The organism is Marinomonas sp. CT5, assembly GCF_018336975.1.
In the GTDB taxonomy this organism is placed as follows: Bacteria; Pseudomonadota; Gammaproteobacteria; order Pseudomonadales; family Marinomonadaceae; genus Marinomonas.
The window spans coordinates 4,613,505-4,671,175 of record NZ_CP025572.1 but is presented as its reverse complement, the minus strand read 5'-3'; the positions used below and the strand labels follow the sequence as shown (position 1 = coordinate 4,671,175).

52 protein-coding genes (2 of these 52 cut by a window edge) are annotated in these 57,671 nt (G+C 44.0%); 21 read left to right on the top strand and 31 right to left on the bottom strand.

What is annotated here, in order from left to right; translation table 11 throughout:
* On the top strand, positions 1–555 hold the 3' portion of the coding sequence (locus C0J08_RS22170; protein WP_212654022.1) for a LysE family translocator. Its footprint begins 63 nt before the window's first position; the window shows 555 of its 618 coding nt (coding positions 64–618); the start codon falls outside the window, past its left edge; the stop codon is at positions 553–555.
* A 29-nt stretch (positions 556–584) separates the two neighbouring features.
* On the opposite strand, the gene C0J08_RS22165 is transcribed toward C0J08_RS22170, so the two are convergent.
* On the bottom strand, positions 585–974 hold the full coding sequence (locus C0J08_RS22165) for a SufE family protein (RefSeq protein WP_249344431.1): 390 nt from the start codon (positions 972–974) through the stop codon (positions 585–587).
* A gap of 4 nt (positions 975–978) precedes the next feature.
* The gene (locus C0J08_RS22160) at positions 979–2,196 is read right to left on the bottom strand and encodes an aminotransferase class V-fold PLP-dependent enzyme (RefSeq protein WP_212654020.1); all 1,218 of its coding nucleotides are present in this window, start codon (positions 2,194–2,196) and stop codon (positions 979–981) included.
* Positions 2,197–2,404: 208 nt separating this feature from the next.
* Between C0J08_RS22160 and C0J08_RS22155 the strand changes: the two genes are divergently transcribed.
* A complete protein-coding gene (locus tag C0J08_RS22155) occupies positions 2,405–3,955 on the top strand; it encodes a GntR family transcriptional regulator (protein WP_212654019.1) in 1,551 nt (516 codons plus the stop codon).
* A gap of 70 nt (positions 3,956–4,025) precedes the next feature.
* Here the strand turns inward: C0J08_RS22155 and eptA are convergent, their stop codons facing one another.
* On the bottom strand, positions 4,026–5,648 hold the full coding sequence (eptA, locus tag C0J08_RS22150) for a phosphoethanolamine--lipid A transferase EptA (RefSeq protein WP_212654018.1): 1,623 nt from the start codon (positions 5,646–5,648) through the stop codon (positions 4,026–4,028).
* 340 nt (positions 5,649–5,988) lie between these two features.
* Between eptA and C0J08_RS22145 the strand changes: the two genes are divergently transcribed.
* The gene (locus C0J08_RS22145) at positions 5,989–6,813 is read left to right on the top strand and encodes a phosphatase PAP2 family protein (RefSeq protein WP_212654017.1); all 825 of its coding nucleotides are present in this window, start codon (positions 5,989–5,991) and stop codon (positions 6,811–6,813) included.
* Between the two features lie 30 nt (positions 6,814–6,843).
* On the opposite strand, the gene C0J08_RS22140 is transcribed toward C0J08_RS22145, so the two are convergent.
* From C0J08_RS22140 to C0J08_RS22130, 3 genes are all read right to left on the bottom strand, one after another.
* Positions 6,844–7,470: a DsbA family protein gene (locus tag C0J08_RS22140; protein WP_212654016.1), complete on the bottom strand. Its 627-nt coding sequence runs from the start codon at positions 7,468–7,470 to the stop codon at positions 6,844–6,846.
* Between the two features lie 148 nt (positions 7,471–7,618).
* Positions 7,619–8,815, bottom strand: coding sequence for an amino acid aminotransferase (locus tag C0J08_RS22135; RefSeq protein WP_212654015.1), 1,197 nt, complete (start codon positions 8,813–8,815; stop codon positions 7,619–7,621).
* A gap of 299 nt (positions 8,816–9,114) precedes the next feature.
* Positions 9,115–9,309, bottom strand: coding sequence for a PA3496 family putative envelope integrity protein (locus C0J08_RS22130; protein WP_212654014.1), 195 nt, complete (start codon positions 9,307–9,309; stop codon positions 9,115–9,117).
* A gap of 183 nt (positions 9,310–9,492) precedes the next feature.
* On the opposite strand from C0J08_RS22130, the gene uvrD reads away from it, so the two are divergent.
* Together uvrD and C0J08_RS22120 are read left to right on the top strand one after the other, a co-directional pair.
* Complete coding sequence (uvrD, locus tag C0J08_RS22125) at positions 9,493–11,706, top strand: DNA helicase II (protein ID WP_212654013.1); 2,214 nt, start codon at positions 9,493–9,495, stop codon at positions 11,704–11,706.
* 187 nt (positions 11,707–11,893) lie between these two features.
* Positions 11,894–12,625 carry a hypothetical protein gene (locus tag C0J08_RS22120; RefSeq protein ID WP_212654012.1) on the top strand — a complete coding sequence of 244 codons (732 nt, stop codon included), beginning with the start codon at positions 11,894–11,896 and terminating at the stop codon, positions 12,623–12,625.
* On the opposite strand, the gene C0J08_RS22115 is transcribed toward C0J08_RS22120, so the two are convergent.
* Both C0J08_RS22115 and C0J08_RS22110 read right to left on the bottom strand, forming a co-directional pair.
* Positions 12,626–12,910 (bottom strand): type II toxin-antitoxin system RelE/ParE family toxin, encoded by a 285-nt coding sequence (locus C0J08_RS22115; RefSeq protein ID WP_212654011.1) that lies wholly within the window; start codon positions 12,908–12,910, stop codon positions 12,626–12,628.
* Positions 12,910–13,179: a CopG family ribbon-helix-helix protein gene (locus C0J08_RS22110; protein WP_212654010.1), complete on the bottom strand. Its 270-nt coding sequence runs from the start codon at positions 13,177–13,179 to the stop codon at positions 12,910–12,912. Before C0J08_RS22110 ends, C0J08_RS22115 begins: the two co-directional genes overlap by 1 nt.
* A gap of 150 nt (positions 13,180–13,329) precedes the next feature.
* On the opposite strand from C0J08_RS22110, the gene C0J08_RS22105 reads away from it, so the two are divergent.
* The 3 genes from C0J08_RS22105 (at position 13,330) to C0J08_RS22095 (ending at position 17,251) form a co-directional block, all read left to right on the top strand.
* A complete protein-coding gene (locus C0J08_RS22105) occupies positions 13,330–14,397 on the top strand; it encodes an oxidoreductase (RefSeq protein WP_212654009.1) in 1,068 nt (355 codons plus the stop codon).
* A gap of 275 nt (positions 14,398–14,672) precedes the next feature.
* On the top strand, positions 14,673–15,785 hold the full coding sequence (locus C0J08_RS22100; RefSeq protein ID WP_212654008.1) for a TRAP transporter substrate-binding protein: 1,113 nt from the start codon (positions 14,673–14,675) through the stop codon (positions 15,783–15,785).
* A 356-nt stretch (positions 15,786–16,141) separates the two neighbouring features.
* Positions 16,142–17,251, top strand: a complete 1,110-nt coding sequence (locus C0J08_RS22095) for a TRAP transporter substrate-binding protein (RefSeq protein WP_212654007.1) — start codon at positions 16,142–16,144, stop codon at positions 17,249–17,251.
* 86 nt (positions 17,252–17,337) lie between these two features.
* Here the strand turns inward: C0J08_RS22095 and C0J08_RS22090 are convergent, their stop codons facing one another.
* On the bottom strand, positions 17,338–18,210 hold the full coding sequence (locus C0J08_RS22090) for a dihydrodipicolinate synthase family protein (RefSeq protein ID WP_212654006.1): 873 nt from the start codon (positions 18,208–18,210) through the stop codon (positions 17,338–17,340).
* A gap of 10 nt (positions 18,211–18,220) precedes the next feature.
* Positions 18,221–18,997, bottom strand: coding sequence for an aldolase (locus C0J08_RS22085; RefSeq protein ID WP_212654005.1), 777 nt, complete (start codon positions 18,995–18,997; stop codon positions 18,221–18,223).
* Positions 18,998–19,104: 107 nt separating this feature from the next.
* Between C0J08_RS22085 and C0J08_RS22080 the strand changes: the two genes are divergently transcribed.
* Together C0J08_RS22080 and C0J08_RS22075 are read left to right on the top strand one after the other, a co-directional pair.
* Positions 19,105–20,514, top strand: coding sequence for an aminotransferase-like domain-containing protein (locus C0J08_RS22080; protein WP_212654004.1), 1,410 nt, complete (start codon positions 19,105–19,107; stop codon positions 20,512–20,514).
* 222 nt (positions 20,515–20,736) lie between these two features.
* The gene (locus C0J08_RS22075) at positions 20,737–21,846 is read left to right on the top strand and encodes a TRAP transporter substrate-binding protein (protein WP_212654003.1); all 1,110 of its coding nucleotides are present in this window, start codon (positions 20,737–20,739) and stop codon (positions 21,844–21,846) included.
* A 97-nt stretch (positions 21,847–21,943) separates the two neighbouring features.
* On the opposite strand, the gene C0J08_RS22070 is transcribed toward C0J08_RS22075, so the two are convergent.
* The 3 genes from C0J08_RS22070 to C0J08_RS22060 are packed head-to-tail and all read right to left on the bottom strand — an operon-like array spanning position 21,944 to position 24,873.
* Positions 21,944–23,431 (bottom strand): tripartite tricarboxylate transporter permease, encoded by a 1,488-nt coding sequence (locus tag C0J08_RS22070; protein WP_212654002.1) that lies wholly within the window; start codon positions 23,429–23,431, stop codon positions 21,944–21,946.
* Positions 23,431–23,871 (bottom strand): tripartite tricarboxylate transporter TctB family protein, encoded by a 441-nt coding sequence (locus tag C0J08_RS22065; RefSeq protein WP_212654001.1) that lies wholly within the window; start codon positions 23,869–23,871, stop codon positions 23,431–23,433. The genes C0J08_RS22070 and C0J08_RS22065 overlap by 1 nt, the downstream gene beginning before the upstream one ends.
* A 24-nt stretch (positions 23,872–23,895) precedes the next feature.
* Positions 23,896–24,873, bottom strand: a complete 978-nt coding sequence (locus tag C0J08_RS22060) for a Bug family tripartite tricarboxylate transporter substrate binding protein (RefSeq protein ID WP_212654000.1) — start codon at positions 24,871–24,873, stop codon at positions 23,896–23,898.
* A gap of 117 nt (positions 24,874–24,990) precedes the next feature.
* On the opposite strand from C0J08_RS22060, the gene C0J08_RS22055 reads away from it, so the two are divergent.
* The 3 genes from C0J08_RS22055 to C0J08_RS22045 are packed head-to-tail and all read left to right on the top strand — an operon-like array spanning position 24,991 to position 28,098.
* Entirely contained in the window at positions 24,991–25,659 is a 669-nt protein-coding gene (locus C0J08_RS22055; RefSeq protein WP_212653999.1) for a response regulator transcription factor, read from the top strand.
* Positions 25,646–27,037 carry a sensor histidine kinase gene (locus C0J08_RS22050; RefSeq protein ID WP_212653998.1) on the top strand — a complete coding sequence of 464 codons (1,392 nt, stop codon included), beginning with the start codon at positions 25,646–25,648 and terminating at the stop codon, positions 27,035–27,037. Before C0J08_RS22055 ends, C0J08_RS22050 begins: the two co-directional genes overlap by 14 nt.
* Positions 27,038–27,045: 8 nt before the next feature.
* Positions 27,046–28,098 carry an ABC transporter substrate-binding protein gene (locus C0J08_RS22045; RefSeq protein ID WP_212653997.1) on the top strand — a complete coding sequence of 351 codons (1,053 nt, stop codon included), beginning with the start codon at positions 27,046–27,048 and terminating at the stop codon, positions 28,096–28,098.
* A gap of 86 nt (positions 28,099–28,184) precedes the next feature.
* Here C0J08_RS22045 and C0J08_RS22040 read toward each other — a convergent pair whose 3' ends face one another.
* The 6 genes from C0J08_RS22040 to C0J08_RS22015 form a co-directional block, all read right to left on the bottom strand.
* Positions 28,185–28,868, bottom strand: a complete 684-nt coding sequence (locus C0J08_RS22040; protein WP_212653996.1) for a 1-pyrroline-5-carboxylate dehydrogenase — start codon at positions 28,866–28,868, stop codon at positions 28,185–28,187.
* A 14-nt stretch (positions 28,869–28,882) separates the two neighbouring features.
* A complete protein-coding gene (gene putA / locus C0J08_RS22035; protein ID WP_212653995.1) occupies positions 28,883–32,005 on the bottom strand; it encodes a bifunctional proline dehydrogenase/L-glutamate gamma-semialdehyde dehydrogenase PutA in 3,123 nt (1,040 codons plus the stop codon).
* 312 nt (positions 32,006–32,317) lie between these two features.
* A complete protein-coding gene (locus tag C0J08_RS22030) occupies positions 32,318–33,091 on the bottom strand; it encodes a helix-turn-helix domain-containing protein (RefSeq protein ID WP_212653994.1) in 774 nt (257 codons plus the stop codon).
* Positions 33,092–33,283: 192 nt separating this feature from the next.
* Positions 33,284–34,243: an NADPH:quinone reductase gene (locus tag C0J08_RS22025; protein ID WP_212653993.1), complete on the bottom strand. Its 960-nt coding sequence runs from the start codon at positions 34,241–34,243 to the stop codon at positions 33,284–33,286.
* A gap of 18 nt (positions 34,244–34,261) precedes the next feature.
* A complete protein-coding gene (locus C0J08_RS22020) occupies positions 34,262–35,650 on the bottom strand; it encodes a TRAP transporter large permease (protein ID WP_212653992.1) in 1,389 nt (462 codons plus the stop codon).
* Positions 35,650–36,171 (bottom strand): TRAP transporter small permease subunit, encoded by a 522-nt coding sequence (locus C0J08_RS22015; protein ID WP_212653991.1) that lies wholly within the window; start codon positions 36,169–36,171, stop codon positions 35,650–35,652. The genes C0J08_RS22020 and C0J08_RS22015 overlap by 1 nt, the downstream gene beginning before the upstream one ends.
* A gap of 360 nt (positions 36,172–36,531) precedes the next feature.
* Between C0J08_RS22015 and C0J08_RS22010 the strand changes: the two genes are divergently transcribed.
* The 6 genes from C0J08_RS22010 to msrC all read left to right on the top strand — a co-directional run bounded on the left by C0J08_RS22010 (position 36,532) and on the right by msrC (position 43,829).
* The gene (locus tag C0J08_RS22010) at positions 36,532–37,500 is read left to right on the top strand and encodes a PstS family phosphate ABC transporter substrate-binding protein (protein ID WP_212653990.1); all 969 of its coding nucleotides are present in this window, start codon (positions 36,532–36,534) and stop codon (positions 37,498–37,500) included.
* A gap of 153 nt (positions 37,501–37,653) precedes the next feature.
* The gene (locus C0J08_RS22005; RefSeq protein WP_212653989.1) at positions 37,654–39,915 is read left to right on the top strand and encodes an ABC transporter permease subunit; all 2,262 of its coding nucleotides are present in this window, start codon (positions 37,654–37,656) and stop codon (positions 39,913–39,915) included.
* Between the two features lie 11 nt (positions 39,916–39,926).
* Positions 39,927–41,627: a phosphate ABC transporter permease PstA gene (gene pstA, locus C0J08_RS22000; RefSeq protein ID WP_212653988.1), complete on the top strand. Its 1,701-nt coding sequence runs from the start codon at positions 39,927–39,929 to the stop codon at positions 41,625–41,627.
* A 20-nt stretch (positions 41,628–41,647) separates the two neighbouring features.
* Positions 41,648–42,478, top strand: a complete 831-nt coding sequence (pstB, locus tag C0J08_RS21995; protein WP_212653987.1) for a phosphate ABC transporter ATP-binding protein PstB — start codon at positions 41,648–41,650, stop codon at positions 42,476–42,478.
* 14 nt (positions 42,479–42,492) lie between these two features.
* Positions 42,493–43,206, top strand: a complete 714-nt coding sequence (phoU, locus tag C0J08_RS21990) for a phosphate signaling complex protein PhoU (protein ID WP_212653986.1) — start codon at positions 42,493–42,495, stop codon at positions 43,204–43,206.
* 122 nt (positions 43,207–43,328) lie between these two features.
* Positions 43,329–43,829 (top strand): free L-methionine (R)-S-oxide reductase MsrC, encoded by a 501-nt coding sequence (gene msrC / locus C0J08_RS21985; protein ID WP_212653985.1) that lies wholly within the window; start codon positions 43,329–43,331, stop codon positions 43,827–43,829.
* Positions 43,830–43,886: 57 nt separating this feature from the next.
* Here the strand turns inward: msrC and C0J08_RS21980 are convergent, their stop codons facing one another.
* From C0J08_RS21980 to C0J08_RS21945, 8 genes are all read right to left on the bottom strand, one after another.
* Positions 43,887–44,222 carry an Hpt domain-containing protein gene (locus C0J08_RS21980; protein WP_212653984.1) on the bottom strand — a complete coding sequence of 112 codons (336 nt, stop codon included), beginning with the start codon at positions 44,220–44,222 and terminating at the stop codon, positions 43,887–43,889.
* Positions 44,215–46,044 carry a sensor histidine kinase gene (locus C0J08_RS21975; protein ID WP_212653983.1) on the bottom strand — a complete coding sequence of 610 codons (1,830 nt, stop codon included), beginning with the start codon at positions 46,042–46,044 and terminating at the stop codon, positions 44,215–44,217. The genes C0J08_RS21980 and C0J08_RS21975 overlap by 8 nt, the downstream gene beginning before the upstream one ends.
* A gap of 2 nt (positions 46,045–46,046) precedes the next feature.
* Positions 46,047–46,556 (bottom strand): putative pterin-binding protein, encoded by a 510-nt coding sequence (locus C0J08_RS21970; protein WP_212653982.1) that lies wholly within the window; start codon positions 46,554–46,556, stop codon positions 46,047–46,049.
* Between the two features lie 188 nt (positions 46,557–46,744).
* Positions 46,745–47,746, bottom strand: coding sequence for a murein tripeptide/oligopeptide ABC transporter ATP binding protein OppF (oppF, locus tag C0J08_RS21965; RefSeq protein ID WP_212653981.1), 1,002 nt, complete (start codon positions 47,744–47,746; stop codon positions 46,745–46,747).
* Positions 47,746–48,735: an ABC transporter ATP-binding protein gene (locus C0J08_RS21960; RefSeq protein WP_212653980.1), complete on the bottom strand. Its 990-nt coding sequence runs from the start codon at positions 48,733–48,735 to the stop codon at positions 47,746–47,748. The genes oppF and C0J08_RS21960 overlap by 1 nt, the downstream gene beginning before the upstream one ends.
* 9 nt (positions 48,736–48,744) lie before the next feature.
* Positions 48,745–49,671, bottom strand: coding sequence for an oligopeptide ABC transporter permease OppC (gene oppC / locus C0J08_RS21955; RefSeq protein ID WP_212653979.1), 927 nt, complete (start codon positions 49,669–49,671; stop codon positions 48,745–48,747).
* Between the two features lie 12 nt (positions 49,672–49,683).
* Positions 49,684–50,604, bottom strand: a complete 921-nt coding sequence (gene oppB / locus C0J08_RS21950) for an oligopeptide ABC transporter permease OppB (protein ID WP_212653978.1) — start codon at positions 50,602–50,604, stop codon at positions 49,684–49,686.
* Positions 50,605–50,730: 126 nt separating this feature from the next.
* A complete protein-coding gene (locus C0J08_RS21945) occupies positions 50,731–52,341 on the bottom strand; it encodes a peptide ABC transporter substrate-binding protein (RefSeq protein WP_212653977.1) in 1,611 nt (536 codons plus the stop codon).
* Between the two features lie 325 nt (positions 52,342–52,666).
* On the opposite strand from C0J08_RS21945, the gene cysZ reads away from it, so the two are divergent.
* Entirely contained in the window at positions 52,667–53,446 is a 780-nt protein-coding gene (gene cysZ, locus C0J08_RS21940) for a sulfate transporter CysZ (protein ID WP_212653976.1), read from the top strand.
* Positions 53,446–54,291, top strand: coding sequence for a response regulator (locus C0J08_RS21935; RefSeq protein WP_212653975.1), 846 nt, complete (start codon positions 53,446–53,448; stop codon positions 54,289–54,291). The genes cysZ and C0J08_RS21935 overlap by 1 nt, the downstream gene beginning before the upstream one ends.
* Before the next feature lie 110 nt (positions 54,292–54,401).
* On the opposite strand, the gene phoR is transcribed toward C0J08_RS21935, so the two are convergent.
* The 4 genes from phoR to C0J08_RS21915 all read right to left on the bottom strand — a co-directional run.
* Positions 54,402–55,772, bottom strand: coding sequence for a phosphate regulon sensor histidine kinase PhoR (gene phoR / locus C0J08_RS21930; RefSeq protein ID WP_249344429.1), 1,371 nt, complete (start codon positions 55,770–55,772; stop codon positions 54,402–54,404).
* Complete coding sequence (gene phoB / locus C0J08_RS21925) at positions 55,769–56,464, bottom strand: phosphate regulon transcriptional regulator PhoB (protein ID WP_212653974.1); 696 nt, start codon at positions 56,462–56,464, stop codon at positions 55,769–55,771. Before phoB ends, phoR begins: the two co-directional genes overlap by 4 nt.
* Positions 56,465–56,549: 85 nt before the next feature.
* Positions 56,550–57,404, bottom strand: a complete 855-nt coding sequence (gene ubiA / locus C0J08_RS21920; protein WP_212653973.1) for a 4-hydroxybenzoate octaprenyltransferase — start codon at positions 57,402–57,404, stop codon at positions 56,550–56,552.
* Positions 57,401–57,671: the 3' portion of a chorismate--pyruvate lyase family protein gene (locus C0J08_RS21915; protein WP_212653972.1), read on the bottom strand. It continues 290 nt past the right edge of the window; 271 of the gene's 561 nt are visible here — the last part of the coding sequence; its start codon lies beyond the right edge, outside the window; its stop codon occupies positions 57,401–57,403. The genes ubiA and C0J08_RS21915 overlap by 4 nt, the downstream gene beginning before the upstream one ends.

Below are 57,671 nucleotides of genomic sequence, written 5' to 3'. Positions count from 1 at the left end.
TTGCTCGCTATAAAGAACTCCGCTAATTTTGGTTTTTGGCAATCCATGAAGGGGGTGGCAGGCAACGTTGCGGCGGTAATGACCCTTGCCAGTTTATCGGCTGCAGGGTTGGGAGCCATTATTCTTGCTTCTGATTTACTGTTTAGCCTGATCAAAGTATTGGGCGGTTTATATTTAATGTATCTTGGCGTTAAAGCTTGGAATACTCGATATACAAAACCGACTCTACAAAAGGAATCGAAACCTTTAACTACAGGTAAAAAACTTTTTACTGAAGCTTATGTGGTTGGTATGAGTAATCCTAAAGCCATTGCATTCTACACTGCCGTATTTCCTCAGTTTATCGACTTGAATCAAGCCGTGCTGCCGCAATTTTGTTTATTAGCTGGGACATTTGCTTGTTGTTCTATGGTTGGCTTGGGTTTTTATGCATTAGCAACGACATCAATTAGTCAGTATCTAGCGAGAGAGAACATTAACCGACTCTTTCATCGATTAACTGGTGGAATATTTATTGGCTTTGGATTGTCATTGATATTTGTAAATAAAAGCTAAGTGGCAGGCATTTTGAAGCAAAAGAAATGTTATGCCTTGTTTATTCTATCCAAAATCGCCAACACGCCATTGGTTCTCGAGCTGGTTAGGTAGCTAGATAAATTCAGTTCCTCCAGCTCGATGGTCAAATTCATAGCTTGTATTTCCGACAGCATTTTTCCTTCTACCAAGCTTAATATGGCGACTAATACGCCGCGCATGAGTTTGGCGTCACTGTCGGCTTTGAAGTGGCGTATGCCATTGTTTTCTTCCATGATGAGCCAAACGGCGCTTTCACAGCCTTTTACTTTGTTGTCTTCGATCTTTTCTTCGGTAGACAGTCGCGGTAAAGCTTTGCTTAAAGTCACTAACGCTTTAAAGGTTTCTTCTTTACTTCGGCAGGCTTGCAGTTGGGCTTTTATGTTTGCTGAGTCCGTCATTGTGTTACTCATCGTTCAATAGGTCTATGGCTTCAATTAATACATCGCAGAAGCGATCGGCTTCTTCCATGGTGTTGTAACAAGCAAAAGAAGCACGCAGTGTGCCTGCAACACCCAGTTGCGCCATCAAAGGATGGGCACAGTGACTTCCTGCTCTAACCCCCACACCTTGGCTATCTAAGTAAGCGTTCAAATCCAAAATATGAATATTGGGTACACTTAGGGAAACCAAGGTGGTATTTTTTTCTGGAGAATAAATCTCGATGCCGCCTTCTTTCTGCAAACGATTAAAAACATGCGTAGCGAGGGATTGCTCCCAAGCTAATAATGCTGGACGATCTTGAGCAGTAAGAAAATCACAGGCCGCGGCCAATCCTATTGCGCCTTCAATATGAGGCGTGCCAGCTTCTAGACGATATGGCAGCACATTGAACTCAGTGGCTTGGTAAGACACATGACGCACCATCTCGCCACCAGTCTGAAAAGGCATCAATATTTCCAGCGCGTGGCTTTTACCATAAAGCACGCCAATCCCTGTGGGGGCGTACATCTTGTGCCCTGAAAAGACATAGAAATCACAATTCAATACTTGTACATCGACAGGGTAGTGCGCTACGGCTTGGGCACCATCAACCAGCGTAAAGGCGCCTTGTTGTTTGGCGAGGTCTAGCATCATTTGTAACGGGGTAGCGACACCAATGGCATTGGAGACTTGCGTGGCAGCAAAGATACGCGTGCGATCGGTAAAATAGCGACTGAACTCGGGCTCCCATTCGCCATTAGAGGTTAAGGGTAAAACTCTAAGTCGAGCACCGGTTCGAAAAGCCAATTGCTGCCACGGCACAAGATTGGCATGGTGTTCTAAACTGGTGATGAGGATTTCATCGCCTTTTTCGAGTAAATGCTCAAGGCCAAAAGCAACGGTATTAATGGCTTCGGTCGTTCCTTTTGTCCAAATGATATGGCTTTGCTCTGGCGCGTTGATAAAGCGGGCGACTGTGTCTCGGGCTTGTTCAAAACGATTGGTTGCTCGGTCACTAAGGAAATGCGCACCACGATGAACATTGGCATTAATGCTGCGGTAATAATCTTGAATGGCATCCAACACGGGTAACGGTTTTTGTGTGGTCGCTGCATTATCTAAATAGACTAATGGATGATCGTAGGCTGACTGCGCCAAAATAGGGAATAAGTGACGGAGTGAAGAAGGATCAAAAGCCATGGGTACTCTACTTTGTTCTGAACGGTGAACGGACGCTGATAGGGAATTAAATTAAGTAAAACCGCTAAATTCGTGCTGGAAATAGGGCAAATTGTACCTTAACTCCCAACAAATTCGCGAATTATTGGTCTTTTACTTGCGTTTTTTTTAGACAACTATAATGATTGATTACAGATACTAGATGACAAACTAGAAAAGGTACAAAGCGGTGGCGGATTTTTTATATAAAGGTGTGGTGGATTGGTTTTTGGATCAGATGTCACAAGAGGCGATTGTGCCCGGTGATAAAATGCCGTCCTTGCGAGCGTTATCAAAGCAATTGGGTCTTAGCTTAAACACGGTCATACATGGCTATGAATTATTAAGTGAAGATGGCTGGATCGAGTCTCGCCCTAAATCTGGTTACTTTGTTTGTCATCGTAGTGAGACAAAACCGGCGCTATTATTGGCGGGTGATGCACTTCGTGAACTGGCTAATGAAGGTACTAAGCCGGCTTGGTCATGTCTTGCTCACCGTGGTGCTTTGGTCGATCAAAGTGATGCATTTTTAAGCCCGGCAGTTCGTCAAGAAGAAGTGCATCTTCCTGTACTCGGTAAAGGTCATTTAGCGGTTCGTGAAGCCGTCATTGAGTATCTAAAAGGGTTAAGCATTAAAGCGCATGCATCGCATCTTTGGTTAGGTCAGTCGCCTTTAGCCATGTTCACCCAAACAGTTCAAACACTGACTCAACGAGGTGACAGCGTCTTAGTATTAACGCCTTGTGATCCAAGAATTACGACTACATTACAAAGCTTAGGTCGGCAGGTGGTTGCTTTAACGGCAGGCGAACGAGGCGTTGATTTGGATTTAGCTATTCGTTGCTTGCGTGACAAATCGATTCGCCTGATTGTGTTACCGGGCCAGTTTTCGTTTCCAGCGGGTCAATTGATTAGTAACCTTAGTTTGCGCCGTTGGTTGGCGATTATTGAAGAAACCAAGTTACCAGTCATTGAGTGGGATTTGTGTTCTCATCTAGCTTATCGCACAGGTTCTTTAATGGCTTATAAATCTTTGGACTCATCCGATCATATTGTTTATATAGGCGGTGTGGAATCTAAAGGTGCTGGTCGTTCAGCCTGCTGGTGTTTACCGGGTCGCCATCAAACGTTGTTAGAAGGCGCTTTTTTGAGTGCTGATATGGCATTAAGTGATGTTCAGCAGATCGCATTGAGCGATGCTTTGCAGACAAGTAGTAAGCGTTCGCTAATGAAACGAGCCAGAGATGTTTGGGCGAATTCTGAACGTGTTAAAGCACATTTGGAATCTCGGCTTGGTGAGCATGTCAGCTTTGCAGCGAGCAAAGGCGGGATATCCTTGTGGATGCGGTTATCTAAACCATTAGAAGTGGCGAGCATGACCGCCTTATTAGGCAGCTTTCGTCACGCTATTGTCCCTGGTGCTTTGGTGAGTCATGAAGCGGATGCAAATTATTGGCTGGCGGTGAACGTTACTTTAGACGATGTGGAACCATTGGCCAAAGCACTAGCGGAACATTTAGTGACTGATAATGTTGGTCAACCTGAGGATGACACTGAATTAGAAGAAAATAAGGTCGACAAGGTTGAAAGTGATTTAGCATCGCCCGAAGAATCCAGTCAAAAGGATACAACAGAAGGCTCTAAAGTGAGTGATGAAAAGGAAGCGAAAACGTCTCGCAATGTCACAACAGAGCCGCTTTACAATCCCATGTTGGATCTAATTAATCATGATTTTGGTTAAGGTTAGATAAGACATTGCTAAGTTTAAATAATAAGGACCAAGAGTGGTCCTTATTATTTATTGTCGAGACTTATGGCTGACGTGCTGCTCTGAATATGTCTAAGTCTTTATTATAAATCTTACTATCCATATCAAAGGCGCCCATGACACTGTGAAAAATATTGGCTTGGGTGTTCACTTTACGAGCTTTTAACTTATCGACGGAAACGTGTCTCTGTGCGATAAAAGAAGGTGACATCCATACAAAAAATGGCACTTTTAATTGCTGTTCAGGAGCTATCGAATAAGGTGTTCCGTGTAAATAAATACCATTTTCCCCAAGTGACTCTCCGTGATCTGATATATAAAGATACGCACTGGAAGTGTTCTTTAGACTTTTTAGTGTCAGACGCAATTGATCTAAAAAGTGATCGTTATACAGAATGGTATTGTCATAAGCATTGATTAGTTCTTCTTGTGTGCAGTTACTTAATTCAACAGAGCGACAAACAGGCTTGAAAACCTCAAACTCTTTTGGGTATTTCGTATAATAAGACGGTCCGTGACTTCCTGTTTGATGAAGTACAACAAAGATTTTTTGTTTATCCGATGCTTCTATTTGATCAGCCAAATGACTTAATAACACACCATCGTAATCACATTCATCGCCTTTACAGTTGGCTTTTAAATCACCACCATCAAGATAACTGGCAACTTTGATAGGCGGCTCTCCCCAGTTTTTTGTCCGCCAAAATACGTCAATGCCTTGTCGCTCTAGGTAGCTGGGTAAGGGTTCGAAATTTTCGGAAAAAACGCCGCTTGGATCATTATGAGACAGAATACATTTCACGGCAGCCGTGGTGTATGTTGCACACGATGTGGCGTTCTTCATAGTAATAACGTTCGATGCTGTTAAAAGCGGATTAGTGGGCTTGTTATAACCATAAAGAGAAAAATTCTCGGCACGTGCTGACTCGCCGATAACAAGGACAACAACCGTTTTTTCATTTGAATGAAAAGTGGCATCAGGTAATAAGGTTTGTACTACGTTTTCTTTAGATTGCTGCACTTTATAACGTATTGTGTTGCCGACATATGACCAAGGCATGATTCTTCCACCTAATTGCTTAGCGTGGTCATCGATCCAAAGCCATTTACTTTGAGATTGCCATAGAAAAGTAGAGGACACGATTATGGTAATAATGAGGTATATAAAGAGTCGTAGTCTTGAGGTTTTTTGCACGGAAGTACGAATGATTAACCAAGCAGGTATAACCCCTAGGACAATAAAGTAGATGACTAACTTAGGGCTTAAAAACTGTTCTGATTCAGAATACTGAGTGTTTAAAATATTGCCAATCATACTGGTACCGAGAATGACGTTGTAACTCACCACAAAGTACACTGCTAATGAATTGGCTAAAGCCAGTATGACACAAATTGTTTTTCCTAAGCGCCGAGAAACCATAAAGAGTAGGTAGAGCACGAAGGTGGTGACAAGATAAATAACGGTAAAGACAACCAGTAAAGTATGCAGGCCATTTAAGGTTAAGCCGTCTAAATTCTTTAATGAAAAGAGCAATAAAGGCCAGTTGTATAATACGGCATTTAATAAAGCTAATACGATTACGAAGGTCGAAGTACTAGGCTTGAATGTTAGGCCGCGCTTGAAAAAAGAGCCTGAGTTAGACGAAACAGAGCGATTGCTATTCATTAGGGGGTTCGTTCCTATGACCTTGTTGTTGCGTAGTATCGAGAAAAGAGCAGGTGCTTAGTCGGGTATTGTACAAATGTTAGTGAATCTACAGAAGGAGTTTTTCTATATAGTTTAAGCCATTGCTCTTATCTGATAAGCCTACCTTCAACCTTTGGCGTTTCATTTTTCCAATGTTTCATTTGTTAATTCCACATAAAGGTATAAAAAAGCACAGTAAATTCCATTTTTTATATATCTAAAATGCATTTTCACTTATTTTTCATCTATTATGTATATAATGTGCAATTATTTAGTTTAAAATTTGCACATCTATTGTTTCACTGTAGAGAAAAGTTTTATGCGTTTTTATCTCACCAAGATAACCTCAAATTATAAGTCGCTGTTAGATCAAGCAAGAATGACACCGTCGTCTTATTCTCAATCTAGTATCCATATTTTGCTGTTGTTTGCTGCTGTTCTAGCTGTGATGGCTTTAGTTGGAAATTGGATAGGGGGGTATCATTTTGCTTTCATGGAAATCAACCAACTGAGTTCAGGCATTTCACCGTTATTATTGGAAAACCTGACCGTTTTTGGCGATGGAGTGTTTCTGCTTGCCTTAGTACTGTTGTTTTCTTGTCGTAATATTCGTCTTCATTGGACGGTTTTGTTTACCAGCATTGTTGCTGCTGTTGTAGTTAATTTGCTGAAAGATTACTTCGCTATGCCGCGACCACCAGCTGTGCTTGATCCTGAGACCTTCAATCTTTTAGGAAGAGCCTATAAAGCACGTAGCTTTCCGTCTGGTCATACGGTAACGGCATTTTTGATTGCAAGTATGTGTTTTTGCTATATAAAAAATATGTATTTTAAAATATCTATCCTTATATTGGCTGCTTTAGTAGGCTTGAGCCGAGTACTACTTGGAGTGCATTGGCCAATGGATGTCCTAGTTGGTGGATCTTTAGGTATTATTCTTGGTGTGGGTGGTGTGATTATTACGGCAAAATGGAAGTTTGGTTTGTGCGCATTCGTTCACCTATTTACAATGACTTTAATGGTCATTGCTTGTGTTGCGATTTTTGTTGATGGTAATGACTATAAGCTGGCAATGCCAATGCTCTATGTGGTTTCAGCTGCCGCTTTGATTCAAATGGTAAGAAGTTATATTTGGGTTAAATAATTTGCTGGGTTAAATTACGTAAAAAAGGCGCTACAGAAGCGCCTTTTTTATTGCCCTTAACATACTAGAATGATCTTTATAGTCTAGTGGAATGGGAGTGAGTTTATCACCTATAAGTAAGGCTAAAGAGGGAAATGAGTTCAAACCAAGGTGCCGAGCTTGTTCGACTTCTTCTTCCAATAAACCTTGGTTTTTAACATGCTGCATAGCTTTCTCAAAACCGTCTGCATTCATACCGATACTTTCTGCACATTCAATAAGCGTATTTAGATTTGATGGGTTCTTAGCTTTTAGGTAATAGGCTTCTTGGATGACGTGATACATCTCTTCTTCTAAACCTGTGTCTCTGGCCACGTAGCAAGCTCTACAAGCCGGATAGGTCGAGCGGCGTGGAGCGGCGTTTCTCCAGAAATCGAAGTTAAATTCGCTGCCAAGCGTGTTTTGAATCTTGTGCCATGTTGCTTCGAGTTTGCTTTTCATTTCATCAGGCATTGCTTTATCTGAATCGATAGCAAGGCCGCCTAGCATGGGCTGAATGGTTAATTGGTTTTTATCGACTAAGTCTTGTAGCGCTTTTTGTAGTTTGCTCCAAGTCGGTCTGAATCCCCAACACCAGCTGCACATGGGGTCATAACAATAAATGAGTGTGGCAGTCATGGATAGTTTCCGTGGCGATTATAAAGAGCTTATAAGGTAGCAGTCTCTTAGGAGAGAAAACAATAAACAAGTGTGACTAATATAAAAAATGGCTTTAACCATAAAGTTAAAGCCATTTTTTATTTCGTATCCAATTTGAAGCTGTAGATTAGCTTTTTAAGACTTCAGCAATCGCTTCACAAAGAGGATCCATATTGTTGTGAGTCATTCCGGCAACATTAATGCGTCCTGAGCCAACAATGTAAATGCCGAAATCTTTACGCAGCTGAGCCACTTGGTCTGGAGTAAGGCCAGAAAAAGAGAACATGCCTTGTTGTTGTGAAATAAACGAGAAATCTTGGGTAACCCCTTTGATTCTAAGAGTATTAACAAACAGACTACGCATTTCGTGGATACGCGTGCGCATGGCTGTCAATTCACTTTCCCATAATGCGAAAAGTTCTGGGTCATTAAGCACTTCCGCGACAACCGCCGAACCGTGTGAAGGTGGGTTCGAGTAGTTAGTACGAATACAGCGTTTAATTTGAGTGAAAGATGCTTCGGCTTGTTCCGCTGTTTCACACAAAATGGTTAAAGCACCAACTCGCTCATTGTATAGGCCAAAGTTCTTTGAGAAAGAGCTCGCAATGAGCATTTCAGGTACATGTTCAATGAAGGTACGTAAACCTTGAGCATCTTCGTTCAAGCCTTGCCCAAAACCTTGGTAAGCAAAGTCGAATAAGGCTAAGAAACCTTGCTTGCTGCAAAGTTTGGCAAGTTGATACCACTGCTCAGGCGTCGGATCGATACCTGTCGGGTTGTGGCAGCAACCATGGAATAACACAACATCACCTTCAGGGACTTGAGACAAACTGGCCAGCATGGCTTCAAAATCTAACGATTTGTTATCAGCATTGTAATAAGCATAGCTGCCGACTTCTAAACCAACGGATTGAAAAACAGACTGATGGTTGGCCCATGTTGGGTTACTGACCCAAATGGTGGCTTCAGGTAAATGCTTTTTAATGAATTCTGCGGCGACGCGTAATGCACCTGTTCCGCCAGGAGTTTGGGCGGTCTGAGCAAGCTGCTTGGCAATGATAGGATGATTCTTTCCAAACAGTAATGACTGTACAGCAGTCCGGTAAGCGGGGGCCCCCTCAATACTTAGGTAGCTTTTGGTTTTTTCTTGGGTTAACAAGCGTTGTTCTGCTTGCTTTACAGACTGTAGGATCGGAGTATCACCCTGCTCGTCTTTGTATACACCAACACCCAAATTAATTTTATTGGGATTCGTTTCATTTCTATAAGCGTCATTCAGGCCAAGAATCGGGTCTGCAGGAGCAGCTTGGATATGTTCAAACATGTTAACTCCCCAAGAGGGTTATTTTCTTTTTTTATTATGGATTAGAAGATATAAAAAATCAGACCATATGGTACTCCAACACGTGAGTAACCGCTATAAGTTGGCGAAAAAGGGCAATAATTTACTGTGTAGAAATGTAGCTATAGGTTTTAGAAAACAGGATTTTTACATGCCAATAGGAGAAGTTGGTCGCATTTATATCATTGGCTAAGATATTTTAGAGATAAAGGAAGAGTGTAGACCTAACAATGGTGTTAGGTCATATTGTATTTTCTGTGTGCTTTTAACGTTAGTTTGAACTAATCATCCCAACCGTTTGAGATATCATGACTCAAACGTTTTTGTTCCAAATGCTGTTCAATAGCACGTCGGGCTTTTAACATACGCGCCGCGTCTTCCTTTTGATTTCGTTCTTTGGTCTCGTTATCCAAACTAATGGAAGCATGTATTATGTCGGTTTTTACTTCAGTTAATGTTTCCGCAAAATCGCTCATCGTTATACCCTTTTGGACGTTCGACGACATTGAAGTGCATAGATCACTGTCATCGACAGTTAAAAAAAGTCAAAATAGACACACAACTTATTTCAAGATAATAAAAAACCCAAATAGGTTAAAAATCAATCTATTTTTACGCGTTTTTTGTGACAAATTTATTAATTATTATGGCGGAATGTAATGGACGTTTCTTTTATCCTCGACTCACTGAATGACAAGCAGCGTGAAGCCGTTGCGGCTCCTTTGCAGAATAGCCTTGTTTTGGCTGGCGCTGGGTCAGGAAAAACCCGAGTCCTAGTGCATCGTATTGCTTGGTTGATGCACGCTTATGAATTGTCGCCTTATAGCCTGATGGCGGTAACTTTTACCAATAAAGCCGCTCGGGAAATGCAAGGTCGTATCGAGCAGCTGGTGGGCGTACCGCCGCAAGGCATGTGGGTCGGTACATTCCACGGTTTAGCACACAGACTGTTGCGTGCTCATTGGCGTGATGCTGGGCTAAAAGAAAATTTCCAGATAATGGACAGTGACGATCAACTTCGTCTCATCAAACGTATTATGCGAGAGCTAAACATCGATGATACTCGCTGGCCGCCTAAGCAAGTTTCTTGGTTTATTAATGCGCAAAAAGACGAAGGACGACGAGCGGCTCATGTGCCAGACAGCCATGACCCATTCTCCAAAGGTATGCGCGAGCTGTATTACCACTACGAAGAAGCCTGTGAGCGCGGTGGTTTACTGGATTTTGGTGAGCTGCTATTGCGGGCGCATGAATTGATGCTGAGTACCCCCGCCTTATTACGTCACTATCAAGAGCGCTTTCGTCATGTATTGGTAGACGAGTTTCAAGATACCAACACCATACAATACGCTTGGTTACGAATCATGGTGGGGAGCGAAGGCACGATTACCGCGGTAGGGGATGATGATCAGTCGATCTATGGCTGGCGTGGTGCCAAGATCGAAAATATCCATAATTTCACCAAAGATTTTAAAGACGTAGATACTATTCGCTTGGAGCAAAACTACCGCTCAACCGGCCATATCCTGAAAGCCGCTAACGGCTTAATCAAAAACAATGATGATCGACTAGGTAAAGAGCTGTGGACGGACAGTGGCGATGGCGAGCCAATCTCCTTGTATGCTGGTTTTAATGAACAAGATGAAGCGCGTTTTATCCTTGGCATCATCAAACAGTGGCGCGACAAGGGAACGGCTTTGACCGACATGGCGATTTTGTATCGCTCTAATGCTCAGTCGCGGGTTATCGAGGAATGTTTAGTTAGGGAACAGATTGCTTATCGAATTTATGGTGGGCACAGATTCTATGACCGTCTTGAGATCAAAAATGCCTTGGCTTATGCGCGTTTAGCGCTGGACCCGAATGATGACGGCGCTATGGAGCGGGTGATCAATGTACCTCCTCGTGGTATTGGTGAGCGAAGTATTGGTACCTTGCGCGAAATTGCTCGCGATAATGGCTGTTCTATGTGGCAAGCCGCGCAAGAGGTCGTACGTCAGTCCTTGATGCCGGGTCGTGCGACCAATGCGATCAAGGCATTTTTGCATCTCATCGAAGGCTTAAGCACCACGGTACAGCAGCCAGATTTGAACCTGAACGATATTTTTGAACAAATTATCGAAGAAGCGGGTTTGATTCCTTTCCATGAAAAAGAGAAAGGCGAGAAGGGCGAAGCTCGTATCGAAAACTTAAAAGAGTTGGTGGGAGCGGCTGGTGGTTTCAGCTGGAGTGATGAGGACGAAGAGTTTAGTTCTCCGCTGATGGCGTTCCTGGATAAAGCCGTATTGGATGCGGGCGATGCGCAAGCGGATGAATACCAAGATGCGGTACAGCTAATGACGCTTCACTCTGCAAAAGGTCTAGAGTTCCCGTTGGTGTTTTTAACGGGTGTGGAAGAAAACGTTTTCCCAAGCAAAATGTCTTTCGAAGAGCCAGGACGACTCGAAGAAGAGCGTCGTCTTTGCTATGTCGGCATTACGCGAGCCATGGAAAAGCTCTATATCACGTACGCGGAATCCCGTCGCTTATTTGGTAGTGAATCCTTTAATAGCCCATCACGCTTCATCAAAGAGCTACCACAAGAATGTTTGGAAGAAGTCCGCCTTCGTTCTCAGGTGAGCCGCCCTGTTTCCTTACAGCGACCTGATTACGGTTATGAAAAGAGCAAATTGCAAAACAGCAACGTGTTAAATAAATACAAAGCGCCTGAAGTCAGTGTGAATATGGGAGACCGAGTGAATCATCCTGTGTTTGGTGAAGGTCTCGTTATCAATTACGAAGGCCAAGGCCCACAAGCACGTGTACAGGTTAACTTCGATGATGAAGGCACCAAATGGCTGGTGTTGTCGTTTGCTAAGCTGGAAGTGCTTTAATCTTTTGGGTAAAAGGACGCTGAGTCTTATTCCTTTGCGCCTGCTTCGCAAGCTCCGCGCGTCAGCAGGAATAAGACTCAGCTTACCTTTGTTCCGTTAATTGTGTATTTACTTGATGCTAGAGTTTTCAAGTACGAAATTTGTATATGTCATTGTTTGATAAATTTTAACGTTTTGAAGGGATATCATGGCTGCTTATTGGGACTGGTCGGCGTTAGATAAAAGAATCAAAGCACGATGCGAAACTGCTGACTATAGAAAAGCGATATCCCCTTTAAATTCGATTCAACAGAATCAAATGTATTGCCGTTATCACTACAAAGAGTACAAGCGCCTTAACCAAGAACATTTAGAAGCATTCAAAAATGAAGGGCTTGGGGCAAGAGGATTAGTCAATAGAGTGCTAATCCCTGATGAGAAAGAGCAGTTTTTTAAAGTCGCTTGTGAAGCCCACATCAATGCCTTTTTGAGAAACCTGCATAGTGGCACTGATTTGTTAGCCCATGTGGTGTATTTTTGCCTCGATTTTGATCATGATAATGAACTCAAACTTAATCAACGTAGTATTTCCTTATCAACTTTAGTAAAAAAGCTCGACGAAAGTAAGAAGTATAGTTCTCTAAAAAACTTGCTAAAGAAGTATACCGATGGCGAAGATTATAAATATTTTTTTGCTTGGGGAAATCACACGAAACATTGGTCAAATATTACATGTCAGCTAACGTACAACTTGAAAGAAGTTGATAGTGGTATTTACAGCTGGGACTTTGAGCCTTTTGTCTATTCTGGAAACTCTTATCCAAGGATGGAAGTTATGAAGTTCATTGAACGAGAATATGACCGTCAATCTGAATTACTTCCCAAAATAATTAAAGAAGTGGATTTTCTTAATGCCCAACTTATAGGTTTGGAATTGTGATCACTTACGTTCACCCTCAAGTCCATGCCAGATACGAAGTACTATGATTGTTTCTTTGTGAATGGAATAACGCACAATGTAATTGCCAAAAATCATGTCCCTAACTGTTTCTGGTGACGGCGCTAATTTAACGGTAGTCCCAAGATTAGGGAAATCCACGAGTAGGTTTATTTTACTAATGAGCTCTTGTGCTACTCGTAACGCTGCATTTGGGTTGTGTTTGGCGATAAACTCTCGTAGCCGTTTTAAATCCGTGATGGCATCTTCCGTGTAGATCAGTTTCATTATTTTACCTTAGGAGCGTCCAGCTCGTCTTTGCATCCCCAGCTGTTTAACCATTCATGAACTTCTTCTCCTGCGACCACTTTTCCTTGTGCTGCGGATTCCATTGCTTCTAGAGTTTGTTGCCAACGCTCTTGTTCTAGTTGCTGTTTTTCAAGATATTCAACGAGGGCTTGATTAATTACCCAACCTTTACTGCGCTGTAGTTTGTTGGCAATTCTCTCTAAACGCTGCTCAGTATCATCTTGTAGTCTTACTGTCGTGACGCTCATATCATTCACACTCTCGTTTATAATCTACAATACAAAAAATACAATGTAATACAGCATAGTTTAGTTTGTATTTTTTTAATTGCAGCAAATTTTTTCAATTAGAGGTAAACTGTTTAGAGTTGTAATGATTTAGTTGAAAAGGAGTGTGGCATGGCGATTCGTGTTGGTTTGATTGGTTTTGGTTTGTCGGGGCGGGTGTTTCATACGCCTTTTGTGATGAATGATCCTGACATGGAGATGGCGTATGTTTGCAGTTCGAAAGCAGATGAGGTGAGGGCGATCCTGCCTGATGTCTCGGTGGTATCGTCTGCGGAGTCTGTGTTTGCGGCGCCGGATGTGGATTTGGTGGTGATTACTACGCCAAATGTGTTGCATTTTGATCAAGCAAAACAAGCGTTAGAAAACGGTAAACATGTGTTGTTGGAAAAGCCTTCTGTTACTCGCTTATCTCAGATTGAAGCCTTGTGTACCCTCGCGAAACAAAATGGCTTGGTGTTTTGCGTGTATCAGAACCGTCGTTTTGATGGGGATTTTTTACGCCTTAAAGCGTTAATTGAAAGTGGTGAATTAGGGAAGCTGAAGCATTTGGATTCTCGTTTCGATCGTTTTCGTCCCACAGTACAAGCTCGTTGGCGAGAAGAGCCGGGTGTTGGTACTGGCATTTTTTGGGATCTTGGACCGCATTTACTGGATCAGGCATTAAGTCTATTTGGTACACCTAAGTGGCTGCATGCCAGCATTGATAAGGTGCGTGAGGGGAGTCAAACTCATGACTGGTTTGAGGTGGAGTTAGGTTACGATAACAAACGTATTCGTTTAGCCTCTACGCCGTTTGAAGCGGGTGAAATGCGTCGCTTTAATGCTCGCTTTACTAAGGGAAGCTGGCAATGTGTGGGGTTAGACCCACAAGAAGAAGCTTTACGAGCCGGGCAAATGCCATGGCAAGATGACTTTCCTTCACAAGCCACCCAGCAAAAAATCACCCGTTTTGTCGCCCATGCCGAAGATAATATTGAAAGCATTCAAGAGGAAGCGACACAAGGTCATTATGATGAATTTTATGCGCAATTACGCGACGCCATTTTAGGTAAAGGTGACGCACCAGTTTCTATGGAACAGGCCTGTCATTTGATTTACTTGATTGGTTTGGCAGAACAATCGGCAGAAAGTGGTCAACGGATGTCGTGGAATTACTCGCCAAACCTTACGACTCAGTAAAATAAGTCTCAATAAATTGCAAAAAAGGGTTGAGCAAGATTCCGACAATTCTTATCATCTTCTGCCCTTTTACTGTTTCATGCGGTAAAAGGGCAATTTTCTGTCTGATCTTATAATAAAAAGGCGATAAAGGACGGCACCTTGCTAATGTCTTTATTGATCCAATCTCCATGGATGGTGGTGTTTCCTCATCACTTTCTCATGTCTCAGACACATTTCACCTAGATTCAATATCTAAGTTGTTAAAAAAGTAACTGGCTCCCTGAGGGAAAATAATGCGTAATTTAATGGTATTGGGCAAATTGGCATTCGCTGGTTTGTTTGCTTTGTCTTTGGTCGCTTGTGGCGGATCAGAGAAAGCCGAAGAAACAGCAAAAGTTGAAAAGAAAACAGAGACAATTCATTGGAAAATGGTCACAACTTGGCCAAAGAATTTTCCTGGATTGGGCACAAGTGCTGAAGAGCTTGCGAAAAACATCACTAAAATGTCTAACGGTCGCTTAGATATTAAAGTCTACGCGGCAGGTGAATTGGTTCCTGCTATGGAAGTGTTTGATGCCGTGTCTCGTGGCACAGCACAAATGGGACACAGTTCAGCTTACTACTGGAAAGGTAAAGCGCCGGCAGTACAGTTCTTTTCGTCTGTACCTTTTGGTATGACAGCGCAAGAGTTTAACTCTTGGCTGACTTACGGCGGCGGTTTGCAGCTGTGGGAAGAAGTGTATGCACCCTTTAATATCATTCCTATGGCGGTAGGTAACACTGGCGCACAAATGGGTGGCTGGTTCAACAAAGAAATCAATTCGCTAGAAGACTTCAAAGGCTTGAAAATGCGTATGCCTGGCTTGGGTGGCGAGGTGCTTAAAAAAGTGGGCGCTGTAACGGTTAACCTTCCTGGTAGTGAAATCTTCACCGCGCTTCAAACGGGTACGATTGATGCGACTGAGTGGGTAGGTCCATACAATGATCTAGCATTTGGTTTGTACAAAGCGGCGAAATACTACTATTACCCAGGTTGGCAAGAGCCAGGTTCAGCGGTTGAAGCTTTGATTAACAAAGACGCTTTCAATGCGTTGCCAGAAGACCTACAAGATATTGTTCGTTCTGCTGCACAACAAGCCAACATGAATATGTTGAGCGAGTTTACTGCGCGTAATAATGCGGCACTGAAAACTTTGGTTGATGACCATCATGTGGTGTTGAAAAAATTCCCGAAAGATCTATTGGAAGCCTTGCGTGTGGCCTCTGATGAAACACTAAAAGAAGTCGCAGCTAATGATCCTATGAGCCAAAAGGTTTATGACTCTTTCACTGCTTTTTTAAGCTCTGTTAGTGAGTGGCATGATATTTCCGAGCGAGCGTTTATTAATGCTCGTGCGACGGACTAATTTCATCTTCTTACTATAAAAAATAACGATCCCAATAAGCCCTGTTGTCGCGTGATAGCAGGGCTTATTTTATTTTTTAATACGACTAAAAGCTCCGCTATCTCTGATAACGGAGCTTTTTTGTTTTTTTTAAGAATAGATCTCAGAATCAGCAGGAAAATAAATATCAAAAAGGGCTTGAGCACTGGCAGCGCAATTCATACTATTCAAACACTTAGTGCATAAAATGTGAATTATAGGCCGCTTTTTTTCCTTAATATATCGGCTTAGTCCATGTGCAATTAGGGTTGTACTTTTCTTATTTTAACGCTGAGCTTAATAACAATAAATGTAATTAGCTTCCTGAGGGATATTCAATGATAACAATAAAATCGTGGAGCAAACTGGCGTTGGTCGGTTTGGCCGCGGCTACTTTGGTAGCCTGTGGCGGATCTGAAGAAAAAGAAACCGCAAAGGCGGAAAAGAAAACGGAAGTCATTAATTGGAAAATGGTAACAACTTGGCCTAAGAACTTTCCGGGGTTGGGCACAGGGGCTGAGAACTTAGCGAAAAGCATTAATGAAATGTCCAACGGACGTATTAATGTAAAAGTGTATGCCGCAGGTGAATTGGTTCCTGCGCTAGAAGTGTTTGATGCGGTATCTCGTGGAACCGCACAAATGGGTCACGGGGCTGCTTATTATTGGAAAGGCAAAGCGCCAGCGGCTCAGTTCTTTACCGCGGTTCCTTTTGGTTTCACGGCACAAGAAATCAATTCATGGATTCACCATGGTGGTGGTTTAAAACTGTGGGAAGAAATCTACGCGCCGTTTAATTTGATTCCAATGGCAGCGGGTAACACTGGCGTACAAATGGGAGGATGGTTCAACAAAGAGATTAACTCTTTGGCGGATTTCCAAGGCCTGAAAATGCGTATCCCTGGTTTGGGAGGCGAAGTCCTTAAGAAAGTGGGCGGTACGTCTATTAACCTTCCTGGTGGTGAAATCTTTACGGCTTTGCAATCTGGAACCATCGATGCGACAGAATGGGTGGGTCCGTATAACGATTTAGCATTTGGTTTGTACAAAGCAGCCAAATACTACTACTACCCAGGTTGGCATGAGCCAGGTTCTACCATGGAAGCGATCTATAACAAGGAAGCGTTTGAAGCCTTGCCAAAAGATCTACAGCTGATTGTGCGCGCCGCGACTCGCCAAGCTAATGCGGAAATGCTCGATGAATTCACTGCGTTGAACAATTCAGCATTGCAGACATTAGTAAACGAACACAACGTCACCTTAAAACCTTTCCCTGATGATGTGCTATTAGCGTTGAAAAAGGCGTCAGCAGAAACGCTAGAAGAAGTGGCGGCCGCGGACCCAATGAGTCAGAAAGTGTATGACTCATTTAAAGCGTTTGGTTCTAAAGTCAGAGCGTGGCATGAAGTGTCTGAGCGAGCTTATATCAATGCACGCGCAGACGATTAAGCTTCTAAGCGTTTTTGCTTGATAGTCGATTAGCACAGTTAAAAGCTCCGTTACTTTTGATAACGGAGCTTTTTTTATATATGAAATTAAATACTTAGTAATTTTGCTAATGTAGCTTTGTCTTTCTCATTAGCAGCCGTCAGAGGTTTACGAGGCTCGCCGACTTGAAGGCCTTTTAACGCCAAGCCTGCTTTAATTGTTTTAGGCAATCCGCCAGCAACAATAAAGCTTAGTACAGGTAATTGACGGTAAAAACAGTCTTTCGCAGATTGAAGATCATTCGCTTTAATTAAGGTATAAAGCTCTTTTGGTAATGTCTCCAATAAATTTGGGGCGGCAGTACACCAACCACTAGCTCCTGCGCATAAGGCTTCTAAAGCTAATGGATTACTACCATTGTAGAAAGGTAACTCGCCAGCTGATAATTGATGTATTTTGTGCATTCGCTGAATATCACCAGTACTTTCTTTTACCATGGTGATGTTAGGAATTTCCTTAAACATTTTGACGATTAATTCAGGCGACATATCTACACCACTGGTAGCCGGATTATTGTAAATCATAATTGGTAAGGGCACTGTTGCCGCAATAGCCTCATAATAACTGAAGATTTCCTCGTTTGTGAGTTTCCAGTACGACACAGGTATCACCATAATAGCATCGGCACCAATCTGAGCTGCAAAACGCGCTTTATTAATAGCTTGCTCTGTTGTTAGCTCTGAAATACCAATAATCACTGGTACTCGGTTCGCTACAATTTTGACTGAATGTTCTGCGACTTCTTTCCATTCGGAAAGGCTTAAATATGCGCTTTCACCAGTGCTGCCTAGAGGAGCTATAGCATCGCAGCCATGTTGTAACAGTAGTTCTAAACTTTGTCCCAGTTTCTCTAAATCGGGTTGATTAGTATCTACAGTAAAAGGGGTAATTGGGTACGCGATAATGCCTGTTAGTTTCATTTTCATCTCCTTAGATGGATTCAGGGTGGGACTTCAGTGCTTTTCTAGCGTAATACGCAAAGTTGACCTTGCTACGGCGGTCAGTCGTTAGCCAGTCATGGGCTTCTTTTGCTAATTCAGTCGGTAAAGGCTGAATCTGTCCAGCAGCCATTGCTAGTAGCTGTAATCGTGCTGCGCGCTCAATCATCAATGCGAGATTACAGGCTTCTTCAATGGTTTTACCTACAACTAGCTGACCATGATGGGCCAACAAAACGGCTCTTTTTTTACCCAGAGCATTAGAAATAATGATGCCTTCTTCATTACCAACAGGAACTCCTGGCCAATCACTTAAAAAGGCGCAGTCATCAAATAAACTGCAGATATCCATTTGTGCAACCATCAGCGGAACTTTGAGCATAGACAGTGCTGCTACATGAGTTGGGTGAGTGTGAATAATGCAATTCACTTCAGGGTGTTGTTGGTAAATCCAGGTGTGGAATCTATTGGCGGGGTTTGGCATTGCTTGTTGATCGATAGGTTCCAAATCCTGATTTACTTCCAGCAAATTGTCAGCGGTGATCTCATCGAATCCTAGTCCGAATTGTTGTGTGATAAATGTATTGCCGGATTCAGTACGGGCAGTGACTTGTCCTGCTAAACCTGCATCATGACCGTGCTCATATAAAATACGACAAGTTAAGGCCAGCTTTTGCCTGTCGCTAAATTGACCTTCATTTACCAATCGATCCATTTGTTGTTGCGCATTAGCCATCAGTTGTTGTTTATCTAGGTGTGCTGTTTTCATCGTGTTTTAACTCCTAGTTCATGCTTGAGTAGGCAGAATAAAACTAATCTGGACCAGAGATAACATCCAGATTTACAATTAGTAATGGTCCAGATAGAGGAAGGGTTATGCTACGTCCATGGCAAACGCAGTTGTGGTTAGAGAATAGTATTGGTGATACGACTCATGCTCGGTTGGTCAATAGACTTATAGAGGACATTTTAAATGGGCGGCTAGAGTCTGGTGCTCTTTTACCTGGCTCGCGATCATTAGCGGCTATATTGGGATTAAATCGTAAGACGGTTCAAGTGGCGTATGACGAACTAATTGCACAAGGCTGGCTGGTGGCTGAAGCAAAACGCGGAACCTTTGTTTCAGCACGATTGCCGGAGCAACATTTATCAGAACAGTATCAACATTTAGTGACACGTACTGCTACGGTAGACATTGAGGCTGTTCCTACTTCGTTAAGTTTGGACAGTTGTACAAACGTAGATAATGACGGCATTCCAGATGCTCGCCTTATTCCCTATGAGTTATTAGCAAGGGCGTATCGAAGGGCATTAATTGCAGCCAGTCGTAAGCAATATTTGGGTTATGGGGATGCTCAGGGAACGATAGAATTACGTAGCGCCTTACAGAGAATGCTTGTTCAGGAGCGTTACCTGCATTTGACGACAGCTAATATTTGTACCGTTCGAGGAAGTCAGATGGCCATTTACTTGGCATCCCGTATTATTAAGCCATCTGATGGTGTAATGATATTTGAGGAGCTTACTTACGCTCCTGCGTTGGCTGCTTTTGAAGCGGCTGGTTTCACTATATTACGTTGCAAAACAGACAGTAAAGGCCTTGATGTTTTACATCTAGAAAAATTACTGGCTAATCACAAAGTAGCGGCTATTTATACGACCCCTCATCATCATTATCCTACTACCGTCACTATGGTGATGGAGCGGCGTTTATTATTACTGCAGCTATCAATTCGTTACGGCTTTTACATAGTGGAAGATGATTATGATCATGAATTTCATTTTGACAGCCGGCCTATACCGCCATTAGCGAGTTTACCTGGTGCCGAACGGGTGCTGCATATAGGTTCGTTATCAAAGGTATTTGCCCCAGGGCTTAGAGTTGGGTATTTAGTGGCGCATCCTGAATTAATAAAACAAGCCGTGCAGGAGATTTTAATGATTGATAGACAAGGTAATACGTTAACAGAGCTTGCCTTGGCTGAATTATTAGAATCAGGTGAAGTAAAGCGTCATATTAGGAAATGTAAAAAACTCTATAAAGCCCGTCGTGATCACTGTATTACGGAGCTAAATCGGCTGTTTGGTGACAGGGTTAGTTTCCATGTTCCTGCAGGAGGCTTAGCTTTTTGGCTGAATTTAGGGGATTCATCACAGTTGGATCTTACAGATTTAGCTTTAAATCCATATTTCTTTAATCATAAACAGAATGGTTACCTTAGGTTCGGTTTTGGAGCATTAACCGAGTGGGAAGCGACAGATGCGCTGACTAGCCTGAAGTTTTAAGTTTATTTGCTTATAGGGCGTTAATTGTTCGACTAATAAATACTATTTAAAAATAAAACCCAAAAAGTCTTGAGCCTTGATATTTCAATTCATACTATTAAAAACGCTTTGTAAATAAGTTACGGCTATAAAGTGGGTTGTTCGACTTACTTTTGCTGTATTTATGTCATCACGCAAGGCGTTTCATAAGAATAAAGTCATTCAGTCTTTTAGGGATAATCAATGAGAACAATAAAAATGTGGGGAAAACTGGCTTTGGTCGGTTTAGCTGCGGCAAGTTTGGTTGCTTGTGGTGGGTCGGAAGAGAAAGAAACAGCAAAGGCTGATAAAGCAGCAGACGTTATTCATTGGAAAATGGTCACAACTTGGCCGAAGAACTTTCCTGGTTTAGGTACAGCTGCCGAAAATTTAGCGAAAAATATTACCGCTATGTCTAATGGACGCTTAGTGGTCAAAGTCTATGCGGCCGGTGAGTTGGTTCCGGCGCTTGAAGTATTTGATGCGGTATCTCGTGGTACAGCGCAAATGGGCCATGGTGGTGCTTTTTACTGGAAAGGTAAGGCACCCGCTGCACAGTTTTTCTCGGCGGTACCGTTTGGCTTCACCGCACAAGAAATGAACTCTTGGCTGCATTATGGTGGCGGCCTGAAGTTGTGGGAAGAAACCTACGCGCCTTTTAACCTGATTCCAATGGCGGCTGGTAATACAGGGGTACAGATGGGAGGTTGGTTTAATAAAGAGATCAATTCACTGGCTGACTTCCAAGGTTTAAAAATGCGTCTGCCTGGTTTGGGCGGTGAGGTATTGAAAAAAGTCGGTGGTACGCCCGTTAATTTACCCGGTAGTGAGATCTTTACGGCACTGCAAACCGGTACGATTGAAGCGACAGAATGGGTGGGGCCCTACAATGATCTTGCTTTTGGTTTGTATAAAGCCGCTAAGTATTATTACTACCCAGGCTGGCATGAGCCCGGTTCTACTATGGAAGCTATTTACAACAAGGACGCGTTTGAGGCCTTGCCAAAAGATCTTCAGCTGATCGTACGTGCCGCCACTCGAGATGTGAATGCGGACATGCTGGACGAATTTACGGCTCGTAATAATGCCGCACTAGAAACCTTAGTGAATGAACACCATGTTGTTTTTAAAGCCTTTCCTAAAGAGGTGTTAGTGGCATTGAAAAAAGCCTCTGCAGAGACATTAGATGAAGTGGCCGCTGCTGACCCTATGAGTCAAAAAGTCTACGACTCTTTTAAAGAGTTTAATGGCAAGGTTAGAGCCTGGCACGAAGTGTCTGAGAGAGCTTATATCAATGCCCGTGAGCTTGATTAAAGCTTTGCTTCATTAAATGGCAAATAATAAAAAAGCCTTCATGGTTAGATTGACCATGAAGGCTTTTTACGTAAACGAGTTTAGTTCGTTTTGATTATTACTTTTTAAACTTTTTTATCAACTTAGGAGCAACCAGAGCGGCTACGGTTGCGAACGCTAAGATATAAGTCATAGTACCGTTAAGTAAAATTGACCAATCACCGCCACTGATAGACAGTGCGCGACGTAAGTTTTCTTCCAATACTTCGCCTAGTACCAAGCCCAAAATGACAGGAGCAAGAGAAAAGCCCAGCTTGCGCAAGATAAAAGCAAAGATCCCCAATACAATCATAAAGAACAAGTCGAAAGTATCTCCGTGAATGGAATAGATACCAACGAATGTCAGCATAACAATAATAGGGACAAGGTAAGACTGCTTAATAGACAGTAAGCGAACAAACAGGCCAATAAGCGGTAAGTTCATGATCAGTAACGCAATGTTACCAATGAACATGGAGGCGATCAGACCCCACGCAATTTGTGGTTGTTGCTCAAACAGTAGCGGACCCGGTGTGATGTTAAACATTAACAAGGCACCTAATAGAATCGCAGTAGTGCCACTACCTGGAATACCCAATGTCAACATAGGTAGCATAGAGCCTGCCGCAGAAGCATTGTTCGCCGCTTCTGGCGCAGCAAGACCACGAATGTCACCTTCGCCAAAGTGTTCATTATTGCCTTCTGCGAAACGTTTCTCTGTCCCGTAGGCCACCGCACTGGCAATAGAAGCCCCTGTGCCGGGTAACACCCCAATTAAAAAGCCAGATAACGTGGAGCGCAACACCACCCATTTAACGGCCAACATATCCGATAGTGTGATAAAACTTTTACCAACGGGCGTCATTTTTAAATCGTTGCGAGCCCAGCTTTCAAGGAGGATCAGTACTTCACTGATGGCAAACATGCCAATCACGACAACTAAAAAGTCTACGCCATCGAATAAGTTGGGAATGCCCATGGTGAAACGCAGAATGCCTGTACCTGAATCGATACCTACGGTGGCTAATAATAGGCCAATAACCACACCAACGATGGTTTTGATTGGGCGTTTACCGACCATAGTTGCCAAACACGTAAAGGCAAAGATCATCAACCAAACATACTCAGATGGGCCAAATTCAATGGCTAAGCGGCTAAGTAATGGTGCGAAGATCACCATAAGTAACAAAGCCCCCATACTGCCAAAGAAAGAAGAAACGGCGGATAACGCCAATGCTCTTCCACCTTCACCGCGTTTAGCCATTGGATAACCATCTAAAGTGGTCATGATAGCGCCCGCGTCACCTGGAACGTTAAGCAGGATACTGGAAATGCGGCCGCCATATTCGGCACCGTAATAGACTCCTGCCAACAAGATGAGTGCTGATTCTGGCGGTAAACCGATGGAATAGGCCAAAGGTAATAAGATGGCAACACCATTGATAGGTCCAATACCTGGTAATGAACCAATTAAAGTGCCAAAAAAACAGCCCGCTAAGACCAATCCCAAGTTAAGCGGCGTGAAGGCAACCGAGAAACCTATCGATAAATACTGTAAAACGTCCATTATAAGTCTCCGAACAGTAGGCCTGTTGGAACATTAAGCTCCATCAAGTCGGCTAGTAAGAAATAGCTGACCAAGCTTAAAGCAAGGGCATACAAAAAGGCTTTCAGAGGCTTTTCGCCAAATAACCAACTGAAAATAGATCCCACAATTGTGGTAGCGAGGATGAAGCCCGCTTCTTCAAAGAGGAGCGCATACGCCACCATAACCACAAGACCACAGACAATTTTGATCAATATTTCTTTGTTAGGTAACCAAGCGTTAGCATCCGGTTTTACGATTAGGCGTACGCTACAGATAGCGAGCACAGCGGATAAAATGATTGGGAATGCCTTTGGACCAAGGGGCTCATACTGAAACGGGACATCGAAATGGTAAGCTGTCCAGGCAATTAGCCCAGACAGCACCAATAATGCGCCCGCAAAAATGCGGTCATATAACATGTTTTCGCCTCAATTCACGACGTATTATTTAATTAAGCCAGCTTCTTTTGCTAAGCCGCGCATGTAACCAACGCGTTCTTTGATGTAGCTGTCTAACGCTGGACCAGACATGGTGAAAGGCACCAAGTTTTGATCCACTACCACTTTTTCAAAAGCTGGGCTTTGGTAGGCTTTTTTGAACTGATTTGCCCAATAGTTGTAGGCTTCATCAGACACTTTAGGCCCTAAATAATAGCCTCGAAGGATTGTCCATTCTGCGTCGTAACCCTGCTCAATAGCGGTAGGGTAGTTAGAGTATTCGCCTTTTAAGCGTTCTGGGGACATGATGCCAAGCACTTTTACTTTGCCTGACTCAACCAAGCCTTTCATTTCACCTACGTCACCTGGGTAAACTTTGATATGACCACCCAATAGGGCAGCAATGGCTTCACCGCCCCCTTCATAGGCAACATAGCGCATTTTCTTAGGATCAATGCCCGCGGATTTCACGATAATCGCGGCTTTCATCCAATCTTGGCTGCCTACGCCACCACCTGCACCCAAGACGAATTTACTTGGGTCTTTTTTGATGTCGCTGACCAGCTCTTTTAAGTTGTTCCATGGTGCATCAGCACGAACCATGATGGCTCCGTAGTCAACACCGGCCGTGCCAACCCAACGAGCGTCGTTTTCGTCTAGACCTCTGCCAAATTTACCTTGGGCAATGTTGAGCAATGAGCCTGAGCTAAACGCAACTAGCTTGTTTGGATCATCTGGCGTTGTAGAGTTTATGTAGTTGTAAGCAACGGCACCCACACCACCTGGCATAAAGGTAACGGCCATTGGAATTTTGGTGATATCGGCTTTGGCAAAGCCAGTTGAAAGGATACGGCAAGTTAAATCGAAACCGCCACCGGGCTTAGCTGGGGCGATACAGGTCGGTTTGGAAGGTTCAAAGGCGCTAGCATTTAGTGCGGCAGTCATGCCGCCCACTAGTAATAGAGAGGCAATTTTGGCTTTCATTTATTATTCTCCAAATTTCTTTTTGTTTTAATTTGCTGTACAAGACTGCACAGTGGATTTTAAATTTACTCTTTCAAACTGACACTAACCTGACAAGACATGAGATAGGGTTCCGTCATGCGTATGTTATTGATCGAAGACAATGAGAGTTTGGCTGACTCGATTCGTGTGTATTTTAGGAATTTAGGCCACCCTATTGATTGGGTTGGGTCGGTTGAGAAAGCCGAAGCCGGTCTGTCTTTTGACGATTTTGATTTGCTGATTTTGGACATTAATTTGCCCGGAAAAAGTGGCTTTCAACTTTTGCAAAACCTAAGGAATCAGGGAAATCGTATACCTGTTTTGGTCTTGACCGCTCGCACGGAAGTGGATGATAGAGTCAGTGCGTTAGATTTCGGAGCCGATGACTACTTGGCCAAACCCTTTGATTTCCGTGAGTTAGCAGCACGTTGCCGTGCGCTTTATCGACGTGAGCGTGGTGGTGCTAGTAATGAAATACAGTGCGGTAATTTGGTGTATGACTTGGCCGCTCATTCCGCCAAAGTGCAAGACGTTGTTTTAGATTTGCGTCCAAGAGAGTTACAGTTATTGGAGCTTTTTCTAAAGAACTTGGACCGTGTACTGACCAAAGATGATATATCGAATCGGCTCTATAGTTATGACGAAGCCTACACTCCTAATGCCATTGAGCAAACACTGACTCGATTAAGAAAACAGCTAGATGGTTCGACGTTAATCATTAAAACCATTCGTGGTCTAGGGTATTTGGCCCATGTTGATGACTGAGCAAAGTTATTCAATCCGTTCTCGAATGTTAGGCCGATCAGCCTTGTTGTTGCTGTCGATTTTCCTGATTTTAAGTATTGGGGTTTGGCACTATGCCCGTCAATCCGCCAATTACTCTTATGATCGATTGCTCAATAGCGCCAGTTTGTCGATCATGGAAGGGTTGCATGTCTATGATAAACAAGTGGATTTGGATTTACCTTATGCGGCATTCGAGATGATGCAACTTGCGAATGACGATAAAGTATTTTATCAGGCGTTAGGTACGCAAGGTGAGCTTATTACGGGTTATCAAGACATGCCTTTGCCTGCAAAATTAAACGTAGAATCGCCGATCTCTTTTTATAATGCTCATTATTTATCTGAGGACGTGCGGGTGGTGATTCGTCACAAAAGGATTTCTGAGCCTTCTGTGTCTGGCTGGGTGACTGTGGTGTTGGCGCAAACACTTAGGGCTCGACATGAGATGATGACGGATATTTTATATCGCAGCTTTGCCGTTCTGTTCGGTATTATGGTCTGTGTGATGATTGTCTTGTGGGTCGCCATAAACCGTGCACTTCAACCACTAAGTTTGATCTCAAAAAGCTTGGCGTCTCACTCACTACTTTCTGCCGAACCCATTCAACCCACTCCCATTCAAGAAGTGTCTCCTTTGGTGAGTGCGATTAACGACTACCAAGCGCAATTGTTATCTAACCTAGCTGTTATGAAACGTTTCATTGCTGATGCCAGCCATCAAATTCGCACCGCACAAAGTGCGACCCAAGCTCAGCTAGACATCGCTAGCCAAAGTCAAAATTTGGCTGATTTACCCGAACATCTACACAAAATTCGGCAAGAACATGAACGTTTGACGCGTTTAACCAATCAGTTGTTGGCTCACGCTATGGTGGTGCATCGTGCTGATACAGACGTCAGTGAACAGATGAACCTAGAAGAGCTGATGAAGCAACTGTTAACCGAGTGCGTTCGGGGTAATGCTCATCGCGCGATCGATTTTTCTTATCAATGCGAGCAACCCTTACCACTGTTTATTGGGGATTCCATCAGTTTACGGGAGGCAGTCAGAAACCTCTTGGACAATGCGGTGCATTATGGGCCTGAGCAAAATCAGGTCGAGATTCGTTTGCAGTCCGATTCTTCTGGTATCGACATTATGATTGATGATGCCGGCTCGGGTATTCCTCTTGAATTGCGAGAAAAAGCCTTAGAGCGTTTTCATCGTTTGGAAAAGGGGCTCAGTGGTTCTGGCTTGGGATTATCGATTGTGGCCAGCGTAGCCGAAGCTCATGGAGGGACATTCTTTTTAGAAGACAGTCCATTGGGTGGGCTAAGAGCCAGAATTCATCTGCCAAATGAGGGAAAGGTATGTTGAGGCACTGTATGTGGGTATTCGCTGGTATGGTCCTGATACTTGCTCGAGTCAGTGCTGAAGGACTCACTGCTGACCTGGATGGGGAGCGGAGTAAATTAATCATTTACAGTGCAACAGACACTAAAGCCATTGCCTCTGTATTGGCCGTGTTTCGTCATGAAAACCCGCAAATAACACTCGAGTATCATGAGTTTAATACGCAAGAATTAGATCGCGCGATTAGAGCCAAGCCGCTAGATGAGCAGCCCGATGTGGTGATTAGTTCGGCTATGGATTTGCAAGTTCGCTTGGTCAATGATGGTTACGCACAACCCATAGAAGGTGAAGCGGTTACGGCATTGCCGAGCTGGGCGAATTGGCGCAATGAAGTGGTTGGCTTTACCTATGAGCCGATCGTTTTTGTTTACAACAAGCAAGCTTTTAAAGAAAAAGCGATTCCGCTTACTCATGAATCTTTGGCAAGTGCCATGCGTATTGACGATACCTTCTTTGCTCACAAAGTGGGGTCTTATGATGCTCGTCGCTCTGGTATTGGCTATCTGGTAGCGACGCAGGATGAAGTAACTTCTAGTATTAGTGGGCGTTTACAAGAAAGTTTAGGGCGTGCTCGTACTAAGGTTTATGGTCAAACATCGAGATTGTTGGATGACATTGCCTCTGGGGAGCTGATTTTTGGGTACAATTTATTAGGGTCTTATTCTCTTGCTAGAGAGAGGCGTGATCATCGTATTGGCGTGGTGATTCCACAAGACTATGCTTTGGTTGTGAGTCGAGCCGCCTTTATTTCTAAACAGGCCAAGCATACGACGAACGCTCAGCATTTTGTGAACTTCTTAATTTCTGCAAAGGGACAAGATGTGATTGCTAAAAGAAGTGAGCTGGTGGCGTTATCTCCCGATATTGAATCCTTGGTATCACAGCAAGGTCAGCAAGATCGGACGATTAACTTTCATCCTATTCCTTTAGGCCCTGCCTTAATGGTGTATCTGGATGATTCCAAGCGTCGACGCTTTATCAAGGCATGGGAGAACGCTCTATTACCTCTGAAAATCGCCCCATAGAAGCCGTTAACACATAAAAAAATAGCCCTTTTTTTGTAACCAAAAAGGGCTATGTATTATTGCCTGTGTCTTTTTTCGAACCGAGGTTAGTCGTTCATACTGCCTAATTCGAGCAGTGTGGCGTTACCACCAATGGCGGTTGTGTTGTTAGACACAGTACGCTCTGTGACAAAGCGAAGAATGTAATGCGGTTTGGCAATAACACTGAGGTTTTCCGCATCGGTTTCTTCAATCAATTGGCAAATTAAGCCACTTTTCTTTGCAAGACGCTGGCTCAACTGTTGGGCTTGCATAGAGTCACAAAGCGTTGCGATACCAGCAAGGTGGTTCGCTTCAATCAAAGAATCTTGAGCCGATTCAGCAATGTTTTGTATGACCCCTTCTGCCACGAAAGGAGAAATGATGTCCATGATTTCTTGACCTGATGGGCCAACCGTAATCACTGGGTTACCTGCAATTAGCGCTGCAAACACTTGACCCACTAAGCCCACTTTTGTCTTATCATTTTCGATAAAAGACATGCAAAGAAAAGGGCCTCGGCCTTGGTTAGATAGCTCATTGCGCTCGCCGGTTGGTCCTGGCATAACGCGAGTTTGAGCAATGGATTTTTGCGCGTTATCAATTTGCCAAGCGGCCATTTTTCCTTGTTCGCTAGGGAAAGAGCTAAGGGCCTTTTGCAGTTTTTCTGCACGACCACTGACGCCAAGTTTGTCCCAGGCTTCGAAGACTTTTTGAGCGACCTGAATTTGGATAGGTTGTACGATTGTCATAGTAATGTCTCCCCTTAAAGGTCTTGCTCAATAGCGAAGCGTTGAAGGTAATGAGGACCACCAGCTTTTGGTCCTGTGCCTGATAAACCCTGTCCACCGAAAGGTTGAACACCAACAACGGCGCCCACTTGGTCGCGGTTGATATAGAGGTTACCCACGCGAGCACGGCTCGCAATGCGCGCACAGGTGGTTTCGTTACGGCTGTGAACACCCATAGTCAGGCCAAAGCCTGAGTTATTGATGGTATCGATGATCTTATCTAAGTCGCGTGCTTTATAGCGTACAACGTGCAGAATAGGGCCAAATTTCTCATCGGTTAGCTGGTCAATGCTGCTAATTTCAAACGCCGTTGGTGCAACGAAAGTGCCTTTTTCGGCAAAGTCAGGTAGCTCCGCTTGAGCGATAAGTTTGCTTTCTTTGCTCATGTGTTCAATGTGATCGAGCAGCATTTTCTGTGCTTTTTTATCGATAACAGGGCCAACATCGGTACTGTGAAGGTAAGGTAAGCCCACACTTTGTTCAGCCATAGCGCCTTTAATCATCGGGATAACGCGATCAGCAATGTCGGCTTGAACAAACAATACGCGCAAAGCAGAACAGCGTTGCCCAGCTGAAGCAAAGGCAGAACGAACTGCATCACGTACCACTTGCTCTGGCAAAGACGTGGAGTCAACCAACATAGCGTTTTGACCGCCTGTTTCGGCGATCACTGGCACTGGCACAACGCCGCGAGCCGCTAACGTGCGGTTGATCAATTGTGCGGTACCTGTGGAACCTGTGAAGGCAAGACCAGCAATGCGCTTGTCGCTAGTAAGTGGAGCACCAACGGTGGCGCCGTCACCTGGTAACAAGTGCAGTACATCTGTCGGTACACCCGCTTCATGGAGCATTTCGATAGCACGGAATGCGATTAAGCTGGTTTGTTCTGCCGGTTTTGCTACGACTGTGTTACCAACTACAAGAGCGGCAACCACTTGGCCAGTAAAGATGGCCAGTGGGAAGTTCCATGGGCTGATGCAGGTGAACACGCCACGGCCGTTTAGCTTAGCTTGTTTCTCATTGCCTAAGAAATCCGTGTAATGTGTTGGATTCGCAAAGTGGCTACGGGCTTGTTGCGCGTAGTAGCGACAGAAATCCACGGCTTCACGTACTTCGTCGATGCTGTCTTGAATGGTTTTACCGGCTTCACGGTGGCAAAGTGCCATCAATTCCGCGTAGTTTTCTTCCATCAAGTCAGCCATTTTATCTAGGCAATCTGCTCGTTCTGTTGCTGGACGCGCAGACCATGCAGGAAAAGCGGCTTCAGCAAGGTCGATGGCTTTGGTCACTGTCTCTGCGTTTGCCCAATCAATCTGACCTGCGGTTTCGCTGTGGTCGTAAGGGCTTGCAATCACATGCGTTTGACCGGTTGCGATTTTTTCACCTCCCACGATTGGGAAAGCGCGCCACTGGGTATCTTGTCCCATGAAGGCATCGATTTTGGCTTTAAACGGCGTCCAATCAGAGTCGATTTCGATATTAGGACCAAAGGAGTTCTTGCGATCATCAAACAAGTTGGCTGGTAAATTGATGTGAGGATTTGCCAGTGACTTACGGCTTTCAAGCGTTGTCACTGGGTGACCGATCAGATCTTCCACAGGGTAGCTGGCATCAATGAGGCGGTGAACGAAAGAGCTGTTCGCGCCGTTTTCTAGCAAACGACGAACTAAGTAAGGAAGCAAGTCCTTGTGGCTGCCCACTGGCGCATAGATACGTACGCAGATGTCGTTGTCTTTAATGAGGCGGTTGTAAAGCGCATCTCCCATACCGTGTAGGCGCTGGAATTCATACTCTTCTGTGCTTGCGCCAAGCTGCTTAGCAATGCAGCTAATTGTCGCAATGGTATGGGCATTGTGGCTCGCAAACTGCGGGAAAATATTGGCGCGGGTGTGTTCACTCAGTAAGAAGTGCGCACAGGCTAGATAGGAGACATCCGTCGCTTCTTTACGAGTGTAGACTGGGTAACCATTGATGCCGCGTTGTTGGCATAGTTTGATTTCAGAATCCCAGTAAGCGCCTTTTACAAGACGAACAGGAATGCGGTCGCCTTGCTCTTTAGACAGTGCCGCTAACCAAACTAAAACCGGTAACGCGCGTTTTGAGTACGCTTGAACAACAAGACCAAACAAGCCCCAACCTTTTGCGCATTCGTCGCGGTAAAGCTTTTCAAATAAGTGCAAAGAAAGCTCTAGGCGATCAGCTTCTTCCGCATCAATAGTGATGCCGACATTTAAGGAACGTGCTTTGATGATCAATGCTTTGACACTGTCGAAAAGCTCTGTCATGACGCGTTCTTCACAGCCTACTTCATAACGAGGGTGCAATGCAGACAATTTGATAGAAATTGTCGGACGGTAGCCTTTGCTGTAAGTATCTTTGCCTACGGACTCAACCGCTTGCATGTAAGACTTGAGGTATTTGTCTGCATCGCTGGCCGTTAGCGCGGCTTCACCCAGCATATCGAAAGAGTAGGTATAGCCTTTGTCGCGATAGCCTTTACCACGCGATAGGGCTTCTTCAATGCTGCGGCCTAGAACGAATTGATGCCCCATGATTTTCATGGCTTGGTTCATTGCTTTGCGAATCACCGGCTCAGAAACACGGTTTACCATCCGGTTCACTAAATTCGCTGGTGAGCCATCTTTTCTTTCGTCCATTGTGACGATTTTACCCGTCAACAATAAGCCCCAAGTAGAAGCATTCACGAAGAAGGAGTCCGAATTTTTTGCGTGAGATGCCCAATCAGCAACACTTAAACGGTCTTTGATGAAAGCATCAGCGGTTTCTTTATCTGGCACGCGCATTAGGGCTTCGGCCAAACACATTAGCAAAATGCCTTCTTTGGTGTCTAAGCTGTATTCCAATAGCAGTGCATCAATCATAGACATACTGTCGTCGTCTTTACGGACTTCAGTAATCAAGTTTGCCGCGGCATTGGTTTGGTTTTCTAGCTCTGCCTCAGTGGGCTTTGCCAAAGGTAATAATTCCTTTAACCATTTCTCTTCGTCCATATTATAAAGAGGGGAAATGAGCTGCCACAATTCATTGAGTGGACGCTGAATGAAGTTAGGCTGTAATACCTCAATCGCTTTAAACATGGTTGGATTCTCCCGCGTTACTATAAAGAACCCAATGGTCCTTTATTAAGGCCGCATATTGTTATAGAGCAGTTAGCGCTTTTTGATTATTTTTTACTCTGCCTAATCAAAAAATGCATGTCTGGATAATGCTGACACTTTAGTGACAGAGTGGATGAACTGTCTTTCGAAAAAATCGTTTTTTTTTATAAGAAAGTCCGACTGGACAAGAATAAGCATAGCAGTGATTTATCGTTCCCCAATAATATGGGGCAAAAAAATACTAAAAACGTTGGTCAAATAGGTGCTTTTGCATTAGGGGAGTGGAAGCACTTAGCGGGCACTAAACTGCTTTTGATATTTTAACGGAGTGATTCCTAGGGTTTGAGAAAATACATTGGTCATGGCGCTTTGACTTGAAAAACCACACATTTCCGCTACTTGAATAGGTGGAAAGCCTTCTGTAAGTAAACTTTGGGCGCGTTCTAAACGTTTGCGCATCAAATACTGATGCGGTGTCATACCAGTGCGGTCTTTGAAGCGTTCGTGAAATTGGCTGACACTCAAAAAGCAGAAGTTCGCCAGTTGATCAATATGAACACGACGAGACAAATTCAGTTCAATAAATTGATCCAGTTTATCAATATCCAAATGGTTACCGCGGGAGCGAACATCTTTGTTGTTGATTTGATGGCGAATGGCACTCAGCAAGGTGTTGCCGCAGGCGCGAGCTAGAATTGTATCATTAGGGTACTGTTGTAGCTCACCCGATAGGGCGGAAGCCAGTATTTGCAAGCGTGGATTAAGCTGGAAATACGCCGCCTGATCAAATAGGCGTGAGACGACTTCGTACTCTTCGTCGGTAATGCTTTTTTGTGGCGGAATAGGCAGGTTGACCACCATAATACGATTTTCACCCAGACCGGCAAAGGCATGACTGTTCTCCGAAGGAAGAATACAACCTTCGCCAGTATGCAATTGTTTGCCTTTGCCTTCTATATCGAAATCGGTATTGCCATCGAGCACAACGACCAATTGATGGTAATCGTGATCGTGGGCTTCCGCTTCCTCAGGCAGGCTGAAAACATCGGAATCAGACTGAGTCAAAATGCGCCTTTTGATTAAAACATTAATAGGAAAGTATAGCGGCCTTAAGGCGGCTTTAGTAGCGTATTTTTGTGAAGATGTCGGATTTTACTGCACAAATAGTGTCTTTAAAGTGAATAACTAGACGTATTGAGGGGAAAACAATAACGGCGCTTAATCTGATTCAGAACAAATCAAGCGCCGTATTTCTGGTTATTTAACCTGAATTACTAAATTGCCTAATGCACCAGGCTTTAATACATCGTCATGTGCTTTCGCTAATTCAGTAAGTGGGTAACTTTGACGAATGACAGGTTTGATCACCCCTTTTTCCAATAATGGACGCAAGGACTTCGCAATCAGCGCTAACTCGGCAGGTTTGACATTTGCCAAGGCCACACCAACCACAGCCGCATCGCGAGCCATTAGATCACGAGGGTTAATCTCAACCGTGCCTCGGTTTCCCACGACCGCCACACAACCACCAAAGGCCAAGGCCTTTAAGTCTTGATCCAAGTTATGGTTGGCTAGCATCTCGATAACGATATCGAAGCCGGCTTCTAGTGATTGAAAAGGCGTAAGGTGATCCGCTTCATTGTGCATAATGACGTTTTTCACACCCTGCTGACGCAATAAATCCGCACCAGCGGCTGTGCCAGCACTGGCCACCACGTCCATACCAGCCGCCAAGGCCAGTTGTACGGTCGCAATGCCCACAGCGCCTGTTGCACCATGTACTAAGACTTTATCGCCAGCTTTGCCATTGGCGCGGCCAAACAAGGCGCGGTGAGCTGTGGTGTAAGGAATACCAAGGCAAGCGCCTTCTTCGAAAGACAACGCATCGGCCAATGGGTAAGTGTGAGTCGCTGCGCAAGCGGCAAACTCAGCGGAAGAACCGGTTAGGTTACGGCTAAAGTAGACTCGCTGTCCCACTTCGAACCCTGTGACATTCGCTCCCAATTCAACAATCGTACCCGCGCCATCCGATCCTGGAGTATGAGGGAAAGTAGCGGAATAGTTGTTGGTACCCGAGCGGATATAGGTGTCCACTGGGTTGACGCCAGCAGCACCAACTTGAACCAATATCTGCTCTTCGTTAATGCTGGGTTTCTTCGCATCAACCAGCGATAAATCGCTGGCTGGACCATAATTTGTCATTTGCATTGCTTTCATTTTGAGCTCCTAAATGGGCTAGTCAGCGTAGACTTGTTCTGGCAGCCAAGTGACTAGGTCTGGCCAGATAGACAACATTATTAGTACAAACACTTGTATTAATATAAACGGAATCACCCCTTTGTATATCGCTTGGGTTTTTAGCTCTGGTGGCGCAACGCCACGCAGATAGAACAAAGCAAAGCCAAACGGTGGCGTTAGGAAGGAGGTCTGTAGGTTAATCGCCATCATAATACCTAACCATACAGGGTCTAAACCCATAGCCAGCAGAACAGGGGCAACAATCGGTACCACTACAAAGGTGATTTCGATGAAGTCTAGGATGAAGCCAAGGAAGAACATTAGCAACATGACGACGATCATCGCGCCAACAACGCCACCAGGAAGTTGAGAGAAGAAATCTTGGATTAATTCTTCACCGCCAAATCCTCGGAACACCAAAGAAAATAAGGAGGCACCGATCAAGATCATGAACACCATACAGGTGACTTTTGTGGTCGAATAGACGGCATCTTTTAAGGTTGCCAAGCTGAGCTTACCACTGCCTAATGCCAGTAGTGCGGCGCCTAACGCTCCCACACCAGCGGCTTCGGTTGGCGTCGCAATACCACTAAGAATGGACCCCAACACAGCAAAGATCAGCACCAAAGGTGGCACCAAGCCTTTAAAGAGTTGAACGGCTAATGATTCTGTTGAGCCATTGCGTAATTCGTCACGAGGAACCGCTGGTGCTTTATGAGGTTGTAACCATGCGACCATGATGACGTAAAGAATATACAGACCAACCAAAATCAAACCGGGGATCAAGGCACCAACAAACAGGTCGCCCACAGAGATGGTTTTAGGTGAGAAAATTCCCATTTCCAATTGCGCTTTTTGGTACGCATTGGACATCACGTCGCCTAATAAAACCAAGGCAATGGAGGGTGGAATGATTTGACCTAGCGTACCCGTGGCACAAATCGTCCCTGCCGCTAAAGAGGGATCGTAACCGCGGCGTAACATGGTTGGTAAGGAGATCATCCCCATAGTCACTACCGTTGCGCCGACAATACCGGTGCTGGCAGCCAGTAACATACCGACCAAAATAACCGAAATACCCAAACCACCACGCAAAGTACCAAACAACATGGCCATGGAATCAAGTAGCTTTTCCGCTAACTTTGACTTTTCGAGCAAAACGCCCATTAGGACAAAAAGCGGAACAGCGATGAGTGTTTCGTTGCCAATAATCCCAAATAAGCGGTTTGGTAGCGCTTCAAGGAAAACGCTATCAAAGGTACCAAACATAGAGCCCACAGCAGCAAAGATAAGCGCTGTGCCACCCAGAGAGAAGGCGACTGGGTAACCGAATAGTAGGCAAATACACACACCGGCAAAGAGCCATAAAGGAATAAATTCAGCCATTAGTTTTGTCCTTTTGCGGTTCGTGCTGCTGTGACTACACCAATATTTTTCAAAATATCAGCCGTACCTTGAATGATCATACTGACCATCATGATAGGAATAAGCGTTTTTAGCAGGTACACAAAAGGTAGGCCGCCAGGTTCAGGAGAGGTTTCTAAGACGCGCCAAGAAGCACTCACATAATCTAAACTCAAATACGCAGTGTAAATGGTGAATGGCAATAGGAAGAAAAGGCCGCCAATGATGTTTACCCACGCTTTTTTGGTGACAGAGAAGTCACGGTAAAAAACATCAACGCGAACGTGTTCGTCATCTTTAAAGGTATAGGCTGCCCCCAACATAAAGACGATGGCGTGCATATAAAGCACGGATTCTTGTAACGCAATCGCACCAATATCGAAGCCATAACGCAAAAGTACGATGAGACAGGTAAGTAGCATCATCGCTAATGTAAGCCAAGCAACGCATCTTCCCATATAGTGAGAAATCGCCTCAGCTGAACTGACCAATTTGTTTAACATTAAAATACCCACAGTTTTTAATCATTATAATCGGACTTTAGCCCAGAAAATCCGGACAGTTAGTCTATTGGATAACACAGTGCTTGGGAATATTTCAGATGATATGAAAGGCAAGTTAGAGGTGATTTAACGGTAATTAAGCGGCTTTTTTGGTATGAAAAAGGAAAATACAGAATGAGAAGAGGTGGGTTGCCATTCTAGGCCGCGAATCTGTTGGCTTTGGTAAAGCGGAATAAAATTTTTTTGAAATATTTCATTGTTTAACATTTTTGTCACATAACTTTTCTATAGTACAAAACATCGAACGAGCTATGGGCAGTTGCTCATAAATATTTGACTACAACCACTGAGGTTTATGTGATGAAAAAACTAGTTGCAGGTTTAGCGATGACAGCGGCAGTAGGCGTTTCTGTTAACGCTTTTGCAGATGTTGATTCAAATTTGATGTCTTACAGCAAAGCAAGTGGCGTTTCTGGCAATATTTCAAGTGTTGGCTCTGACACCCTAGCAAATCTAATGACATTGTGGGCGGAAGATTTCAAACGTTTATACCCAAATGTAAACATTCAAATTCAAGCAGCTGGTTCTTCTACTGCGCCACCAGCGTTGACAGAAGGTACGTCTAACTTCGGTCCTATGTCTCGTATGATGAAAGACAAAGAAGTGGCTGCGTTTGAGAAAAAATACGGTTACAAGCCAACCGCTATTCCAGTGGCGATCGATGCTCTAGCGGTTTTTGTACACAAAGATAACCCAATCAAAGGTTTGTCTCTTCCTGAAGTCGATGCGATTTTCTCTTCTACTCGTAAAGGTGGTCATAAAGAAGACATCACGACTTGGGGTAAAGCAGGTTTGACTGGCGCTTGGGCGAACCGTGACATTCAATTGTTTGGTCGTAACTCTGTGTCTGGCACTTACGGTTACTTTAAAGAGCACGCACTTTTCAAAGGTGACTACAAAAACAGTGTAAACGAGCAACCAGGATCGGCTTCTGTTGTTCAGTCTGTTTCTACTTCTCTTAACGGTATTGGTTACTCTGGTATCGGTTACAAAACCTCTTCTGTACGTGCTGTACCTTTGACCAAGAAAGAAGGTGGTAAATTCATCGATGCAACGGTTGAAAACGCGGCAACAGGTAAATACCCATTGTCTCGCTTCCTATACGTTTACGTAAACAAAGCGCCTAATAAGCCGCTTGCACCACTACAACGTGAATTCATAAAAATGGTTCTGTCTAAAATGGGCCAACAGGTTGTTGTAAAAGATGGCTACGTTCCTCTACCAGCTAAAGTGGCTACTAAATACTTGAAAGATTTAGGTATTAACTAAGTAACGCTGTAGTGAGCTACGAATGAGATACTTAAAATAGGAGGGCCGAAATGCTCTCCTATTTTCTTTGTTTCGTAGCCTGTCACACTACTGTCATATATGGGTGTCACACTACTGTCACATAAAAACGTCACACAACAAAGATGAAAGCGGATGACTAAATCAACTGACCATCAGATGCCTGAACTGGATTTCAATACGCCAGCTTTAAAGCGTCATCGAAAAATTCGCGCCCTGAAAGACCGTATGGCTGGGATGGGTATTGCCGTTGGAGGTAGCAGTGTCATACTGGCTGTACTTCTAATTTGCTTCTATTTACTGTATGAAGTGGCGCCATTGTTTTCTAGCGCCAGTGTTGATCTGGAGGCAAGCTATTCATTGCCTGCGCAGGATCAAGGCGACAGTCTCTACTTAACGACAGAAGAACAAGCTGAAGTCGGCATGCGAGTGGCAAGCAATGGCAGTATTGTCTTCTTCTCTGTTGCCGATGGTCATGTCATCAACACGGTAAAAAATCCTCGTACTGAGAAAGTGACCGCGTTTGCTGTGGAATCGGATACCAGTCATTTAATGGCATTTGGTTACGAAGACGGCAAGGCACTGATTGTTAAGCATGCCTACAAAACGTCCTATCCTGATGGCAAGCGTAAAATCACACCAGTTGTAGAATATCCATATGGTGAAGAGCCAATTGACGTCGCTGACTTTTCAATTCAAAAGTTAGCACTTCGCGATGGTAGTGACAGTCTTACTATGGCGGCGATTGGCGAGCAAAAAAGCGCCATTACCAAAGTCACCAAAGATGTGAACTTTATCACGGATGAAGTTGAATTGAGTGAGCAAAGTGAGCCTCTGCCATTTGTTCCTGACGTGGCTAGTATGCTGCTTAGCGGTGACCAACGTTACCTTTATGTGGCAACCCGCTCTGGGGAATTGAGTGAATTCGATTTACGAGATTTCGATAATATCCAGTTAAAAGATGAAATACCTTTGTTCAAAGACGCCAACACCAAGCTGGTTTCAATGACGTATTTATTAGGTAAGTCGTCTATCATGGTGGCGGATTCTACTGGCCGAGTGAGTCAATGGTTTAACGTTCGTGATGACAAAACCAATGAAGAAAAGTTGACCTTCATACGTGACGTGAAGCAGCCTGTCGCGATTGTCGATATGGCGATGGAGCAACGCCGTAAGGGCTTTGCTACCTTGGATGAGCGTGGCTTAGTAGCGATTTATAATGCCACGTCTACACGCCAAGTACTGGACGAAAAATTGAGTGACGATAATGCTCGCTTAATCAGTTTTGCACCGCGTGCGAATGGTTTGTTGTTAGAAGACGATAAAGGCTTGCATTTCTTTCATGTCGATAATGAGCATCCAGAAGTGTCTTGGTCTTCTTTATGGGGCAAAGTGTGGTACGAAGGTTATCAAGAGCCAACCTATACTTGGCAGTCTTCGGCAGCTAACAACGACTTCGAGCCAAAATACAGCTTGATGCCATTGGCGTTTGGTACTATTAAAGCGGCATTCTATGCCATGTTGATGGCGGTGCCTTTGGCCATTTGTGGAGCGATTTATACGGCTTACTTCATGGCACCAGCGCTACGCCGCAAAATCAAACCTGTTATCGAACTGATGGAGGCCTTACCTACTGTAATTTTGGGCTTCTTAGCGGGTTTGTTCTTTGCGCCTTTCCTAGAGGAAAACCTAGCCGCGACCTTTAGTGTCTTTGTCGTCCTACCGGTGGGGATTCTTTTATTTGCTTATACTTGGTCTCGTTTGCCACAGCAAATTCGTTGGTTGGTGCCAGAAGGTTGGCAGCCATTGTTGCTGATTCCTGTCATCGTCTTCCTTGCTTGGTTCTGTTTGGCGATGAGCCCAATCATTGAGTTGAACTTTTTTGATGGCAACATTCGCGGCTGGATTACCCATGATCTTGGTATCACCTTTGACCAACGAAATGCGCTGGTGGTGGGATTTGCCATGGGCTTTGCGGTTATCCCGACGATTTTCTCCATTACTGAAGATGCTATTTTTAGTGTGCCAAAAGCGTTAACGCAAGGCTCATTAGCTTTGGGGGCAACTTATTGGCAAACCATGACCCGTGTGGTTTTACCAACGGCGAGTCCTGGTATTTTCTCTGCCGTGATGATTGGTATGGGCCGTGCCGTCGGTGAAACCATGATCGTGTTGATGGCGACAGGTAACACGCCAATCATGGATTTCAATATCTTCGAAGGTATGCGCACACTGGCCGCCAACTTGGCGGTGGAAGTGCCGGAATCTGAAGTGGGTAGCTCTCACTATCGTATCTTGTTCTTGGCGGCGTTTGTGCTCTTCATCTTCACGTTCGTGGTGAACACAATCGCTGAAACCGTGCGTCAGCACCTACGCAAAAAATACGGGTCGTTATAATGAGTACTCAAATGAAAATGAAGAAAAAATCCGTATCCGAATGGGTTAAATCTGGTGATCCATGGGTGTGGTTAAATGCCGGCGCGGTGGCGATTTCTGTCATCATGGTTTTAGGCTTGTTGCTGCTTATTGCGGTGCGTGGGTTAGGGCATTTTTGGCCTGCAGATGTGGTAGAAGCTCATTATGCTTTACCTGGTGAGAAGGGCTATAACATTGTTGCAGAGCGTGTCGAGAGTGTGGAAGTGCCCGCGGCGCAATTGCGTGAAGCGGGGATTGATATCCCTGATCGTCATAAGCTGATGGAACGTACGCTGATGAAAACCGGTAACCGTGATGTCTACGGTTCCGATTTTCGTTGGGTGATCGATGAATATTTAACTGATGTTAAACGTCCAGACATGCTGTTTACGGCTGAACGTCGTGAATGGGGTAATTTATATGGTTACCTAAAAGCGGTGAAAGAGAGTGGCAAAGTCGTCTCTGAAACTAAGGATCTGACGCCAACAGACTCCGCCATGGCAACCTGGAATACGTTTGAAAAAAGTATTGAGCGCGCAACGGTTATCTTCGATCAGATCCATGAGATTGAGAAAAAAGACATTGGTAAGATCAACTACGCACTGGAGCGTATTCGCCTTAAGCAACGTCGTTTAGAGTTAGAAGGTAAACTGACTCCTGCGGCAGAAGCGGATTTGGCGGCAGAGCGCAGTCAATATGATGAAGAGTACAAGGGTCTACAACAAAGCTTGATCGACCTGTATGCGAAAATCAACCGAGATACCTTTGTCGTACAAGTGATGGATGGTTCTGAGCATGAGATGCCAGTAGCGAAAATCGTTCATGCTTATCGTGCTAATGCGATGGGAATACCTCAGAAGTTGGGCTTTTACTTTACTAAAGTATGGGAATTCTTATCTGATGATCCCCGTGAAGCCAACACAGAAGGCGGTGTGTTCCCAGCCATTTTTGGTACGGTCATGATGGTGCTATTGATGACAGTGTTGGTTACGCCATTTGGTGTGGTGGCTGCGGTGTATCTACGTGAATATGCTTCTCAAGGTTGGGTGACTCGTACGATTCGCATCGCGGTAAACAACTTAGCGGGTGTGCCTTCCATCGTTTACGGTGTGTTTGGTCTTGGCTTCTTTATTTATTTCCTAGGTTCTGGCATTGACCAAGCGTTCTTCCCGGAAGCTTTGCCATCACCGACTTTTGGTACGGGTGGCTTGATGTGGGCCTCTATCACGCTCGCGTTATTGACGGTGCCGGTAGTGATTGTGGCGACGGAAGAAGGCTTGTCACGTATTCCTCGTAACGTTCGTGAAGGCAGTTTGGCTCTGGGCGCTACGAAAGCGGAAACCTTATGGCGAGTCGTATTACCAATGGCCAGTCCTGCGATTATGACTGGGGTCATTCTGGCTGTGGCTCGTGCCGCGGGTGAAGTGGCACCGTTGATGTTGGTGGGTGTGGTGAAACTGGCGCCATCTTTGCCTTTGGATGGAAATTACCCGTATATCCATTTAGATCAAAAATTCATGCATTTAGGTTTCCATATTTACGACGTTGGTTTCCAAAGTCCAAACGTGGAGGCGGCGCGACCTCTTGTGTACGCAACAGCCTTATTGCTTGTGATTGTTATTGCTTTGTTAAATTTAACAGCCGTAACCATCCGAAATCATTTACGTGAAAAATACAAATCGCTGGAAATGTAAGCGGCGGAGAAGAGATTATTATGAGCGACGTTAAAACACACTCAATTGATATTTCAGCAATGCAGCGTAGCCAACAGGCGTTGCGCATTGAAGATGAAACCGTTTGCCTATCTGTAAACGATTTGCACCTGTATTATGGTGAAAAAGAAGCACTGAAAGGCGTGAACATGACTATCCCAGAGAAAAAGGTGACCGCGTTTATCGGGCCTTCTGGTTGTGGTAAATCGACGCTTTTACGTTGTTTTAATCGTATGAATGATTTGGTCGATTCCTGTCGTATTACGGGTCAAATTAATCTGCATAATCAAAATATTTATGAAAAAGGCACGGATGTGGCTGAGCTACGTCGTCGAGTCGGTATGGTGTTTCAAAAGCCAAACCCTTTTCCAAAAAGTATTTATGAAAACGTGGCGTATGGCCTTCGTATTCAAGGCATTAATAAAAAACGTTTGCTTGATGAAACTGTCGAGTGGGCTCTACGCTCAGCGGCGTTGTGGGACGAAGTGAAAGATCGTCTACACGAGAGTGCATTGGGCATGTCTGGTGGTCAGCAACAACGCTTAGTAATTGCCCGTACGGTGGCGGTAAAACCAGAAGTGCTATTGTTGGATGAGCCTGCTTCGGCATTGGATCCTATTTCAACCTTGAAGATTGAGGAATTGATCCATGAACTGAAAAATGAGTTCACTATCGCAATTGTGACTCACAATATGCAGCAAGCGGCGCGAGTTTCTGATTACACTGCGTTCATGTATATGGGGGATTTGATTGAGTTTGGTGATACCAACACCTTGTTCACTAACCCAAGCAAACAACAAACAGAAGACTACATAACGGGCCGCTACGGCTAGGCGGAGGACGCATTATGAAAGAATTAACAACAGATCATATTTCTCAGCAGTTTAACAACGAGCTGGAACTGCTTCGCCAACACTTTTTGACCATGGGTGGAGTGGTTGAAAATCAAGTTCAAGACGCAGTACAAGCCTTATTAGACGCGAACGGTTCTTTGGCGGAAGATGTAAAAAATCAAGACTCTACAGTCAATAAGTTAGATGGTTTGATTGATGAAGAGTGTCGTCGCATTTTAGCAAAACGCCAACCAGCGGCGTCGGATTTGCGTATGATTCTGTCGATCAGTAAAGCGGTCAGTGAGCTTGAGCGAATGGGAGATGAGGCGAAGAAAATTGCTAACCTGACGCTGAATTTGATCAATGAAGGCGAGTCTCCTCGTGGTTATGTAGAGATTAATCGTATTGGCCAAATGGTATCTAGAATGATCCATGACTCGTTAGATGCTTATGCTCGTTTAGACATTGATGCGGCGATTAAAGTGGCGAAACAAGATCGTACGGTGGATCAAGAATACAATACGGCGATGCGCTCCTTAGTGACTTACATGATGGAAGATCCACGCAGCATTTCTCGTGTGATCAATGTGATTTGGGTATTACGTTCTTTGGAGCGTATTGGCGACCATGCTCGTCACACCTGTCAGCATTTGATCTTTATGGTGAAAGGTGTGGATGTGCGTCATGTGAATGTAAATGATCTTGCTGTTGAAGTGAGTAAAAAATAAAGGCAAGGTTTATCAGTCTTTGGGCCTATTTACTTGCCTGAAGACTGATTTTCTCAATTATTTTTCCTGTCGGTCTTTTCTCTTTGCTATCATCCCGTTTTGTTTTATCGGCGGGATATCTGATGTTTACCATAGACACTCATTCGGCTGGCTCTCTTGAAGAGTCTTATCAAGCACTCAACTCGCAGTTAGCGGCATTGCTCAGCGACGAACGTGATTTTATTTGTAACGCGGCACAGTTCTCAGCGTTTGTCATGCAAACCGTGGCCGATTTGAATTGGTCTGGCTTTTATTTTGTGCGCGGTGAAGAGCTGGTGCTTGGGCCTTATGTGGGTAAGGTGGCTTGCACTCGAATTCCATTTGGCCGTGGTGTGTGTGGCGCCGCCGCAGCGACCTTGCAAACGCAACGTATTGAAGATGTGCATGCGTTTGATGGTCATATTGCTTGTGATGCCGCCTCGGCAAGTGAAGTGGTTATTCCCGTTGTGGTTGATGGCCAGCTAATCGCAGTATTTGATATGGACAGTCCAAAGGTTGGCCGTTTTTCTGCGATGGACCAAGCTGGCTTAGAGTCCTTTGTGACTACTTTTATTAATGCCACTGACATGACTTGGTCAATCTAACCGTAAGGTTTTTTGCCCGTTAAACAGACGTATTAGATGGCTTCTTGATAACGTCATTTAAGATGAGAAGTATATTTCAAGTTCTTCTAACGACGCTTGGCGAATGGCGGGCAGTTTTTCAATGATATCTTGTAAATCTTGATCGCTATGTTGAGAAGCGGCTTTTTCAATTTTCTGGCATTGTTCTGCAAAGAGTTGCATAGCCATATTTAAACTAGCCGATTTAAGTGAGTGGCTGATATGAGCAAGCTCTGGATAGTTTTTGTCTTGCCACGCTTGTTGTAGCAAGGTTAATTTTTCGAAGCTATCTTCCACATATTCCAACCGTATTTGGTTTACTGTGTCTCTTCCTAGTAATTCGCTTAGAGAATTCAAATGGTTTTTATCAATCATTATTATTAACCTTTAGAGAAGACGCTTTTTGTTCGGTGAATAGTGTCTTAATGTGATGTGAAAGCTGATTTTGGGTCAATGGGAAAGTCAGTTTTATGATCTTGTAGGTTGGCTTGTCTACGGCTTCAGCATGATAACCCAGTATTGGACAGAACTTAGCTTGCCATTGAATGATGGCATCATGCCCTTCACGTTCAAAGCGGGAGGTGTTGCCTAGAATGACTAAATCATAATCCTTGTTGCTAAAAAAGCTACCTTCTTTTGAGATTGTCGCTTTGATATTGAGTGCGGCTAACTGCAGGCTAATAATATTTGCTAGTTGAGCGTCTGTTTCGATAATCAAAGCTTGGGTTCCATCTGGACAGAGAAAAGTGTTGTTTTCTTCGAGTGAATCTGTGATTGGTATGTAAAAGGGAATATCTACCCAAAACTCGCAGCCAGTGTCAGACGCACATGAAAAGTGCATTTCTCCTTGCATTAGGTAAACCAATTTGTGGCATAGCGCCAAGCTCAATCCTACTTTGCTTGGCAGCGGTCCTTCTTGTTGTGAGGGTAAAGATGGGTTGATTCTTAAGTGCTTCTGTAATGTGCTAGACATTCCTATCCCTGTGTCTTTTACGGCTATTTGTAGCATGCGAGCACTTTTGATATCGGACGGTAGCGGCTCAGGCAAAGCGATTAATGAAGATGGCCTGATTTGAAGGCTAATGCTGCCCGAAGAGGTGTGAGTAATGGCATTTTGAATCAGAGCGATAATAATCTCTTTAAGTCTGGTGAAATCTATATTGATATAGTCGGGTAAAAGAGGGTCGATATAGACAATGCTTTGTAGATTTTTTCGAGCCATTTGAGACTCAAATAAAGCAATATAATCGTGGATATTGCTTTGTAAATGTTGTGTTGTGGGTATCAGGGTCAGCTTGTCGGCGTCGATTAAAGATAGGTCTGATAGCATCTCAATAGTTTGTAGTAACTGATTGCCAGATTCTTCTATATGTTTAGAAAGTGCTTCGATATCCGTTTTAGACTCGGTGGTATTAAGGGTTTTGGTTGTACCAAGAATGGCATTAAGAGGAGAGCGTATTTCTTGTGCAATAAAAGAAAGCATATGAGATTTGTCATCATAAGCCGTTTTAATCGAGTTGCTAAGCTCTTCATTACGTTTAAAGGCGCGCCTTAGGTCTGCGATTCCATTGAAAGCGAAGAAGCAGAAAAACAACAAACACACCAAAAGTGCGATTGAGAGTAATTGGATATTCCTAAGGTTTTCTTGTAAAGACTGGTGCTGGTTGCTGATATATTCATTACTGCCCTTATTTACCAAAGTGACAAACTCATTGATTTGGCTTTCTACGTGTTTAATACGATCAATAGAGTCCGGCAAATAACTTTGGTCACCACTTTCCAGTTTGGATAAATTAAAGCTAAGCAGCTCTAGTTCACCATTGATAATGTTCAGTAATCTTGTTGTACGCCCGCCTTCGAAGTTTCTAATAAGCGAGGCTACCGCGCCTTCTCTAAGTAAATCGACGCGGCTCATTAAGAGATCATATTCAAAGAATGCTTCGCCATTTAACGGGTAATCGCTGTCGTCTAACTCGACTAGATAATTAAAAAAACGATAAGACTGTACTTGTAACTGCAAGGCATTCCATAACGAACTTTCAAATACTCGGCGGTCATTATTTTTTGCACTGTCATTGGTGTAAGTAATAATACTAAATACGGCAATAGTTATGGCAATAATAAAGGCGATGAAACCATATAACACCCATTGTTTTAGCTTATCTAACAAGGTTTTACCCTGAAATAAGTGCTCCATATTTACTCCGTTTTTATAATGGATTTAATACGGCTTATTTGCCAAATAGAACGACCATAAAACATCTCAGACTTTAGCTCTTTACGTTCGTCAAATGGGTAGATCACCATAATGGGACCGAGGTTTCTTACGCTTATCGGCTTGCCATCAATTTTGATGGCCAAAATAGCGCCATTATCGACAAAGTCACTAACAGGAATCTCTGTCATATATTCATTAAGCGCGGTGACCTGTAAATGTGTGCCTTTGCTATGCAAGCGTTTTAATAGGTCAATGGCGGAAAAACCTTGATATTCATGAGTCCCTTTTGTCCAAGGGTTGTGCGTTCTAATGGTATGTTGTGGTAGGTTTTGCAGCATGTCTAAATCAAACATCATACCTTGCTTAGAATTTTGTGTGTTAATTGCACCAGAGACGGTGAGGATGACTTTTCCTTTAGGTGTCTCTGCCGCATGAGTAGCGGCAGAAAAGAGACCGAAAAATAGCAAAAGAAATGGATAGAGTAATTGCATAGATACTTGCCTTAACTCAGTGACTCGACAGATTTTTACTATGATAGACAAAAAAGGCAGGTTTGTGTGATGAATACTAGGTTTGATGAGAAAGAATAGCTATTTCGGATACAAATAAGCCGCTTTAAGAACTCTTAGAAAAGAGTGACTTAAAGCGGCGTTATCACTTATTGCCGTATTTTAAAGACCTATACGATATCGGCCAAACGTGAACAAGCGGCTTGGTGCTCACTAGAGAGGACTTGTAAGGTCGGTTTTTGCTGTGCGCAGCCTTCATTAGCATGAGGGCAGCGAGTGCGGAAAACGCAACCAGATGGCGGACTGATTGGCGATGGCAAGTCTCCCGTTAAAAGCTGAACTTTTTTGCCACGTTCAATTTTTGGATCGGGTACGGGAACCGCAGACAACAAGGCTTTGGTATATGGGTGCTGAGGGTTTTCGTACAGGGCGCGTTTACTGGCTAACTCGACCGCATTGCCCAAGTACATCACCAAGACGCGATCTGAAATGTGTTTTACCACACTCAAATCGTGAGCGATGAACACCAAAGACAAGCCCATTTCCGCTTGTAGTTCTTTTAGCAGATTAACAACCTGTGCTTGAATCGACACATCCAGAGCCGACACAGGCTCGTCACACACCACTAATTTGGGTTTAAGGATCAAGGCGCGAGCAATGCCGATACGCTGACACTGGCCACCAGAGAACTCATGAGGGTAGCGGTTAATCACGTTAGGCAATAATCCCACGCGATCCATCATAGTGCGAACCTCGGCCTTCACTTCGGCTTTTGATAGCTCTGGGCGGAAGGTTCTTAATGGCTCAGCGATGATATCGCCTACAGTCATACGAGGATCAAGTGAGGCCAAAGGATCTTGAAAGATCATTTGCAGCTCTTGGCGTTTATCACGCATTTGCTTTTTGTCTAAATCCGTTAGATCTTGCCCAAGCCAAACCACATTGCCTTCGGTGATAGGGACAAGACGCAATAGCGCACGAGCTAGTGTAGATTTACCACACCCTGATTCACCAACAACCCCCAGCGTTTCGCCGGCGTAAATGGTTAAGTCAACGCCATCCACGGCTTTAAGAGCGTGACCTTTTTCCCATGGCCAAGCATTGTCGGATTTGATATTGAAGTGAACTTTTAGGTTATTCACTTCCATTAAAATGTTGTTAGCAGTGTTCATTAGGCGACCCATCCATCAACGGATTTATGACAAGCTCGTAGTTGGCCCGGTGCATATTCTTCAAGCGGTGGCATGCTTTCACCACAGCGATCTTTAGCAAACTCACAACGAGCTTGGAAAGGACAGCCTGATGGCATGTGTAGCAAGTTAGGTGGGTTTCCAGGGATAGTGGATAACTTGTCGTCATTGGCATCGAGACGAGGAATGGCTTTCAACAAACCTTGTGTATACGGATGCGTAGGACGGTAAAACACGTCTTCGGCTGTGCCGTATTCCATGGTTTGTCCGCCATACATGACCAGCACCTTGTCACACAAACCGGCGACCACACCTAAGTCATGGGTAATCATGATGATGGAGGTATTGAAGTCGTCTTTTAACTCGTTCAGTAAGGTGAGAATCTGAGCTTGTACCGTCACGTCTAGGGCGGTAGTCGGCTCGTCTGCAATCAAGAGTTTCGGTTGGCACAACAAGGCCATAGCGATCATCACACGCTGTCTCATACCACCAGAAAATTCATGTGGGTACATGTTCATGCGTTTGCGTGCTTCTGGCATCTTCACGGCATCAAGCATTTTGACGGAGGCTTCAAATGCCTCGGCTTTGCTCATACCCTTATGCAGCATCAAGACTTCCATCAACTGCTTGCCGACTTTCATATAAGGATTCAATGAGGTCATTGGATCTTGGAAAATCATCGCAATTTCTTTGGAACGGATGCGGTTCATGGCTTTTTCATTCAAGGTCAGAATGTTTTGCTCATTAAAACGTGCTTCGCCTTCAATAACTCCGTTTCCAGCCAACAAGCCCATAAGCGCAAATGCCGTTTGGCTTTTACCTGAACCCGATTCACCAACAATGCCAAGGGTTTCGCCTTGCGCCAAGCTGAAGTTCAGATCATTCACTGCCGTCACAAGACCGTCTGGTGTTTTGAAGTTAACGCGTAAGTTGTTAACTTCTAGCAAATTTTTTGAATTAGATAAGCTCATAAAGTCTCCTTAGCGGTCTTTTGGATCAAGCGCATCGCGTAAGCCATCGCCGAGGAAGTTAAAACAAAATAAAGTCACAACTAAGAAACCAAGAGGCCAAGCCAATTGCCAAATGGCAATCTCCATGTTTTGAGCGCCTTCAGAAATTAACGCGCCCCAGCTGGTCATGGGTTCTTGTACACCCAGTCCTAGGAAACTGATGAAGGACTCTAACAAGATCATATTCGGTACCAATAGGGTGGCGTAAACAATAACAATACCTAGTACGTTTGGCACAATGTGACGCAAGATAATTTTGGGTGTCGATACCCCACAAGCGTATGCCGCCTCGATGTATTCTTTGTTTTTCAGGCTCAAGGTTTGACCCCGAACAATCCTTGCCATGTCGAGCCATGAAATGGCACCGATGGCGACGAAGATCAAGAAAATATGACGACCAAATAACGTCATCAAAATGATCACAAAGAACATGAAAGGGAAAGAGTTCAAAATCTCCAAGAAACGCATCATCACACTGTCAACGCGTCCACCAATGTAACCTGATGCGGCGCCGTAAAGCGTACCAATGACAATTGCCACGAAACTGCCCATGATGCCGACCAATAGGGAAATTTGACCGCCCTGCATAGTACGCACAAAAATGTCGCGACCTAGCGTATCTGTACCAAAGTAGTGGCCGTTTTCAATGTTAGGTCGACCTAATACAGAGATGTCTGACAGTGCTTCCCAGTCAATATCATCGTAATTCCATTGGCTGAAAAGCGGCCCTAGTAAAGCAATAGCGGCGATTAGTGCGAGAATCACTAAGCTGGTAACGGCCGCATGGTTTGAAAAAAAGCGACGGCGTGCGTCTTGCCATAAACTGCGGCCTTCGACTTCGACCACTTTTTCGGCGAACTGTTCGACGGCCTGAGTTTTGTCTTTTGTAGTAATCATAATAGCGAGGCCTTAGTAGCGAATTTTCGGATCAATAACAGCGTATAAAATATCAACGATGGCATTGAATAGAATCGTTAATGTACCAATCAAAATGGTGACACCCATGACCATGGAGTAGTCACGATTCAAGGCACCGTTAATGAAGTGCTGACCAATACCACCCGTACCAAAGTACACATCGACGATTACTGATCCAGTAACAATGCCGACGAACGCGGGCCCAAGATAAGAAACAACTGGCAACATGGCTGGACGTAAAGCATGCTGAAAAATAATACGGTATTTTGGTAAACCTTTGGCTCGTGCTGTACGAATAAAGTTGGAATGCATGGTTTCAATCATACTACCGCGGGTAATACGAGCAATTTGTGCAATGTAGCTGGTGGACATTGCAATAACGGGCATCACCAAATAGGGCCAAGCGCCACCGTTCCAGCCACCTGGCGGTAACCAATGGTTATAAATGGAGAAAAATAGGATACACAATGGAGCTAAAACAAAGTTTGGTAGCACAATACCAAGGTTCGCAAACCCCATGACACTGTAATCCAACCATGAATTTTGGCGCAGTGCTGCAATAACGCCACAACCAACACCAATGAGCAGGGCGACAAGAAAAGACCAAATGCCAATTTCAGCAGAGACAGGAAAACTCTGCCCAATCAACTCATTAATGGTGAAATCTTTATAGCGAAAAGAAGGCCCAAGATCGCCTTGTAACAAACCGCCAAGATAGTAAAAGTATTGGTTAATAACTGGCTCATCAAGGTGATACTTAGCGTTGATGTTCGCCAAGACTTCAGGAGGAAGAGCGCGCTCACTGGTAAATGGGCTACCTGGAGCAGAATGCATTAAGAAAAAAGAAACCGTGATCAAAATCAGCAAGGTTGGGATGGCTTCTAAAAGGCGCTTTGAAATAAATGTCAGCATATAAATTACCGGATTAGACGTTGTATATAACGGCTAAAACTAGGAACCTGTTGTATTCAAGAAATGCCCAGCGCAAGCGCTGGGCATGGAGTTAACACAAAGTCGTGTCTACTTTAAAACAGCGTATTAGTGTTTGATGATGTACATATCACGCACATAAACGTTGTCTTCTGGGTTAGGCATGTAACCGCCTAAGTAGCTTTTTACTAAGCGTTTTTCTGTGTATTGGTAAATAGGAGCCACCGCCATGTCTTGTTCAATGGCGATTTCTTCTGCTTTGTTGTAGTTCTCAGCAGGGTGCTGCATGGTACGAGCATCATGCAATAGCTTGTCGTACTCAGTGTTGCTGTATTTACCGTCGTTATTGCCGTGAGTCGTGGTTAGAAGGTCTAGCATAGTAGAGGCTTCGTTATAGTCACCGATCCAACCAGCACGAGCCACATCAAATTGTTGATGTTTTTTAGACTCTAGGTAGGTTTTCCACTCTTGGTTTTCTAGCGTTACGTTAACGCCCAAGGTTTTTTTCCACATAGAGGCAATTGCAATGGCGATTTTCTTGTGGTTTTCATTGGTGTTGTAAAGCAAGCTAAATGACAAAGGATTACTTTTCGTAAATCCTGCTTCTTCTAATAATTTTTTGGCTTTTTCATTACGCTCTTTTTGTGTCCAGGTCGCATATTCAGGTGTGGCCGGAGAGAAGTCGTTTACGACTTCAGGTGTGAATGAGTAAGCCGGAATCTCACCCGTGCCTGTGACGAATTTGGTGATCACGTCACGATCGATAGCGTAAGACAAGGCTTTACGAACACGCACGTCATCGTATGGCGCTTTGGTTAAATTGTATTGATAGTAATAAGTACCTAGTTTCGGTGTTACCACAACTTCATCTGGGATGTCGCGCATTAGCTGCTTGTAATGGTCATTCGGAAGTTCATAGCTAAGGTCCATTTGACCCGCTTGGAAACGTTTCAACTCGGCGTTAGGAGATTCAATCGGTAGGTAAGTTACCTTATTGATGATGGTTTTTGCATCATTCCAGTAATGCTTGTTACGTGTGAAGACCATTTTTTCGTTGACGACCCATTCGTCCATTTTGTAAGCACCGTTAGACACCATATGCTCAGGTTTGGTCCAATCATCGCCCCATTTCTCAACTACTTTTTTCGGCACTGGGAACATAGTTTGGTGAGATGTCATTTTCACAAAGTAAGGTACTGGGCGCTCCAGTGATACTTGGAAGGTATGGTCGTCTAGTGCTTTAACGCCGAGGGTGGAAGGGTCCGCTTCACCGGCAATAATTTTGGAGGCATTAGTAATCGCAGGAATTTCCATGAACCAAGCGTATGGAGACGCCAATTTAGGATCAACTGCACGAGTGAAAGCGTAAACAAAGTCTTCAGCAGTTACTGGGTCGCCATTAGACCATTTCGCATCTTTACGCAGGTGGAAAGTGTATTGTGTGTTATCTGCGTTTACATCGTAGCTTTCTGCTACACCAGGAATCTGGTTGCCGTCACCATCTTGGTTATACAAACCTTCAAAAAGATCTTTTGAACGAATAGACGCTGGTGTGCCTTCCATTTTTTGAGGGTCCATTGTAGATGGCTCTGAACCACCGCCACGAACGAGTTCTTGTTTAGCGGCGAGTTCTACGCCAGCTGGTACTTCTGCCGCTTGGGCTTGTAGAGCGAAAAGAGAAGTGGCCATGATGGCACTGGCGAGTAATGTCTTTTTCATTTTGATTATGTCCCTTGTTAGTTAGCTTTTATGTGCAATTTTTATAGTCAGACGCTTACCAGCACTGGTTTGTATTCGTCTTAAGGTTTCATAGTTCACCAATTTACAAAAGGTCACAATCGAAATTGCGTATCAGGTCATGCGTCTAATAAATGTAAGCTTTATAAAAGAGCTGTGGAAATGGCTTTGTGGCTAACGAGAAGGCTTGAAAAGTCTATTGATTTCGTTTGTGAACTTTCAATTTGAAAGGCTTTGTGGAGCCGTGAAAGTCGTCATGATATTCTGTGTCCCTTCGATAAACTTGATAGAAAGGTAATATGGCATCGTGATAACACACCCATTTAAAGCGGCGGGGGCTTTTTTAAAAGCGTTTCCGTTAGTTTTTTCAAAAGACTTAAGGCTGTTTATATTGGCCCCTTTGTTGGCTAATTTTGTTTTGGTTGGCTTATTGTATATGGTTGCCTTTAGTTATTTTCAGACCTTGATAGACTCTGCTATGGGGTATTTACCTGAGTGGCTTTCCTTTCTTAATTGGCTGTTTTATTTGATTTTTGGCGCCGTAATTAGCGTGCTCTTGTTTTATAGCTTTTCGGTTGGGGTTAATATTCTCGCTGCGCCTTTCATGGCATTTCTAGCAGAAAAAGTAGAGGAAAAAGAAACGGGCAGAGTGTTTGATGAAAAGCTGACAACGGGTGTTGTTATGACGATTATTATTCGTAGTTTACAGAGAGAACTGCAAAAAATAGTGTACTTTGTCCCGCGCTTTATTCTGCTGTTGTTATTGTCTTTTATTCCTATTGTTAATGTGATCGCACCAGTCTTGTTATTATTGTTTTCAGCTTGGATGTTGGCGCTGCAATATATGGATTATGCCTTTGATAATAATAAGGTTAAGTTCCATGATATGAGGCTGGCATTGCGAGCTAAGCCTTTGTTATGTTGGACTTTTGGTGGAATTGTCATGGTGTGTCTGACGATTCCTTTCTTTAATTTATTCGTTATGCCAATTGCTGTAGTCGCTGCTACATTATTGTGGATTTCGGTTTTTAGATCGCAACATGGTGACTTTTCTGCCTTGTTAGATCGCACAGATGGAACCTTGTGATGTCGTTAAAAATATTGGTCGTGGATGATGCTTCTTTTACACGTGATTTGATTCGCCGTACATTGCGTAAGCAGTTCCCAGCGGTGGAAATAGAAGACGCAGTGAATGGCCGAAAAGCCCAGCAAATGCTAAATAAAACGCAATTTGATATGGTGCTTTGTGATTGGGAAATGCCTGAAATGACAGGTGTTGAACTGCTTAAGTGGTGTCGAGAGCAGCCCAAGTATAAGAAAGAAGATGTGCCATTTGTGATGATCACCAGCCGTGGTGATAAAAGCCATGTTGTTGAAGCGGTAAAATCTGGTGTCACAGATTACCTTGGTAAACCCTTTTCCAGTGAACAGCTGATTGGTAAGGTTATATCTGCCGCAAAAAAACATAACCTTGAAAGGAAATTGGCTTCGAAAAAGCCTCGTGAATCCAGTGGGCCTGGTGGTGTTAGCTCGGCATCTTTAGGTGTATTAATGGGAGAAGGTAAAAACACTCCAGTAAAAGCCACCAAGTTTACCAATCTTGATACGCCGCCTGTTGTGTCCGTAAAGGACGTAAAAATCCCGACTATGGTGCGTTTCGAAGGTAAACAGTTTCGTTGTATGGTTATTCAGTTTAGCAAAGCTGAAGTGATGATGTTGATCAAAAGTGATGATGTTGTGCCGCAAGTATTGGGGCAGGCCGTATTGGATCTAGAACATAAAGGAGCGATGAATCGTTTGAACTATTATGTCCAATCCGTGGCTACCACGGAGAAAAAGCACAATTCGGCTTTTTTGACAGTAGGCTTAAGTTTGATCGATCAAGATAGTGAAAAGGAAACCTTTATTAGCCAATTGTTTGAGAGCCTATAAAGCGCTGAAATATTACAATGTGAGCGTTTTGCATAAACATAAAAAAAGGAAGCCAGATCATTCAGGCTTCCTTTTTTTATGTTTTGTTCCTTACGCACTATTTTCGTTACTTATTCATCAGAAGTATTGCTGGCGCTTTGCTCTTCTTCCACGTTATCTTGAGCGGGAGAAGGAAGTAGGGCTGTTATTGTATCATTTCGAGTACGATTAGCTGGGAAGTGGCAAGAGAAAGTACTGCCAAAGCCTGGTTGACTGCGTATCTGTAGTTTGGCGTCATGGTGCAGTAATACGTGTTTCACGATTGCTAACCCAAGACCTGTGCCACCGGTTTTAGAGCCTCTCCCCTTATCCACTCTGAAAAAGCGTTCTGTGAGTCGAGGAATGTATCTTGGGTCGATACCAAGTCCGTTGTCTTTCACTGAAAAAACGCCATTAAACTCACTTGATTCCCATTTGAGGGTGATTTCTCCGCCGTCAGGTGAGTATTTGATGGCATTAACAATAAGATTTGAGAAGGCACTGTAGAGTTCTTTATAAGAGCCGTACAAGCGGGATTCGTTGGGAATAATGATGGAAAGCTGGTGTTTTTCCGTCAAAATCGGTGCGGTTGTATTGGTAATAGCTTGAATAAGATCCGCAACATTATGCCATTGGTTTTCTTCACGTTTGTCATTACTCTCTAAGCGTGACAAAAGTAAAAGATCTTCGATGAGTTGTTCCATCCGCTCGGACTGCTCAGACATATTGATGATGCCTTTTTGCATGCTTTTCGGCAGACTGTCTTTGAACATATCTAGGGTTTCTAGGTAGCCTTTGATCACCGTCAATGGTGTTTTTAATTCATGAGAAGCATTAGCGACAAAGTCTTTACGCATTTGTTCGAGAAGGTGTAAACGAGTCACGTCGCGGACAAAGATTAAGTGATCATTTTTATCGTATAACGTGGTTTGTATTTCCAAGTATACGCCTTCTTTTGCTGGTGATTTGATAACCAAAGGTTCGCCAAAACGTTTTTGGCTGAAGTAGCGAAAGAAGTCAGGGTTTCGAACAATATTCGTAATTATTTGACCGCGATCAACGGGACGCATGAGTCCAAGAAAGTGAGCCGCAGAGTTGTTCCACCATTCGAGGTTACCTTGATTATCCGCCATAATGACGCCTTCTTTTAAGGCGGTGGTAGAACTTTCTATTCGCGTTAATGCTTGGCGCATACGGCGTTTTGATTTGCGTTGCTTCTTCTGCAAACGGTATACAGCATCAAATACTTCTCCCCAAATACCACTGGTTTCCGGTGGCGCCGCTTTACCTGAGTGGCGAAGCCAATTATGGAACTGATACAGCTGATAAAGTTGCCAATACAAAGTTCCTAAAACGTATAACAGGATAACACCTAATAACTGACCAATAATCAAGCCAATGACAACACAGGCGGCAAGACCTGCGAGCCAAGTGATGATGGTGTTTCGCCAAACTGTTTTCATACAGACCTTTTTGCTGAGAAGCGGTAGCCAGTTCCTCGAACCGTTTGTATCAAGAAATCATGGGAGTTACCGATGGCTTTACGTAAACGGCGGATATGAACGTCTACTGTACGCTCTTCAACATAGACGTTTCCACCCCAAACTTGATCTAAAAGCTGTGCTCTAGAATAAGCTCGTTCTTGATGAGTCATTAGGAATTTTAATAGGCGGTATTCAGTTGGCCCCATGTCTAAAGGGCGAGTGCCTATGGTGACACGTTGGCTAATTGGGTCAAGCACTAACCCTTCCACTTCAATGGGCTCGTCAACACCTTGAGGGGTTGCTCTGCGCAGCACCGCTTTGAGTCTGGCGACTAGCTCGCGAGGTGAAAACGGCTTGGTTATATAATCGTCCGCACCGACTTCTAAGCCTTGTATTTTATTGTCTTCTTCACTTTTTGCGGTCAGCATAATCACTGGGATTTCAGCCGTTGTGGTGTCTTTTTTTAGTCGACGAGTTAATTCAATGCCACTGCCGCCAGGCATCATCCAGTCGACAAGAATCAAGTCTGGACGGTGATCCACAATGATTTCATGGCCTTGCTGAATATTTTCTGCTTCCAAATACTCATAGCCAGCCATTTCTAATGCAATGGCGATCATTTCGCGTATGGAAGACTCATCATCAATAATTAATACTTTTTTACCGGTCACAGGATTTATCCTCATCTCAGGAACGGCTTTTATTAAAGCGACCTTATGTGACAATTCAGTTACATTGTCACAACTTTGCCATATATTACATAAAATAGCTTGTTACGAGCCCGATAAACACACAGTAGCCGATGCGATTGTTATCTAAGAAAGCATGGAAACAGGGCAAGCGTTCACGACCTTTGGCTTTATTAAACTGCAGATAAAATAGTCCTGCCGCGATGATGAGGGAGATAAAATAGGGCCAGTGTAATTCTGCTAGTAGGCCGATCCAAGTGAGTAAAGATAACGTTAGTCCCTGAAGGCAAACAATGACCAATAAATCGTATTGGCCAAATAAAATAGCGGTGGATTTGATACCGACTTTTAAGTCGTCAGGTCGATCAGTCATCGCATAGTAGGTGTCGTAAGCGATGGTCCAAAAGCAATTTGCAACGAACAACATCCATAATTCTGGATTCGCCAAATCTCCACCTTGTGCGCTGTAAGCCATGGGAATGGCCCATGAAAAGGCCAACCCTAAGAAAAGTTGAGGTAGGTGGGTATAACGCTTCATAAATGGGTACAGTGCAGCTAACCCTAAACCAACGACGGACAGCAAGATAGTACGCATATCTGTCAACAGTACTAAGATGAAGCTAAGTAATACCAAACCACCAAATAACACCAAGGCTTCTTTTTCTGATACTCGGCCAGATGGCAAAGGACGATTTTTAGTACGTTCTACAAAGCCATCGACCTTACGGTCGGCATAATCATTGATGACGCATCCTGCGGAGCGCATGCTAAAGACCCCTAGGATAAAGATGACTACTAAATTCCACTTAGGCATACCATCAGCAGCAAGCCAAAGCGCCCATAGTGTTGGCCACATTAGTAAAAATGAGCCGATAGGGCGGTTGAATCGGGTTAATTCTGCGTAGTCTTTAAGTTTGTTCATAACAATCCAAACGGTGATTTAAGTTGGTTTATCTCATCAAAGAAAGCTTCATTGACCAATATTCCAGCCCCAAATTGGTGAAAAATAGAGCGTCTTGCCCATACTGGATTTTGCTGGTTTGGAAACATGCCTTTTGGTAGCAAAGTGACCTCAATGTCACTTCGAACCAGCGCCCGATGTTGGAATAAATAGCCACCCAATGATTTGTCTCTTAGGTGTTTCACTTGACGCCAATGTCCCTTTAAAGATTTGGCCGGGATGATAGAT

Bases quoted from the DNA above. Each gene is read 5' to 3' on its own strand.
- C0J08_RS22165 (WP_249344431.1), bottom strand. From the start codon at position 974: ATGACGGACTCAGCAAACATAAAAGCCCAACTGCAAGCCTGCCGAAGT.
- C0J08_RS22160 (WP_212654020.1), bottom strand. From the start codon at position 2,196: ATGGCTTTTGATCCTTCTTCACTCCGTCACTTATTCCCTATTTTGGCG.
- eptA (WP_212654018.1), bottom strand. From the start codon at position 5,648: ATGAATAGCAATCGCTCTGTTTCGTCTAACTCAGGCTCTTTTTTCAAG.
- C0J08_RS22145 (WP_212654017.1), top strand. From the start codon at position 5,989: ATGCGTTTTTATCTCACCAAGATAACCTCAAATTATAAGTCGCTGTTA.
- C0J08_RS22140 (WP_212654016.1), bottom strand. From the start codon at position 7,470: ATGACTGCCACACTCATTTATTGTTATGACCCCATGTGCAGCTGGTGT.
- C0J08_RS22135 (WP_212654015.1), bottom strand. From the start codon at position 8,815: ATGTTTGAACATATCCAAGCTGCTCCTGCAGACCCGATTCTTGGCCTG.
- C0J08_RS22130 (WP_212654014.1), bottom strand. From the start codon at position 9,309: ATGAGCGATTTTGCGGAAACATTAACTGAAGTAAAAACCGACATAATA.
- uvrD (WP_212654013.1), top strand. From the start codon at position 9,493: ATGGACGTTTCTTTTATCCTCGACTCACTGAATGACAAGCAGCGTGAA.
- C0J08_RS22120 (WP_212654012.1), top strand. From the start codon at position 11,894: ATGGCTGCTTATTGGGACTGGTCGGCGTTAGATAAAAGAATCAAAGCA.
- C0J08_RS22115 (WP_212654011.1), bottom strand. From the start codon at position 12,910: ATGAAACTGATCTACACGGAAGATGCCATCACGGATTTAAAACGGCTA.
- C0J08_RS22110 (WP_212654010.1), bottom strand. From the start codon at position 13,179: ATGAGCGTCACGACAGTAAGACTACAAGATGATACTGAGCAGCGTTTA.
- C0J08_RS22105 (WP_212654009.1), top strand. From the start codon at position 13,330: ATGGCGATTCGTGTTGGTTTGATTGGTTTTGGTTTGTCGGGGCGGGTG.
- C0J08_RS22100 (WP_212654008.1), top strand. From the start codon at position 14,673: ATGCGTAATTTAATGGTATTGGGCAAATTGGCATTCGCTGGTTTGTTT.
- C0J08_RS22095 (WP_212654007.1), top strand. From the start codon at position 16,142: ATGATAACAATAAAATCGTGGAGCAAACTGGCGTTGGTCGGTTTGGCC.
- C0J08_RS22090 (WP_212654006.1), bottom strand. From the start codon at position 18,210: ATGAAACTAACAGGCATTATCGCGTACCCAATTACCCCTTTTACTGTA.
- C0J08_RS22085 (WP_212654005.1), bottom strand. From the start codon at position 18,997: ATGAAAACAGCACACCTAGATAAACAACAACTGATGGCTAATGCGCAA.
- C0J08_RS22080 (WP_212654004.1), top strand. From the start codon at position 19,105: ATGCTACGTCCATGGCAAACGCAGTTGTGGTTAGAGAATAGTATTGGT.
- C0J08_RS22075 (WP_212654003.1), top strand. From the start codon at position 20,737: ATGAGAACAATAAAAATGTGGGGAAAACTGGCTTTGGTCGGTTTAGCT.
- C0J08_RS22070 (WP_212654002.1), bottom strand. From the start codon at position 23,431: ATGGACGTTTTACAGTATTTATCGATAGGTTTCTCGGTTGCCTTCACG.
- C0J08_RS22065 (WP_212654001.1), bottom strand. From the start codon at position 23,871: ATGTTATATGACCGCATTTTTGCGGGCGCATTATTGGTGCTGTCTGGG.
- C0J08_RS22060 (WP_212654000.1), bottom strand. From the start codon at position 24,873: ATGAAAGCCAAAATTGCCTCTCTATTACTAGTGGGCGGCATGACTGCC.
- C0J08_RS22055 (WP_212653999.1), top strand. From the start codon at position 24,991: ATGCGTATGTTATTGATCGAAGACAATGAGAGTTTGGCTGACTCGATT.
- C0J08_RS22050 (WP_212653998.1), top strand. From the start codon at position 25,646: ATGTTGATGACTGAGCAAAGTTATTCAATCCGTTCTCGAATGTTAGGC.
- C0J08_RS22045 (WP_212653997.1), top strand. From the start codon at position 27,046: ATGTGGGTATTCGCTGGTATGGTCCTGATACTTGCTCGAGTCAGTGCT.
- C0J08_RS22040 (WP_212653996.1), bottom strand. From the start codon at position 28,868: ATGACAATCGTACAACCTATCCAAATTCAGGTCGCTCAAAAAGTCTTC.
- putA (WP_212653995.1), bottom strand. From the start codon at position 32,005: ATGTTTAAAGCGATTGAGGTATTACAGCCTAACTTCATTCAGCGTCCA.
- C0J08_RS22025 (WP_212653993.1), bottom strand. From the start codon at position 34,243: ATGAAAGCAATGCAAATGACAAATTATGGTCCAGCCAGCGATTTATCG.
- C0J08_RS22020 (WP_212653992.1), bottom strand. From the start codon at position 35,650: ATGGCTGAATTTATTCCTTTATGGCTCTTTGCCGGTGTGTGTATTTGC.
- C0J08_RS22015 (WP_212653991.1), bottom strand. From the start codon at position 36,171: ATGTTAAACAAATTGGTCAGTTCAGCTGAGGCGATTTCTCACTATATG.
- C0J08_RS22010 (WP_212653990.1), top strand. From the start codon at position 36,532: ATGAAAAAACTAGTTGCAGGTTTAGCGATGACAGCGGCAGTAGGCGTT.
- C0J08_RS22005 (WP_212653989.1), top strand. From the start codon at position 37,654: ATGACTAAATCAACTGACCATCAGATGCCTGAACTGGATTTCAATACG.
- pstA (WP_212653988.1), top strand. From the start codon at position 39,927: ATGAAAATGAAGAAAAAATCCGTATCCGAATGGGTTAAATCTGGTGAT.
- pstB (WP_212653987.1), top strand. From the start codon at position 41,648: ATGAGCGACGTTAAAACACACTCAATTGATATTTCAGCAATGCAGCGT.
- phoU (WP_212653986.1), top strand. From the start codon at position 42,493: ATGAAAGAATTAACAACAGATCATATTTCTCAGCAGTTTAACAACGAG.
- msrC (WP_212653985.1), top strand. From the start codon at position 43,329: ATGTTTACCATAGACACTCATTCGGCTGGCTCTCTTGAAGAGTCTTAT.
- C0J08_RS21980 (WP_212653984.1), bottom strand. From the start codon at position 44,222: ATGATTGATAAAAACCATTTGAATTCTCTAAGCGAATTACTAGGAAGA.
- C0J08_RS21975 (WP_212653983.1), bottom strand. From the start codon at position 46,044: ATGGAGCACTTATTTCAGGGTAAAACCTTGTTAGATAAGCTAAAACAA.
- C0J08_RS21970 (WP_212653982.1), bottom strand. From the start codon at position 46,556: ATGCAATTACTCTATCCATTTCTTTTGCTATTTTTCGGTCTCTTTTCT.
- oppF (WP_212653981.1), bottom strand. From the start codon at position 47,746: ATGAACACTGCTAACAACATTTTAATGGAAGTGAATAACCTAAAAGTT.
- C0J08_RS21960 (WP_212653980.1), bottom strand. From the start codon at position 48,735: ATGAGCTTATCTAATTCAAAAAATTTGCTAGAAGTTAACAACTTACGC.
- oppC (WP_212653979.1), bottom strand. From the start codon at position 49,671: ATGATTACTACAAAAGACAAAACTCAGGCCGTCGAACAGTTCGCCGAA.
- oppB (WP_212653978.1), bottom strand. From the start codon at position 50,604: ATGCTGACATTTATTTCAAAGCGCCTTTTAGAAGCCATCCCAACCTTG.
- C0J08_RS21945 (WP_212653977.1), bottom strand. From the start codon at position 52,341: ATGAAAAAGACATTACTCGCCAGTGCCATCATGGCCACTTCTCTTTTC.
- C0J08_RS21935 (WP_212653975.1), top strand. From the start codon at position 53,446: ATGTCGTTAAAAATATTGGTCGTGGATGATGCTTCTTTTACACGTGAT.
- phoR (WP_249344429.1), bottom strand. From the start codon at position 55,772: ATGAAAACAGTTTGGCGAAACACCATCATCACTTGGCTCGCAGGTCTT.
- ubiA (WP_212653973.1), bottom strand. From the start codon at position 57,404: ATGAACAAACTTAAAGACTACGCAGAATTAACCCGATTCAACCGCCCT.